This window comes from Leucobacter allii (assembly GCF_022919155.1).
GTDB lineage: Bacteria > Actinomycetota > Actinomycetes > Actinomycetales > Microbacteriaceae > Leucobacter > Leucobacter allii.
Genome location: NZ_CP095045.1, coordinates 3,501,221 through 3,554,203, shown reverse-complemented (window position 1 = coordinate 3,554,203; position 52,983 = coordinate 3,501,221). Strand labels below are relative to the sequence as shown.

72 protein-coding genes and 1 tRNA gene (1 of these 73 running past the window's edge) are annotated in these 52,983 nt (G+C 65.4%); 13 read left to right on the top strand and 60 right to left on the bottom strand.

Going from position 1 to position 52,983, the window contains the following annotated elements; genetic code table 11:
* Positions 1–159 precede the first annotated feature (159 nt).
* Entirely contained in the window at positions 160–594 is a 435-nt protein-coding gene (locus tag MUN78_RS16650; RefSeq protein ID WP_244727945.1) for a hypothetical protein, read from the top strand.
* Here the strand turns inward: MUN78_RS16650 and MUN78_RS16645 are convergent.
* Together MUN78_RS16645 and MUN78_RS16640 are read right to left on the bottom strand one after the other, a co-directional pair.
* Positions 591–872: a hypothetical protein gene (locus MUN78_RS16645; protein WP_244727943.1), complete on the bottom strand. Its 282-nt coding sequence runs from the start codon at positions 870–872 to the stop codon at positions 591–593. The genes MUN78_RS16650 and MUN78_RS16645 overlap by 4 nt on opposite strands.
* A gap of 38 nt (positions 873–910) precedes the next feature.
* Complete coding sequence (locus MUN78_RS16640; protein ID WP_244727941.1) at positions 911–1,678, bottom strand: ATP-binding protein; 768 nt, start codon at positions 1,676–1,678, stop codon at positions 911–913.
* Between the two features lie 245 nt (positions 1,679–1,923).
* On the opposite strand from MUN78_RS16640, the gene MUN78_RS16635 reads away from it, so the two are divergent.
* Entirely contained in the window at positions 1,924–2,208 is a 285-nt protein-coding gene (locus MUN78_RS16635) for a hypothetical protein (RefSeq protein ID WP_244727940.1), read from the top strand.
* Here MUN78_RS16635 and MUN78_RS16630 read toward each other — a convergent pair.
* From MUN78_RS16630 to MUN78_RS16515, 24 genes are all read right to left on the bottom strand, one after another.
* On the bottom strand, positions 2,205–2,879 hold the full coding sequence (locus MUN78_RS16630) for an SOS response-associated peptidase (protein ID WP_244727938.1): 675 nt from the start codon (positions 2,877–2,879) through the stop codon (positions 2,205–2,207). The two genes, MUN78_RS16635 and MUN78_RS16630, sit on opposite strands and share 4 nt — an antisense overlap.
* Positions 2,880–2,976: 97 nt before the next feature.
* On the bottom strand, positions 2,977–3,255 hold the full coding sequence (locus MUN78_RS16625; RefSeq protein ID WP_244727936.1) for a hypothetical protein: 279 nt from the start codon (positions 3,253–3,255) through the stop codon (positions 2,977–2,979).
* Positions 3,252–3,650 (bottom strand): hypothetical protein, encoded by a 399-nt coding sequence (locus tag MUN78_RS16620; protein ID WP_244727934.1) that lies wholly within the window; start codon positions 3,648–3,650, stop codon positions 3,252–3,254. Before MUN78_RS16620 ends, MUN78_RS16625 begins: the two co-directional genes overlap by 4 nt.
* Positions 3,651–3,655: 5 nt before the next feature.
* A complete protein-coding gene (locus MUN78_RS16615) occupies positions 3,656–4,375 on the bottom strand; it encodes a M23 family metallopeptidase (protein ID WP_244727932.1) in 720 nt (239 codons plus the stop codon).
* A 73-nt stretch (positions 4,376–4,448) separates the two neighbouring features.
* Positions 4,449–4,724 carry a hypothetical protein gene (locus MUN78_RS16610; RefSeq protein WP_244727930.1) on the bottom strand — a complete coding sequence of 92 codons (276 nt, stop codon included), beginning with the start codon at positions 4,722–4,724 and terminating at the stop codon, positions 4,449–4,451.
* A gap of 9 nt (positions 4,725–4,733) precedes the next feature.
* Positions 4,734–6,371: a hypothetical protein gene (locus tag MUN78_RS16605; protein WP_244727928.1), complete on the bottom strand. Its 1,638-nt coding sequence runs from the start codon at positions 6,369–6,371 to the stop codon at positions 4,734–4,736.
* A 185-nt stretch (positions 6,372–6,556) separates the two neighbouring features.
* A complete protein-coding gene (locus MUN78_RS16600; RefSeq protein WP_244727926.1) occupies positions 6,557–7,828 on the bottom strand; it encodes a hypothetical protein in 1,272 nt (423 codons plus the stop codon).
* A gap of 12 nt (positions 7,829–7,840) precedes the next feature.
* Positions 7,841–8,863: a hypothetical protein gene (locus tag MUN78_RS16595; RefSeq protein ID WP_244727924.1), complete on the bottom strand. Its 1,023-nt coding sequence runs from the start codon at positions 8,861–8,863 to the stop codon at positions 7,841–7,843.
* A gap of 9 nt (positions 8,864–8,872) precedes the next feature.
* Positions 8,873–9,760 (bottom strand): phage tail family protein, encoded by an 888-nt coding sequence (locus MUN78_RS16590; RefSeq protein WP_244727922.1) that lies wholly within the window; start codon positions 9,758–9,760, stop codon positions 8,873–8,875.
* Position 9,761: 1 nt separating this feature from the next.
* On the bottom strand, positions 9,762–11,774 hold the full coding sequence (locus tag MUN78_RS16585; protein WP_244727920.1) for a tape measure protein: 2,013 nt from the start codon (positions 11,772–11,774) through the stop codon (positions 9,762–9,764).
* A 44-nt stretch (positions 11,775–11,818) separates the two neighbouring features.
* Positions 11,819–12,067 (bottom strand): hypothetical protein, encoded by a 249-nt coding sequence (locus tag MUN78_RS16580; protein WP_244727919.1) that lies wholly within the window; start codon positions 12,065–12,067, stop codon positions 11,819–11,821.
* 131 nt (positions 12,068–12,198) lie between these two features.
* A complete protein-coding gene (locus MUN78_RS16575; protein ID WP_244727917.1) occupies positions 12,199–12,540 on the bottom strand; it encodes a hypothetical protein in 342 nt (113 codons plus the stop codon).
* A 79-nt stretch (positions 12,541–12,619) separates the two neighbouring features.
* Positions 12,620–13,213, bottom strand: a complete 594-nt coding sequence (locus MUN78_RS16570) for a hypothetical protein (protein ID WP_244727915.1) — start codon at positions 13,211–13,213, stop codon at positions 12,620–12,622.
* Positions 13,214–13,269: 56 nt separating this feature from the next.
* Positions 13,270–13,659, bottom strand: a complete 390-nt coding sequence (locus MUN78_RS16565; protein ID WP_244727913.1) for a hypothetical protein — start codon at positions 13,657–13,659, stop codon at positions 13,270–13,272.
* Positions 13,659–13,871 (bottom strand): hypothetical protein, encoded by a 213-nt coding sequence (locus MUN78_RS16560; protein ID WP_244727912.1) that lies wholly within the window; start codon positions 13,869–13,871, stop codon positions 13,659–13,661. The genes MUN78_RS16565 and MUN78_RS16560 overlap by 1 nt, the downstream gene beginning before the upstream one ends.
* A complete protein-coding gene (locus tag MUN78_RS16555) occupies positions 13,871–14,203 on the bottom strand; it encodes a hypothetical protein (protein ID WP_244727910.1) in 333 nt (110 codons plus the stop codon). The genes MUN78_RS16560 and MUN78_RS16555 overlap by 1 nt, the downstream gene beginning before the upstream one ends.
* 569 nt (positions 14,204–14,772) lie before the next feature.
* Positions 14,773–15,675, bottom strand: coding sequence for a phage major capsid protein (locus MUN78_RS16550; RefSeq protein WP_244727908.1), 903 nt, complete (start codon positions 15,673–15,675; stop codon positions 14,773–14,775).
* Between the two features lie 25 nt (positions 15,676–15,700).
* Complete coding sequence (locus MUN78_RS16545; RefSeq protein ID WP_244727907.1) at positions 15,701–16,186, bottom strand: hypothetical protein; 486 nt, start codon at positions 16,184–16,186, stop codon at positions 15,701–15,703.
* Positions 16,187–16,324: 138 nt separating this feature from the next.
* Positions 16,325–16,510 carry a hypothetical protein gene (locus tag MUN78_RS16540; RefSeq protein ID WP_244727905.1) on the bottom strand — a complete coding sequence of 62 codons (186 nt, stop codon included), beginning with the start codon at positions 16,508–16,510 and terminating at the stop codon, positions 16,325–16,327.
* Between the two features lie 2 nt (positions 16,511–16,512).
* Positions 16,513–17,595: a VG15 protein gene (locus MUN78_RS16535; protein ID WP_244727903.1), complete on the bottom strand. Its 1,083-nt coding sequence runs from the start codon at positions 17,593–17,595 to the stop codon at positions 16,513–16,515.
* Complete coding sequence (locus MUN78_RS16530; RefSeq protein ID WP_244727901.1) at positions 17,595–18,965, bottom strand: phage portal protein; 1,371 nt, start codon at positions 18,963–18,965, stop codon at positions 17,595–17,597. The genes MUN78_RS16535 and MUN78_RS16530 overlap by 1 nt, the downstream gene beginning before the upstream one ends.
* Before the next feature lie 20 nt (positions 18,966–18,985).
* Positions 18,986–20,497: a DEAD/DEAH box helicase family protein gene (locus tag MUN78_RS16525; RefSeq protein ID WP_244727900.1), complete on the bottom strand. Its 1,512-nt coding sequence runs from the start codon at positions 20,495–20,497 to the stop codon at positions 18,986–18,988.
* Entirely contained in the window at positions 20,457–20,735 is a 279-nt protein-coding gene (locus MUN78_RS16520) for a hypothetical protein (RefSeq protein WP_244727898.1), read from the bottom strand. The genes MUN78_RS16525 and MUN78_RS16520 overlap by 41 nt, the downstream gene beginning before the upstream one ends.
* A 487-nt stretch (positions 20,736–21,222) precedes the next feature.
* Complete coding sequence (locus MUN78_RS16515; RefSeq protein ID WP_244727896.1) at positions 21,223–21,576, bottom strand: hypothetical protein; 354 nt, start codon at positions 21,574–21,576, stop codon at positions 21,223–21,225.
* Positions 21,577–21,942: 366 nt separating this feature from the next.
* Here MUN78_RS16515 and MUN78_RS16510 point away from each other — a divergent pair, with 366 nt between their 5' ends.
* Positions 21,943–22,095 (top strand): hypothetical protein, encoded by a 153-nt coding sequence (locus tag MUN78_RS16510; protein ID WP_244727894.1) that lies wholly within the window; start codon positions 21,943–21,945, stop codon positions 22,093–22,095.
* Positions 22,096–22,320: 225 nt separating this feature from the next.
* A complete protein-coding gene (locus tag MUN78_RS16505) occupies positions 22,321–22,542 on the top strand; it encodes a hypothetical protein (RefSeq protein WP_244727892.1) in 222 nt (73 codons plus the stop codon).
* Between the two features lie 191 nt (positions 22,543–22,733).
* Here the strand turns inward: MUN78_RS16505 and MUN78_RS16500 are convergent, their stop codons facing one another.
* The 27 genes from MUN78_RS16500 to MUN78_RS16370 all read right to left on the bottom strand — a co-directional run bounded on the left by MUN78_RS16500 (position 22,734) and on the right by MUN78_RS16370 (position 37,563).
* Positions 22,734–22,943: a hypothetical protein gene (locus MUN78_RS16500; RefSeq protein ID WP_244727890.1), complete on the bottom strand. Its 210-nt coding sequence runs from the start codon at positions 22,941–22,943 to the stop codon at positions 22,734–22,736.
* A gap of 61 nt (positions 22,944–23,004) precedes the next feature.
* On the bottom strand, positions 23,005–24,276 hold the full coding sequence (locus tag MUN78_RS16495; RefSeq protein WP_244727888.1) for a helix-turn-helix domain-containing protein: 1,272 nt from the start codon (positions 24,274–24,276) through the stop codon (positions 23,005–23,007).
* A gap of 306 nt (positions 24,277–24,582) precedes the next feature.
* Complete coding sequence (locus MUN78_RS16490; RefSeq protein WP_244727886.1) at positions 24,583–25,230, bottom strand: DUF7340 domain-containing protein; 648 nt, start codon at positions 25,228–25,230, stop codon at positions 24,583–24,585.
* 53 nt (positions 25,231–25,283) lie between these two features.
* A complete protein-coding gene (locus tag MUN78_RS16485) occupies positions 25,284–25,550 on the bottom strand; it encodes a hypothetical protein (protein ID WP_244727884.1) in 267 nt (88 codons plus the stop codon).
* Entirely contained in the window at positions 25,543–25,740 is a 198-nt protein-coding gene (locus tag MUN78_RS16480) for a hypothetical protein (RefSeq protein ID WP_244727882.1), read from the bottom strand. Before MUN78_RS16480 ends, MUN78_RS16485 begins: the two co-directional genes overlap by 8 nt.
* Before the next feature lie 8 nt (positions 25,741–25,748).
* On the bottom strand, positions 25,749–25,970 hold the full coding sequence (locus tag MUN78_RS16475) for a hypothetical protein (protein ID WP_244727881.1): 222 nt from the start codon (positions 25,968–25,970) through the stop codon (positions 25,749–25,751).
* Positions 25,963–26,244 (bottom strand): hypothetical protein, encoded by a 282-nt coding sequence (locus tag MUN78_RS16470; RefSeq protein ID WP_244727879.1) that lies wholly within the window; start codon positions 26,242–26,244, stop codon positions 25,963–25,965. The genes MUN78_RS16475 and MUN78_RS16470 overlap by 8 nt, the downstream gene beginning before the upstream one ends.
* Entirely contained in the window at positions 26,241–27,206 is a 966-nt protein-coding gene (locus MUN78_RS16465; RefSeq protein ID WP_244727878.1) for a hypothetical protein, read from the bottom strand. The genes MUN78_RS16470 and MUN78_RS16465 overlap by 4 nt, the downstream gene beginning before the upstream one ends.
* A 515-nt stretch (positions 27,207–27,721) precedes the next feature.
* Positions 27,722–28,063 (bottom strand): hypothetical protein, encoded by a 342-nt coding sequence (locus MUN78_RS16460; protein ID WP_244727876.1) that lies wholly within the window; start codon positions 28,061–28,063, stop codon positions 27,722–27,724.
* Entirely contained in the window at positions 28,060–28,461 is a 402-nt protein-coding gene (locus MUN78_RS16455) for a hypothetical protein (protein WP_244727874.1), read from the bottom strand. The genes MUN78_RS16460 and MUN78_RS16455 overlap by 4 nt, the downstream gene beginning before the upstream one ends.
* A gap of 3 nt (positions 28,462–28,464) precedes the next feature.
* On the bottom strand, positions 28,465–28,731 hold the full coding sequence (locus MUN78_RS16450; protein ID WP_244727872.1) for a hypothetical protein: 267 nt from the start codon (positions 28,729–28,731) through the stop codon (positions 28,465–28,467).
* Positions 28,724–29,062, bottom strand: a complete 339-nt coding sequence (locus MUN78_RS16445) for a hypothetical protein (protein WP_244727871.1) — start codon at positions 29,060–29,062, stop codon at positions 28,724–28,726. Before MUN78_RS16445 ends, MUN78_RS16450 begins: the two co-directional genes overlap by 8 nt.
* Positions 29,063–29,192: 130 nt before the next feature.
* Positions 29,193–29,579: a hypothetical protein gene (locus MUN78_RS16440; RefSeq protein ID WP_244727869.1), complete on the bottom strand. Its 387-nt coding sequence runs from the start codon at positions 29,577–29,579 to the stop codon at positions 29,193–29,195.
* 178 nt (positions 29,580–29,757) lie between these two features.
* Positions 29,758–30,465, bottom strand: coding sequence for a DNA cytosine methyltransferase (locus MUN78_RS16435; protein WP_244727867.1), 708 nt, complete (start codon positions 30,463–30,465; stop codon positions 29,758–29,760).
* Positions 30,466–30,650: 185 nt separating this feature from the next.
* On the bottom strand, positions 30,651–31,133 hold the full coding sequence (locus tag MUN78_RS16430) for a single-stranded DNA-binding protein (protein WP_244727865.1): 483 nt from the start codon (positions 31,131–31,133) through the stop codon (positions 30,651–30,653).
* Positions 31,130–31,369: a glutaredoxin domain-containing protein gene (locus MUN78_RS16425; RefSeq protein WP_346730642.1), complete on the bottom strand. Its 240-nt coding sequence runs from the start codon at positions 31,367–31,369 to the stop codon at positions 31,130–31,132. The genes MUN78_RS16430 and MUN78_RS16425 overlap by 4 nt, the downstream gene beginning before the upstream one ends.
* Positions 31,370–31,609: 240 nt before the next feature.
* Positions 31,610–32,032 (bottom strand): hypothetical protein, encoded by a 423-nt coding sequence (locus MUN78_RS16420; protein WP_244727862.1) that lies wholly within the window; start codon positions 32,030–32,032, stop codon positions 31,610–31,612.
* Positions 32,029–32,817 carry a hypothetical protein gene (locus tag MUN78_RS16415; protein WP_244727860.1) on the bottom strand — a complete coding sequence of 263 codons (789 nt, stop codon included), beginning with the start codon at positions 32,815–32,817 and terminating at the stop codon, positions 32,029–32,031. Before MUN78_RS16415 ends, MUN78_RS16420 begins: the two co-directional genes overlap by 4 nt.
* A 15-nt stretch (positions 32,818–32,832) precedes the next feature.
* Positions 32,833–33,207, bottom strand: coding sequence for an HNH endonuclease (locus MUN78_RS16410; RefSeq protein WP_244727858.1), 375 nt, complete (start codon positions 33,205–33,207; stop codon positions 32,833–32,835).
* A gap of 133 nt (positions 33,208–33,340) precedes the next feature.
* On the bottom strand, positions 33,341–33,865 hold the full coding sequence (locus MUN78_RS16405) for a hypothetical protein (RefSeq protein WP_244727856.1): 525 nt from the start codon (positions 33,863–33,865) through the stop codon (positions 33,341–33,343).
* Positions 33,865–34,698 carry a PD-(D/E)XK nuclease-like domain-containing protein gene (locus MUN78_RS16400; protein WP_244727854.1) on the bottom strand — a complete coding sequence of 278 codons (834 nt, stop codon included), beginning with the start codon at positions 34,696–34,698 and terminating at the stop codon, positions 33,865–33,867. The genes MUN78_RS16405 and MUN78_RS16400 overlap by 1 nt, the downstream gene beginning before the upstream one ends.
* 319 nt (positions 34,699–35,017) lie before the next feature.
* On the bottom strand, positions 35,018–35,251 hold the full coding sequence (locus MUN78_RS16395; RefSeq protein ID WP_244727853.1) for a hypothetical protein: 234 nt from the start codon (positions 35,249–35,251) through the stop codon (positions 35,018–35,020).
* Complete coding sequence (locus MUN78_RS16390; protein ID WP_244727851.1) at positions 35,248–35,622, bottom strand: hypothetical protein; 375 nt, start codon at positions 35,620–35,622, stop codon at positions 35,248–35,250. The genes MUN78_RS16395 and MUN78_RS16390 overlap by 4 nt, the downstream gene beginning before the upstream one ends.
* Positions 35,623–35,694: 72 nt before the next feature.
* Positions 35,695–35,865, bottom strand: coding sequence for a hypothetical protein (locus MUN78_RS16385; protein ID WP_244727849.1), 171 nt, complete (start codon positions 35,863–35,865; stop codon positions 35,695–35,697).
* A 204-nt stretch (positions 35,866–36,069) separates the two neighbouring features.
* Positions 36,070–36,399 carry a hypothetical protein gene (locus MUN78_RS16380; RefSeq protein ID WP_244727847.1) on the bottom strand — a complete coding sequence of 110 codons (330 nt, stop codon included), beginning with the start codon at positions 36,397–36,399 and terminating at the stop codon, positions 36,070–36,072.
* Positions 36,400–37,099: 700 nt separating this feature from the next.
* Positions 37,100–37,321, bottom strand: coding sequence for a helix-turn-helix transcriptional regulator (locus MUN78_RS16375; protein WP_244727845.1), 222 nt, complete (start codon positions 37,319–37,321; stop codon positions 37,100–37,102).
* Positions 37,318–37,563, bottom strand: a complete 246-nt coding sequence (locus MUN78_RS16370; protein ID WP_244727843.1) for a helix-turn-helix domain-containing protein — start codon at positions 37,561–37,563, stop codon at positions 37,318–37,320. The genes MUN78_RS16375 and MUN78_RS16370 overlap by 4 nt, the downstream gene beginning before the upstream one ends.
* Positions 37,564–37,642: 79 nt before the next feature.
* Between MUN78_RS16370 and MUN78_RS16365 the strand changes: the two genes are divergently transcribed.
* Genes MUN78_RS16365 through MUN78_RS16355 form a run of 3 tightly spaced genes read left to right on the top strand, consistent with a single transcriptional unit; the run spans position 37,643 to position 39,638 of the window.
* Positions 37,643–38,032, top strand: a complete 390-nt coding sequence (locus MUN78_RS16365; RefSeq protein ID WP_244727841.1) for a helix-turn-helix domain-containing protein — start codon at positions 37,643–37,645, stop codon at positions 38,030–38,032.
* A gap of 8 nt (positions 38,033–38,040) precedes the next feature.
* Positions 38,041–38,490: an ImmA/IrrE family metallo-endopeptidase gene (locus MUN78_RS16360; RefSeq protein WP_244727839.1), complete on the top strand. Its 450-nt coding sequence runs from the start codon at positions 38,041–38,043 to the stop codon at positions 38,488–38,490.
* A complete protein-coding gene (locus MUN78_RS16355; RefSeq protein WP_244727837.1) occupies positions 38,490–39,638 on the top strand; it encodes a site-specific integrase in 1,149 nt (382 codons plus the stop codon). Before MUN78_RS16360 ends, MUN78_RS16355 begins: the two co-directional genes overlap by 1 nt.
* Positions 39,639–39,718: 80 nt before the next feature.
* On the opposite strand, the gene MUN78_RS16350 is transcribed toward MUN78_RS16355, so the two are convergent.
* Positions 39,719–39,800: transfer RNA gene (locus tag MUN78_RS16350), tRNA-Tyr, on the bottom strand.
* Positions 39,801–39,888: 88 nt separating this feature from the next.
* Between MUN78_RS16350 and MUN78_RS16345 the strand changes: the two genes are divergently transcribed.
* The gene (locus MUN78_RS16345; protein WP_244727835.1) at positions 39,889–40,353 is read left to right on the top strand and encodes a GNAT family N-acetyltransferase; all 465 of its coding nucleotides are present in this window, start codon (positions 39,889–39,891) and stop codon (positions 40,351–40,353) included.
* Positions 40,354–40,438: 85 nt separating this feature from the next.
* On the opposite strand, the gene MUN78_RS16340 is transcribed toward MUN78_RS16345, so the two are convergent.
* The 5 genes from MUN78_RS16340 to MUN78_RS16320 all read right to left on the bottom strand — a co-directional run bounded on the left by MUN78_RS16340 (position 40,439) and on the right by MUN78_RS16320 (position 47,793).
* Positions 40,439–44,170 (bottom strand): proline dehydrogenase family protein, encoded by a 3,732-nt coding sequence (locus MUN78_RS16340; RefSeq protein WP_244727834.1) that lies wholly within the window; start codon positions 44,168–44,170, stop codon positions 40,439–40,441.
* Positions 44,171–44,243: 73 nt separating this feature from the next.
* The gene (locus MUN78_RS16335) at positions 44,244–45,035 is read right to left on the bottom strand and encodes an ABC transporter ATP-binding protein (RefSeq protein ID WP_244727832.1); all 792 of its coding nucleotides are present in this window, start codon (positions 45,033–45,035) and stop codon (positions 44,244–44,246) included.
* 4 nt (positions 45,036–45,039) lie between these two features.
* The gene (locus MUN78_RS16330; protein WP_244727830.1) at positions 45,040–46,038 is read right to left on the bottom strand and encodes an ABC transporter permease; all 999 of its coding nucleotides are present in this window, start codon (positions 46,036–46,038) and stop codon (positions 45,040–45,042) included.
* 33 nt (positions 46,039–46,071) lie between these two features.
* Positions 46,072–47,091, bottom strand: coding sequence for an ABC transporter substrate-binding protein (locus tag MUN78_RS16325; RefSeq protein WP_244727828.1), 1,020 nt, complete (start codon positions 47,089–47,091; stop codon positions 46,072–46,074).
* A gap of 147 nt (positions 47,092–47,238) precedes the next feature.
* Complete coding sequence (locus tag MUN78_RS16320) at positions 47,239–47,793, bottom strand: YbhB/YbcL family Raf kinase inhibitor-like protein (RefSeq protein WP_244692289.1); 555 nt, start codon at positions 47,791–47,793, stop codon at positions 47,239–47,241.
* 151 nt (positions 47,794–47,944) lie between these two features.
* Between MUN78_RS16320 and MUN78_RS16315 the strand changes: the two genes are divergently transcribed.
* Both MUN78_RS16315 and MUN78_RS16310 read left to right on the top strand, forming a co-directional pair.
* Positions 47,945–49,300 carry an MFS transporter gene (locus tag MUN78_RS16315; RefSeq protein WP_244727826.1) on the top strand — a complete coding sequence of 452 codons (1,356 nt, stop codon included), beginning with the start codon at positions 47,945–47,947 and terminating at the stop codon, positions 49,298–49,300.
* A 104-nt stretch (positions 49,301–49,404) separates the two neighbouring features.
* Positions 49,405–50,199 (top strand): FadR/GntR family transcriptional regulator, encoded by a 795-nt coding sequence (locus tag MUN78_RS16310; RefSeq protein ID WP_244727824.1) that lies wholly within the window; start codon positions 49,405–49,407, stop codon positions 50,197–50,199.
* Positions 50,200–50,235: 36 nt separating this feature from the next.
* Here MUN78_RS16310 and MUN78_RS16305 read toward each other — a convergent pair whose 3' ends face one another.
* Complete coding sequence (locus MUN78_RS16305; RefSeq protein WP_244727822.1) at positions 50,236–51,063, bottom strand: MerR family transcriptional regulator; 828 nt, start codon at positions 51,061–51,063, stop codon at positions 50,236–50,238.
* A gap of 129 nt (positions 51,064–51,192) precedes the next feature.
* On the opposite strand from MUN78_RS16305, the gene trhO reads away from it, so the two are divergent.
* From trhO to MUN78_RS16290, 3 genes are all read left to right on the top strand, one after another.
* Complete coding sequence (trhO, locus tag MUN78_RS16300) at positions 51,193–52,131, top strand: oxygen-dependent tRNA uridine(34) hydroxylase TrhO (RefSeq protein ID WP_244727820.1); 939 nt, start codon at positions 51,193–51,195, stop codon at positions 52,129–52,131.
* Between the two features lie 128 nt (positions 52,132–52,259).
* On the top strand, positions 52,260–52,715 hold the full coding sequence (locus MUN78_RS16295) for an ArsR/SmtB family transcription factor (RefSeq protein WP_244727818.1): 456 nt from the start codon (positions 52,260–52,262) through the stop codon (positions 52,713–52,715).
* Positions 52,715–52,983 carry the beginning of an SRPBCC domain-containing protein gene (locus MUN78_RS16290; RefSeq protein ID WP_244727816.1) on the top strand. The gene runs 397 nt beyond the window's last position, so only the first 269 of its 666 coding nucleotides appear in the window; the start codon lies at positions 52,715–52,717; the stop codon falls past the right edge of the window. Before MUN78_RS16295 ends, MUN78_RS16290 begins: the two co-directional genes overlap by 1 nt.

Here is a 52,983-nt window from a genome sequence, read left to right as displayed (position 1 = left end):
CGCTGCAGCGACCCCGGGTGCGGGGTGGTTAGGATCCTGCCGGCGCTCCCGGAGAAGCTTCCTTGGGAGTGATCCGGGGATAGTGAGGCTTCGACCCCGGCAAATCGCGCTAGGCAGCCAGTAGTATTCCTCTATTGGCTGCATAGAGACGAGTCTTGATTGATCGAGAAGTTACTAGAGCAAGTTGTCGATGCGAACATCTGGCTGGTGCTCCTTGGGGTGCTCGGGGTTATCGTCGGCTCGTCAGCCCTCACTATGTGGATTCAAAAGCTGGCCGAGTCCCGCGAACAAGGCAAGATTTTCAAGCGGAGCGCAAGAAGTGGGGCTCTAGATGCCGCTGGAATTGCCTACGTAGAGTACATGCGCTATCAGACCTCTGACGACCCTGAAAAGGACATCGTCATCGCAACGACGCAGGCGAAAGTCTACGGAGAGATCGCCCGGGCTGGCGACACGAAGCTCCTTGACAAAGCAAGAGCCTTCATCCAGATAGCTGAAAGGTATGCGGCCGCAGACCCCGAAACGAGCGCCGAAGCCTACGACGCCGCCTTTGATTCACTTATCGACGAAATCGTAAGGTCAACGCCTTCTTAAGCAGAGATTCCGACAAGAACCCTGACGTCCAAATTAGCGCCCTCAGCCTCCAGGGACGCCGCAAACCGCTCGGACGCCCCGAGCAACCGGATTTCCTGCACACCGCGCTTGTGAAGTTCTTCAACAAACGCATTCACAAAAGAGGGAGTTGCGGTCTTCACTGCTCGAGCCGCAACTTCAACTGAGCGGGAGACTTCATTGGAAAAACCCGCACCGGCAACAATAGCCTCTGCCTTTTCCCGCGTGCCGAGCAGTCGCGGGAGAACGATCGTTGTCATTCTGACCTCCACTGAACTCTTTAGTATAATTCTACGGCCTAACGTCCGTGGATTCCATACCGGGAGCGGATGCATCCTTCGAGCACGGTTCCTGGCACATAATCCCCCACTCTATGACTCGCTGGCTTTTCCTCCGGGTCGTTAAATGTCTTCGTGACCGTACCCGACGTAACTGAGACCCAGCCGCCGTGACTAGTCACGATATGACGAACCTCACTTAGCCCGAGGCCGCGGGTTTCCTTTCCTGTGCCCGAAATCCCCTTGGTCATTGCCAGATCTATCGCTTCGGCATCATCCGACGGAGAGTGTGCAGCGGCTAACGAAGCACGATATCCCATCCCTGAATCGGCAATTGCAAACCTGTACCGCCCGACTTTCGGGTAAAACTGGGCTGCAACGAAACCCTGGTTCTTTCCCGAGTGTTGGTAGACATTCTGTCCAGCCTCAAACAGGCAGTCACGCAGACCATCCGTCGCCGCTTCATCCCGAACGTGCAAACCAACCTGCTCCGCCAGCGCTTCAAGCCCTTCAGGGCCTCGGAAGTCCTGCAACTCGAGGATGCGCTCGGGGATGTGGTTACTTGAGATCGTCGGGAAGCCGCGCGCATCACTGCCAAGTCGACCAAGCATTTCGGGAAGCTGAAGTCTGGAGGCATACACCGCGGCGTCACTGGTTGCGGGCGGCAGAACTACTACAGAGATACCGAACTCACAAAACAGCGCAACTCGGGAGGTGAGAGAAACAGCAAACGCTGGGTCGATGAATGTAACCCAGGAGAGATCGAAGACAACACTTTCATTGTCCACCTCTCGGATCCGTGGCATCGAGTGAGGGCTGCTTCCTCGAATTGCAAACTCCTGCATCCGACGTACCTCGAGATTGGGATCTGATGGACCACCCCACCCTATCTCGAAACAGGCAATAACCTTTGATTCAAAGCAGGGGAACCCTCAGACGCCTCCATTCGACCACAGAGTATTATTCGAACATAGTTTCGAATGGAGGTGGGCTGATGCCAAGCTATCGAGCAGGCGGAAGCGAGCGGAAACGCATGCCGTACATCCAGATCGAGACCGATCTCTGGGCCGTCATGCGCGACCCGGAAGAGCACCCCGTGGCGATGATCCAGTGCATCATGGATCGGCAGCAGCTCGCGAAATTCCTCGTCCTCACATGGCACCCCGAACCCCACAGGCGTCGGCTCGTCGCCATGTACGACAGTCTCGAGGAAGCCAACAGGTCCGTGAGGTGGCCGACGAACCACCAGACCGGCCGCGAAAACCACCGCGGGCCCGGATCACCGCACGAGAACAACCGCGGCCGAGCGACCACTTAGGCGGGTTCGATGAGCTCTGACCCGTCGCCGCGCAGCGGCTTCACAGCGTACTCGCGGAGGTGCTCTGAGATCGGCACCGACGCCTCCGACACCGCATCCAGCAAGAGCTTGTCACCTTCGGTTTCGGGGTCGAGCCAGTCGGCCAGTAGCTCGTCGCTCATGAAGACCGGCATCCGATCATGCAACGTCTGCAAGATGCCAGCGGATGCGCGAGTAAGTATCGTCGCAGTGAGATGCCAGCCCTCGTCATCCCCAGCATCGGGCTCGTGCCACCAGGAGTAGAGGCCTGCCATGGGGAGGATCGGGTCAGGACCGAAGATCGCATGCGGGGTCCGGCTCGACTTCGGTCCGGTCCACTCGTAGAAGCCCGTGACGGGGATGATGCAGCGCCGCGACTTCACCGAGGCCTTGAACGAAGCCTTCTCCGACGCGGTCTCGCTTCGCGCGTTAAACGTCGGGAAGCGCGTCTTGAGCTCCTTCGACCAGACCGGGACGAGAGACCAGAACGCGTACTCGAAACGGGGATCGCCTGACTTGTGGTCCGTGAACGCGATCGGCAACGGCTGTGTCGGCTTCACGTTCCAGGATGGCTCATACCCAGCCGGCCGGCCCGTCAACCAGCGCGCGAGCTCGCGCCCGCCAGCCACATTCATGTTCTCGTCGTAGTCCACGATGACTCTCCCACACATGACCACAGAGTACGCGCGCCTGGAGACACACGAAAAGGCCCCCTCCCGGACCGAAGTCCAGGAGGGGGCAGGGGGCGCGTCAGTCCGCGCTGTGGCGGGGCTCGTACGTGGGATCGGTCGGGTAGCCGAGGAACCACCCCACCCACGCCCAGCGCGTCGACAGTGCACGGATGAGCGCGTAGTAGGCGGCGGTGCATACCGCCACAAGGATCAGGGTCAGCAGGTCCGACGTGGATGCGTCGATATGCAGGCCTGCCGCCGCGGCGAGGCTCAGCAGATAGCCGACGATCATGGGCACGACGGTACGCACGAGCGCCACCAGGGCGTCACGCACCGTCGCCGGGGTCTGGCTTGTCATGGGTTCTCCTTCGGGTTCAGAGTGTCTTCGAGGTCACCGACGCGGTCGGCAAGCTCCTCATCGGCGGACTCCATGAGCACCTGCAAGCCGTCGATCTTGCCCGACTGCTCAGCCACCCGCCGCTCGAGCGCTTTGGTCTTGAACTCGATCCTGCGAACCGCATCATTCAGGCTCGTCCCCGTATTCGGGCGAACCTCATGATGGATCTCGTCCAGCAACTTGAGTTTCTGCGGCAGGACCGCGAGTGCATCCACGGTCGCGATAAACCGCTTCAGCCGCTCCCACCACCGGAACTTCACCGCAACACCAACGAGGGCCGAGGCAGCGGCGAGCCAGATGACGGCCTGAGCGAGAGTCGCGTCGCCGAATAGGACCGCGAGCTGCTCTTCCGTCACGCGGGTTAGCCCTTGCTGACGGTGGCGAGCTGGGCGACCGTGCCGCCCGCGGCGCGCAGGTACTTCCGGAAGCCGTCGTACCCGGCGGAAATCGTCTCCTTGCCGATACGGCGCGCCCATTCATTCGCAGACTCCTGGGTGGAGAGGATCAGCGCCTTCGGGGAGTACCCCATCACGAGCCAGCCAGGCTGACCCTTGCCGAGGGCGTGAGCGTAGTAGACGATCATTTCGGACTCCATTCCGAGTAGGGGCGGAGCAGCGTCCGCCGAGGTTGTGGTTGCGGGCGGGAAATCGAGCTCCGCGAAGTGGTGGATCTCGAGGTCGCGGGGGTCGTACCAGCCGTATCCGTCCCACCGGATGTTGTCGCGAATCTCCCAGTGGAGATGCGCCCCCGTGGAGAGGCCCGCGCCGGCACTTCCGGGGCGACCACCGGTGAGGCCGATCCAGTCGCCGGCATTCACCCACGCTCCGTGCGGGACGTCCATGCGGGACAGGTGCCCGTTTCGGATCACGGTCCCGGAAGGGGCGACGATGTCGAGGACGTACGCCCCGTACCCGTCGTTCCATGTGAGACGCACCGTGCCGGAGATCGTGGCGCGCAGTGGTGTGCCGGCCGCGACGGGGAAATCGGTTCCATAGTGCTGTGGCCGGATCGCGAGCTGCGATGCGCCCGGATACTCGCGGATGATCCCCGGATCGAACGGCCAATAGATGAGGTCAGGCATGCGGCCCTCCTAGAAATGCGGGAAGGGGGCCCGCCGTGATGACGGACCCCCTTCCGGGGTTGATGCGGGGCGACTACTCCACGGGCGGGGTCTCCGCCGCGTGGAGCGCCTGCACGGCGGAGAGGATCATCGGATCCGAGACCACAGCATCGGACACTCCGGGATGCGCGACCCCGGCGGCGATTGCGGACGCGTACGCCGCATCCCAGCCAGGCTGTGCAGAAAGCTGCCACATGCGCTGCTGCGCCCAGAACTGAGGGTCGCTGATGCCCTCCGATGCGGCGCACGCGGTAGTGCGCTGTAGGATGCCCTGATCGGATGCGAGCAGGGACTGTGTGTAGTACGACAAGGGAGCCTCCTATGCGGGAGACCAGCGACCCCACCCGAAGATGCGGTTTTGGGAACTGGTCCCGTTGTTGCGAAACGTGGTGCCCAGCGTCGAAGCGGACACGAACCCGTTGATGGGTTGCGCCCCGGCCGTCGTTACGTTGAACGGGGCCGGGGTCGCAGGTGCAGCAGCAGCCGGCACGGAGAACAGAGTCGTGATCGCCGCCCCAGCCGCGAGCGCAGACGACATCGTGATATCGAACTCCAACTCGATCATCCCGAGATACCGTCGCCACTTACACGTGCCACTACCGCCCGTGATCGCGATATTCGCCCACGCAGTGTCACCCTGGAACTCTGTCACGCCGTCCAAGTAGATCTTCTTGCCTGCTGGGACGGAGATTCGAACATCGTTCTGAATTGACCGGAGCGTTGCGCCGCCTCCGGCACTCGAGCTGTCGGTGAAGAAGACGCCACCGGGGGCATTTGAAGTGAACTGTGCGGACCCGGTGCTTGGGTACAGCGCCAGTAGATTGTTCCGCATCCACATACGGATTGCTCCGGTCCCAGCCTCGTAGAAGTTCGCGGAACTCCCCGAGATAAGCAGTTCATTACCGGACTCATCCCAAAGAGACAGCTGTCCCCCTCGCGCGCGACCGTCAAGAGGCCCTCCGCGAGCCACGGCCAACTTAAATCGCGGACCGCTTTCCGATGCGCCAAGAATCTGAGGTATGCCATACCCATCGCGGGACAACGAAAGCAGCTGGTTGTTCTTCTCGGCACTTGCGATAGAGAGATCATCGATAGTGACTGGAACCGTGCTGGCAGAGTCGAACTGAAAGTAGAGTCGGCTCCATCCGACCTCAACAGCATCAGCCGTCAGGGTGAGCTCAGTCCAAACGCCCGCAGGCAGGATGTGCGTTTGCGACGCAGAGAAAGCGTTACCGCCACCAAACCGGGTGCTGATCGTCGTGGCTGACGGAGCCCATGCCCAGACGCTCCCAGCAAGCGACATAGGTGCTAGTCCGAGACCAAGCGAACGGTAAAAGTACTTCTCTCCAGCAGATACCCCGGGAGTGAAACGAGTTGCCTGTGTCCCACTATGAAACTGGGCTGTGTTCTGCACCTTCGAAGCGTTGATCCCGATCCAATTCGAACTTGCCGATTCCATGGCGTCCACGAGCGAATATGCGGAGGTTGCGCCCTGGCCGAGGAGCTCAAAAAACGATCCCGAAACGGTCGCGCCGATGATCTCGTTGCCACGGATCACCATGCCATCGATCGCGGTTGCAGAGAGCTTCTGCGTGACGATCGACCCATCCTCGATGAGTGTCGGCCCAACAGACCCGGGCACCAAGATCGAGTCCGCCACGAACTGATACCCAGCCCACGAGTCACCGTTCCAAATGCGGACCATAGTCATGCGCCCAGATATGTCGGTGACGTACCAGAGGTCTCCCTGCGTGAAAGGCTGCTCTGGATCCTCGGCGGGCTCCGTCATGCCCACGTAGATCGAGTTCTTACCGTCCGCGGTGGCTACTGCCTTCAGCGCGTTCTCTGCGGCCTCGTTTGCTGCCGTCAGTGCTGCTTCCACATCCACAGCGACCGATGAGGCCTGTTCCCACGCCTCCCACGCGTCGTTCCCGGCCTGCACGGTCTCGTCCTGCACGCCCGGGAGATCCGCGCCCACCGTCACCGCAGTATCGACCGCATCTACGAGGGGCACATCCGCTTCACCAACAGCGACCGTCGACCGTGCAGCCTGAGCCGCACGCCCCGACCGGCGAGCCGTCAGCGCAGTCTGTCGAGCCGTCAGCGCCTGAGCCTTCAGGGCGGCCTTACGCCTCAGAGGAATCATGCATCCCCCAAACTCAAATCCACCACATCATCACCGACGTACTCGAGGTCCTCGATACGCCGCCACAACCGCTGCCGACCCAGCCAGGACACCTCCGCGTCGACCAGGATCGTGTCCCCGACATCGAATGACCCGAACTCCGCGTTCGGGTGGTTCACTACGCGGATCATGTCCACCCGAAGACGCTGCAAGCGGCGCGACAGTTCAGCCTTCGCAAGCTTCTCCAGCACGCTCCGCTTCGTCACATGCTTCGCATCCAGAACAAACACACGCCGCCGGCGGGTAGAGGCACGCTCCACCGTCACCCGGAGTGCGTCACGCCCCTCCCCCGCACCGATCGCGAGCACCGCATTCGCCCACTCGGACACATCATCCTCGACCACGACCGTCTCAATGATGTTGTCGCCCTCGATGAATGAGATGCCGTCCTGCTTCCGCCCGACCCGGGGAACGCACCGGATCTCCTTCAGGATCCGTGTCCGGTCCGAGGTCCACCCGGACCACTCCACCCACTCGAACCCGGCTTCCTCGATCGCATCCTGAATCTCCGCCAAACAATCCGGGGTGTCCCACCAGAGAATCTTCCACGCGCCCCCATCCTCCCGAGCACGCTCCTTCGCGACAGACAGCGCCTCGTCGCGGGTCTTCTTGACCTCCGCAGCAGCATCCGCCTCAGCCTTACGGGCATCCACCAGCGCCTTATTCGCGGGCGACGGATCCGACTTCGCCAAAGCTCGCGCCGCCTCGAGAGCCTTCTTCGCCGCCTCCGACACGGCCTTCGCCGCATCAGCTGCGGCCTTCGCCGTGGCCTCCTTGTCGTCAGAGTCCGTGCCCACACGAACATCAGAGGCACCCACAACCGTGATCCCCGCATCCGCCCCCGCGAACGATTGGGCGTGCTCCACGATGTGCCGGGCGACCGCGATCGGGTCGACCTGCACACCCCGATACTCCCCCTCATACGGGCGGTCCGCGAAGTACGACGAGAACCCGGCACCCTCGATGCTCCACACCGGCCCATCCATCTCAGACCGGGTTACGAGCCACGTCCCCCGGATCACCCCATCCGATTCCTCATGGATGAACGTCCCGTACGGGTCGATGAGGAGCGCCCCATTCTCGTACCGGAGCCCACCCACATCAGGGGCCACAGTCCCCGCGAAACCACCCGCCCCATTCAGTGCACGGCCAGCACCAGACACGTCAATGGGGAGCTCCAAATCCAGGAACTCCCCATCCGAGATACGCTCCACGATGTACCGCAGCATGGACGCCCCCTTCTACACCGTCGCCTGATAGAACTCCACGTCCAACGTGAGCGAAGACGACTTATCCAGTCGAACCACCGACGACCCAGCCGAACCGGCATCCTTCCGACCAATCGGATAGAACCGCTGCTCCGTGCCCCGCATCGCCACCGGAAGGTACGTGCCCCCGGACGCCTCGATGACCGTGCGCTGATTCCCACCCGACGCGACCGAATCGAACCGAGTACTCTCGAAGCGAGTCGCCCCGGTCCCGATGCGGAGCCACACATCACCCCACGCGTCCCCGTTCAGGAGGACACCGTTCCACCGGACCAGGCCCCGCACATGCGTCGCCCACGACGGAATCTTGATCGGCCCCCATAGGTCCGACCCAAGACCCGGCCACGTCTGCCCAGCAGCCGCGGACACCGTCAGATCATCAGACTCCACCCCCGACAGGGCGCGAGTGCGCAGCACCCTATCCGACTTCGGACGATGCACCTCTCGCAGATCCTCAATCATCGCCGCGGTGATCGTGCCCGTCGATGCCGGCCAATTGATCGCCGCCAACGTGACCCCCGTCACGTTCGCGTACGCCGGATCTGACACATCCTCGAGCCGCGTCACCGACGCCCCCACGCCAGGGATCACCGTGATGCGGCAGAACGACGCCCCATCCAGCCACCCGCCGGTGCCGCGCGGGTCAGCCGGGGGTGGATACGTCACGGACTCCATCTCAGGGTCCGTGATCTCCAGGATTACAAGATCCCGCCGACCGCCCGAAGACCCCGTCCCGGGCACACCGGAAACGATGATCTCCTGATCATTGATCGGCCCATACGACTCACGCGACGACCCCGACGTGTCACGCGACTGCGCCACACCACCGCCAGGGGCGACACGGAATCCAGTACCCGGAACCGTCAGCGCCTCAACCTTCAGATCACCCGGCCGAGACACCCCCGACCCCTCACCCTCATGCTGCTGATACGTGCGCCGAAACAAGCGCGCCGGATGCTTCGAACCATCAATCACCCACGGCACATAGAAGCCCATGCGATCCTCCTAAAAACTCGTGAACGCGGGCTCACACCGCACCCGCAACTTCGCCGTACCGGTCGTGTCATACCCGCGCAGCAGAATCGAATACGCGCCCGGTTGCAGCGCCACATCCGACAAGCGCGCCCCCGACGCATCCAACGCGCCAGGCAACGCCGCCAACACAGTCGGGTTCGACGCATACCCACGCTTCACCCACCGAGCCCACGGCCGCGTATCCACCACCAAGAACTGATCCGCCGCCAACGTCGTCCTGAAGACCAGCCGCCCTACCCCGATGATGTCGATCTCCGGGTTCGCGACCGGCCCGAGAATCTCAAACACCGGCCACGACGCCACATCACCCGACACGATCACCGACCCATTCCGGACGGTTGGACCCGAATCGAACGTGAACGGTGCCTCCGCGGGGAACTCCAAACCACCAGTCGCCGGCGGCACGAACGACACCTCCGTGACCTCTTCCGGTCCGTACCAGAGTTCATCCACACACTCGAACTCGGCCTTGATCTTCGCCCAGCCCTGCTCAATACGGTTCGAGTCGGGGGTGAACCCGCGGGGGCGACCATAGGCGCATCGCCCCTGCGGGTGACGTAGCGTCGCCATCGCGCCACCGATCCGTCGCCCCGTGTCGTTGCGCCACGCGGCACCGAACTCGGACAACGCAGCAGAAGCAGTCGCTTCATCTCCCCCGTTCACCCAAAGCGAGAATGAAGCGACCTGCCCTGCCCGGAAATCCTGTCCGAACCTGAGCCCGTCACCGCGTGGGACTTCGCGATCATCCACTCGGAGCTTGCCGGGCTCGACAGACCACGAGTCGACCACGAACAAGTTTTCGTCGTCACCGAATGTGATCTGTCGATCCTCGGTAGTGAGCGTCCAATCCCAGGCCACTTCACACTCCCATCTGCGCGTAACGCATTGCGGCACCCATCTGGCCCTGAAAACTGTCGATCGCACGATCCGCAACGACACGAGCTCGAGCGAGAATTGACCCGTCCTCATCCACGAGAGTCACGGACCCAGGGAACGAGGCCGAACGGGCGTCCTCCGGCATTGCCACCATGTGGTTCACTGCAGTGTCGATGCGGCCTGCGATCGCCTGATCCTCGATGCCCTCGAGGAGGCCCAGGCCGACCATTTTCCCGACCTGGTCACGGAACACTCGTGACGGTGAATGGATACCGAGGAAGGACTTGACGCCGTCGAGCATTGCCCCGCCCACGTTCTTCACGGCTGAAACCGCGGAGCCGATCATGGATGCCACTCCGTTAATGAGGCCTTGGATGATGTCGCGGCCGGTCTGCACTAGCCATGTTGCGGCACCAGAAAGGGCGCCCATGATCTGGCCTGGCAGGCCCTGGACTACGGAGATCATCGTGCCGACCGCGGACGACACCACCGACGAAACAACGCTCCATGCAGTTGATGCGAAACTCATCACATTCGAGAACGCGTTTCGAATTGCCGCCCAGATCGTAGCCGCACCGAGAACGACATCCTTGACAAAGTTGCTGAGCTGGACACCGGTCTGAAGAAGCCAGATGATGAAGTTCGCTATCGGGCCGCCGATAGCGACGATCCCATCCACGAACTCTTCCGCGCTGACTTTCCCGTCCCGGAAGCCCGAAGCCAGCAGGTCAAGGCCGATCTGATCCGAGAGTAGGTCTACGAGCCATTCGATAGCCGGCAGCAGGAAGTCAACCAACTGAGTGACGATCGGCGCTACTGCAGCGAGGATCTCCGCGAGCGGGCCGACTAGCGGAAGCAACGCAACCAGCAAGTCAGCAAGAGGCGGGATGATCTCGACAAGCGCATTCGCGAGATCTTCAGCGATGAGCGGCAGCACCGGGGCGAGCGCCTCGCCAATTTCGTAGAAGGCGTCGCCCAAAGCTCCACCGATCAAGGCTGCTGCATCCGCGACCACAGGAAGTAGCGGCGAAAGCGCCTCAAGCAGTTGAGGTACTGGCCCGTTGCTGATGGCATCAACCAGTCGGTCGAACCCCTCGAGGAAGCGGTCCCCCATGCCCTCGATCTCGAACATCCCAGAGAGCTTCGACTTGATGTCATCTACCCAGGGACCGAAGCGCTCACCTAGGCCATCGAAGATGACCGTCATCTCGTTGAAGAACTGCTTGGCTCCACCCAGTGCGTCTTCCACGAAGACGAGGCCCAGACGCGACAGTGCCGCCATCATGTTCGCGAATGCACCACGTGTCGTGTCGCCTGACGCCAGCGCAGCGCCACTCACGTTGTCTTCAAGCGCCTTTCGGAACCGCTCGGCGTCTACCTCACCCCGAGACACCATCGAGGACATCTCGTCGGCCGTCACCCCGTACTCGTCAGCAAGCATCTGCAGGATCGGTACGCCGCGCTCTGTGAGCCGGTTCAGGTCGTCCATCTGCGCCACGCCCTTGGCCTGGACCTTGTTGATGATGGAGCCCATCTCCTCCATCGAGATGCCCGCGATGGTGGCCGCATCCGCCGTGAGGCGTAGATACCGCTCGAGTTCCTGGCCAGGCTTGATGCCGGATGCGACAGCCGAAGCCGCGGTCGTAGCTGCCGCATCGAGCCCGAACGCAGTGCCCTTCACCGAAGCGAGCGCATTCGTCATGATCGCTTCGACGGACTTCGTATCGTGGCCGAGCCCCTTGAGCTTTGCCTGAGCATCCTCGATATTCAGCGCGCGGCTGATGCCGCCCCCGACAGCAAGCGTTCCGACTGTGCCGACAAGCGCTGCTACGCCAAGCCCGACACGCTTTATCCCCGTGCCGACCTTCGAGAAGAACCCTTCGGTCTTCCGCTCCGACTTCGCCACGGCGGAGTCGATCTGGCCTTCAACCGACTTGCCGAAGCCGCGGCCTGATGGCAGCAGCGTGACGTAGGCAACACCAACCTCTTGCGCCATAAACACCTCCGAGGTGGGTCATGTCGCAACCGGTCAATATGGAATTACTGGATCCCCAACCGTTCGTTGAGGGCCTGCCGGCGCTTCCGCGTTTCAGGGTCGTTGCGCGGCACAATCGCCTTCGGCTGCGCCTGCTCCCAGGGCCTCTTTACTGGTTGAGGGAGCGGCTGATTCTTGCCGCGATTCATTGCCAGCTTCACGTCGAGGTCGTTGTAGAACGCGACCTCTTCAGCGGATGGAACGTAGGCCCATCCCGCAGCAGACGCGAACGTGTGTGACGTATGGTCGCTCATGAGGCCATCGATCAAGGCGATCACCTGAGCCCACGGGAGTTCTTCGCGGTCGATCCGCTCAACACCGAACCCGGCTCGAGTGAGTAAGTCGTACTCGAGTGCAGGTCGGTGGTGAACGTAAATCGCGACCGCTAAGACTGCGCTTTTGGGTCGTACCCCGTCACCTCGGATGACTGCCGCAGCCATTCCGTCATAACGAGTTGCAGGTTCTCCTCATCCAGACGCGCGATCTGCCGCGTCGCATCCGGGTAGGAATCCGCGAGAGTCTGGATGAAGAACGACCACGCGGAAGCGGTCTCGTTCTCCGTCATCTTTCGGCCGGATTGGATCTTGTCCCAGAAGATCCCGAAGGCAGACATGATGCCCATCGGGACCCCCTTCTGGCCGAGCACGGGGAGCTGAAACAGCACCTTCCCGTCGCGGCCGAAGTCGATCATCTTGACGGTCTCAGTATTCGAGCCGAGCTCAATCATGGCGGCAACCTTTCGTGTTCTGGCAACCGTTCGGGGAACCCGTGGGCAGGCGGTTGCGAGTACCTGCCCACGGGAGTTACTAAGGGGTATCCGGCGAGGACGGCTCCTCAGCCACGAGACCCCACGCCTTGAAGTGGTAGGGCGCAGCGGCCCCGCCCTTGAACGTTCGGAACGTCGCCGCCATCGCCAGAAGCGTGGTGCGGTTGAACGTGATGCCCTCGCGCTCGCTGATCTGAACGCTCGGGTAATGGACGAGGATCAGGCGCTCCTTCTGGTCGAGACCAACCGTCACGATGTCGTACCGCTTGGACGCCGCCGCTGTGGTGACGGTGATCGATCCGTCAGCTGCCACGGTGGTGTCGAAGTAGGCCTCTGTCGTGGCCTTGTTCCCTTCGAGGCCGGCAAAGGCTACCGTCCAATAGCCGGGGTCGGACTCGGCGATCAGCACGTCCCCGTTGTGACCGGTCAGTTCGGTCGTATCGCCGGTGTTCGGCGCGAGAGTGAACCCGTCGTCCGAGTAGTAGCCGACCTGCGAAGCCTCACCCACAGGGGTCCAGTCAGTACCGGTCGGCACGTCGGTGGTCCCAGATTCGCGGATGAAGATCGCACCATCCTTGATCAGTCGAGCGAGGTCAGCGTCCACGCCCGTTGTCATGTATGCAGGCTTAGCCATAAGCCCCTCCTAAATAGAAAAGCCCCGCACCAGGCGGGGCAAGATATGAACATCGGTTACGTGGCAACCTCGAGCAGCACAGTCATGTACTGGTACTCGATGCGCGTCACCTCATCAGCGACACGAGACGGGCCGGACTGGATCTCAGCCGAGAGAATGATCTGGGAGTTGCTGGGCGCGCTCTCGAGGGCGGCTCCGGCTGCTGCGCACAGGTCGAACGCGTCACCGAGATTCGCGGTGCCGTCCTTGCGCACGGACCACGCCTGCACGCCCACCCGGCAGTATCGCGACAATGGTGTGATCCGCTGCTGAAGGTCTGCGCGAGATACGAGCACCCGGTACGGCTTCGCAAGTTCGGGCTTCACTAACTCCGTCTGCTCCACAGAAAGTAGTACCCTCAGGATTTCGGCATCGATGTCCGGTGTATTCGTGACAAACCCCTGCATCAGAGGCCCCCGAGCTTCCGCGAGAGAGTCCCGTTCTGGGCCTCATCGGACATGCGCCCGTAGATTCGGCCACGAGCGCGCTCACCCGAAGGGGTAACGTCGATCTCCGCTTCATCACCCAGACCGTCAGAGATCACTTCCGCGCCGTACCCCTTAAGGATCTGCTCTCGGAAGTTCTTCCGGTTCAACACGAATTTCACGCGCTTCGTCATCAGGCCACCCCCTCATGAGAGTCCTTCAACACGACGACGAGCCCGCCCACACCGTGACCACGCCAATCTGCAGCGTCAGCGTTGATCTCGAACTCGCGGCCCCGAACACGCAGACGGTCGCCAGAGTTCACATCAGGCCAGAGGTTAGGCCAGTACAGGGTGGGCTCCACGATCGTTGGCTGACGCCCGACCTCGACCGCGGGAACGACGTGCCTGGGCGCGTAGAGCGCCTTCGGCAGGTCTTCCTCGATCGTGTCGTAGATCGGCTGGTTGTATCGGTCCCGCCCGGTCAGAACCCGCCGAAGACGAGTTACAGGGTCGACCCCATCCACGACTGCACCCCCGATCCAGGCGGTGCAGTATCGATCGTGAATGCACGCTGCCCGCCACATCCAAGCAGCTTCCTATCTGCCTTGGTGACGTAGAGCTCGCCCATAGGGTTCCGGAACGACCTCTGTTGCGTGAACGGTCCAGCAACATTCATCAACGCAGAGACGCCAGATACGTCCCCGCCGTCGCCGGAGCCGCTCGCGATCATGGCCCGCTTGACCATCTCGCAGGACACGATTTTCCGTGCCTCGAGCTCCGCACTCGTCGGCGGCACCGAAGGGGGACACTCAGCATCCAAACGAACCTGAGCATCCCCCAACAGCACCCCGGCACGAGTCTTCTCCGTGTCGGTGAGGGTGCGCCACCGCGCCTCTAGATCATCGACCGTCGCATACGCCATGATGACGCACCCCCATTCACTCCGACTTCCTCGGGCGGCCCGGCTTCCGCTTCACCAGGGCCTGCTCCGGCTCCGGCTTCCCCGGAACCGTCCAGCCCGTCCGGACGAGCACGTCAGCGAGAGGCTGCTCCACGGTCGCTACTGTCCCCGAGGGGGAAACGACCGTTACCATCAAGCCCCCTCGGTGTACTTCACGAACGCGGCCGTATCGTGCACGAGCCAGCCGTACTCCGCCTCCGCGCGAACAGCCACAAGGTTGTGCTCCCACAGCGACACGAGCTCCCCATTCAGGGTCACAGTCGCCTGCGTCGAGACGTCGTACGAGATGCCGCCAACGACACCCCACACGGCCTTCGTCCAATCGCCAGCAAAGCCGACGATCGTTCCCGCGGCGACCCCGTCACCGATAAACGAAGGCCGACCGAGAAGGCGGCCCTGTCGGACGGTTGCCGCGTTCTCAACAGTAGGACTGTCGATGAACAGCGGGCGGCCGTTCGCGTCGACAGCACCGTTGAAAACCGGCTCCGCGATCGAATCCCACGCGCTGCCAGTGAAACGCTTCTTGTCATTCACGAGAAGCGCGAGACCCGCATTCACGTCAGCGAAGATGCTCCCCGCGGCGGTCGCTGCAGTTCCGAGCTCAACAGCCTTGGTCGTCGCCGCGATGTTGTTCCCGGCACCGAAGGGGCTAGACGAGCCATGGAGAGCGGCCGCGTCGAATGCAATGGCGAATGCCTCAGCGATGTCCGCGCGGAGATCCTGAATGTAGTTCGCGGGGTTTGCGCGGACGACCTCAGCGGACACCACGGAAATCGCTGCGATCTTCTGCGGCTTGATCGTCTTGAGGGTCTTTCCGCCGGCGGTGGTGGGCTTCTGCCCACCCTCAGCGACCCAGCCGGCAGTGGGCTTCGAGGTCGTGACCGGGATCTCCTGCCCGTTGATGCCGAGCGGCACCTGACGGACGAGCTGCTGCACGACGGACTGATTGCGCGCCTCATCGAAGTAAGCCTGCGCCTCGTCGGGCTTGAGGAAACCAGCGAACTCGCTGGTAGTAGTAGGTGCGGTCTGAGCCATCACCAACTCCAATCTGTAGGTGGCATCAACCGATGCCGAGTACGTTCTTCAGTGCGTTCTCGATCCCGTCGCCGTTGAGCGCGAGGTTCGGGCTCTTGCCTTCGTCGGGATCGAACGGAGCCCATGCGCCCTTGCGCTGGGGTTCCTCGGTGGTCGGGACCTTGATGAGCTTGGCGAGCTTCCCCGCCTTCGCTTCGAGTTCGGCTTCGTCCACGCCGGTAAGCAGGTCGAGATGGTCTTCACCGATCCCGTGCTTCGCAGCAATCCGAAGACGTGCAGCTTCCTGCTTCGACTCCGCGAGCTCGCGCTGCGCAGCCTCGGCCGCCTCCGTCGCCCGCTGTAGCTCGGTCTTTTCGGCGTCCTTCAGCTTCTGCAGTTCCTCGACTGCGCTGAAGTTCTCCTTCGCTCGGCCTTCCCACTTTCGTGCTTCTGCCTTCCAGTCGGTCTTGTCCTCCTGCTCGCCCTGCGGCACCACAGTCGGCTCCTCGACCGGCTCAGTAACTTCACTCATCAGTTGTTCCTTCCGTGCGGAATCGACCACCAGCCCCGTGCGGGGCGGAAAGTCAGTTGAAATAGAGAACCCGCCTTGCGGCGGGCATGAAAAAACCCCGCACCGAGTGGTACGGGGTACAGGCCAGAAGACTCTCGCCTAAGCGGCTTCGAGAATCTCGTCCGGCACGTCAATATGGTGGAACTTCGCGGCTTGTACCGCCATGCCGTGGGCGGTCTCCCAATCGCCTTCCTCGATCTCGATATCGAGAAGCTCGAGGGAGTAATCATCAAGACGCGGCGCGATTGCATCCCGCATCCTGATAGTTGCTTCCTTGAGTTCCATGCTCACAGGATACCCGTCCCTTCTCCCGGTGGGAACGCCGTCCTCACCATGACTTTCCCGTCGCCGGCAACCTTTGTGCCAACAACGTACAGGCGGCCATCTTCTCGCTTGAAGTAGTTGAGAATGTAGCCACTCATCGAAGGGTGTGGCCTAGTGAAATCAGGATTCGAGACGACAGCACGAATGATCTTTGCGATCTCGTACGGCGACAGGCCGTCCGGGAAGGTATCGACTGCCGCACCGCCCGCACCATGCCGGCCAAGAATATGCCTCCACCGCCCCGGAGACACAGGACCGAACGATGACGGCCATCCCGCATCAGGCTCACGCAGTAGCGACGGAACTTCGGCCCCGTCCGTGAACTCGTCAGGAAACATGTCCCGCATCCGCTTAGCGATTGCCTCATCGGACGGAACTATTCCTTCTGAAACGACTTCGACGCGTGCAGCGCTGTAACGCTCATACAATGCCTCCGGGTCGTACCCGTCTATCCGGATCCTTCCCTTGGCGAACGACGACACCACCTGGCAGTCACAGCCATCATGGAAGTGTCCACGCGCAATCCCGGCGGTCTCCTCCGACCAGTACACGAACCCGCGTGACGCGAGCATGGAGCACCACGCGCATGTCTTGCGTCCCATCGGTACCCGCGCGAATCTGGGCCGAGCAGGATCACGTGAAGCGTTCGCGGCGACCGTGTCGCGCGCGCCTTGCAGCACAAAGCGCTGCAGCGCTTCTCCGAGGAGAAGGAGCGTCTGGGATGGGTCGCCGTCGAAAAGCTGGCCAGCCGCCCACCGGGTAGTCCCTGCCACTTGCTCCGCAGATGCGCCCTCGCCAAGGACAGCCGAATAGCTCCCAGCGATCTGCCCGCGCCTTTGAGCCTCGTACCACTCAGCCGCAGCCGTAGCAGCCGCATCGCCGTACTCCTGTGCCAGCATCGGCATGAACTCGATCAACGCGTCACGTGCGAGCTCAGGGCGCGTCAGATCCAGACCATAGAAGAAGGCTTCAAGCTCCGCCCGAGCAAGTTCGACGGTGCGGGATCCCAACGCTGCAAGCTCGTTGAGATCCCGCCTTGTCGTCATCAGACCTCCTGCGGGTCAGCCAAGGTTCCTTGCGTGAGCAGTTGCCGCGCGGTCGCCCGCCGCCGCGCAGACTGCATCGAGTCGATCTGCTGCCGGTCGTAGCCGAGCATCTCGAGCGCCTCATCGGTTTCCGCGAGCCACGGGAACGAGGACACCTGCTTCGTAACCGCGTCCGAAGCCGACACAACAGACGGCAATGCCGGGTTTCGGAAGTGCGGGCGAATCTGCCTGTACACCTCACGGGCGGCCGGCGAATCATCCTGAATCCGCAGAGCCCCGATCATGAGCCGCTTCCACGCCGGAGCCACTGTGTCGGTGAACTCTTTAGCATCCAGCACGAGGTCTTCCTTCGCCTCGATGATCGCATCAGCGGACTCAGGATTGTCTTGCACGATGCCAAACGAACGCGGCGTCATATTGAACTCCGAAGACACCAGGGAAGCAAGCTGACGGATCTGCGCGAAGTGCGGTTCGAACGACTGCTGCGAGAACTGCCCTACTGACGGGATGTCGCCATTCTCGTCGCGGCCCATCGCAAGAATGCGCCCGATGATCGCCTGCCAAGCAGGAATCGGCTTCCCATCCGGCCCCACGAACGTATCCTCATCGACGCCGAGCGCGTAACGCTGCGGGGCGGAGAAGAACTCCGCCGACACCTCAGAACGCAGCAGCGTGCGCACGCCCGAATCGGTCAGCGCCATGACCGCACGCGAGATCCGAGACTTACCGAACGGCCGCGAGAGGGACGGCTTATGCGGTAGCACCTCGACCGGCATGCCGAGATCATGACGCATGCGCCGAATGTCCCAGCCAGCGCCCACCTGGCGAAACGCAATGACTTCGCCGGGTCGATACAGGTTGAACCGCGTGACCTGGCCGGTAGCGTCCACGTCGATGACTGACAACGCCGACGAGAGCCCCCGGCGACGCGCATCCCACTTGCCGGTCGCCCACTCGGCAGACTTCAACGAGATCACCGCTTCTGGCTCGCCAGCATCGGCATCACCGGCCTGCACGAACCCAAAGACGCAGGAAGCTACTGCGGCATCGGTATGAGCCATCCGCGACTCAACACCAAGCCGGTTGTCCTCCCAAACCGCCGTAACTCCGATCGCCTCAGCATCTACACCGGCCGGTGTCGTGAACCCGTCCAAGACGGCCCGCTTCACAAGCCCTTCGACGCCCTTCGCTGACCAACCGATTACAGTCTCGATGTTCCGCAACTGCGGCGGGATCGCGATCCCGAGATCCTTCAGACCCGCCTTGTAGTCGTAGTACCTTCGCCGGATCAGATTCCGGCGTTGCTTCTGCTGCACCTGGTCGAACAACGTCGCGAGCTCATCCCGATACTCATCAGGAAGACCAGACACGAATGGCATCGAAGAAACCATCATCCCAACACCACCGCCCTACTCTTCCGCCCCGGACGACGCTTCGTCGTCAACGCAGCCCAAACTGCAACCGACGCCGCCTCCAGCGGTGTTTCGTCGCCACCCGGGACTGTGACTTCCCAACTCCATGAACCGGCCGTGCCGCGCAATTTCTTGTCGCAGACAGAAACCGAACGGTTCAAAATTGTCTGGTCAGCAGCCTCGTCCTCCGAGTGCGTTACCGACCCGTCGCGCAAACCCGTCTCGTACATCGAGCAGGCCGTGAAATACTCCGGCGAACTAAGGATGTGGACCGCCTTCCGCGGGACCCCCAACTCGATGAGCTTCCGCGAAAGAACCTCAGCATGAGACCGGCCCGAGACCGCATAGAGCGCTGTCTTCTCCCGGCGCGACTCCTCAGCAAGCCACGCAGCAAGCGCATCCACGCCCGCCTCCATGTGACCCGAGAAGCCGTCGACCACCTCAGCGTGAGCGCCGTCAGCATGCTTAAGCCCGCCGGCGACAGCGACACGCTTGCCATCGAGAGAGAACGTCACGCCGAAAGTGCGGACTTCTTCGCTCTCACGGATGATCTCGACTTGACGAGCAGTGCGACCTTGCGCCACCCAAAGCTCGCTCGAGATAAGGCGAGTGCCAGGATTATCGGAGTCCCATATCCCCATAGCTTCGCGCCGCCATGCAGCATCATCAGCCATGTTCTCCCGCATACGAAGCATCGACTCAAGCGGTGTGCGGAACGGGTAGGACGGATTCATCTTCGGCCACTGCGACCGATCATCCAACGCCGCATCAGCATCAGCCGAGAACTCGACATACACCATGTTCTCCGAGCCACCCGAAAGTGCCTGCCTGCGCTTCGACTTGAACGCGTCACCATCATCAGCCGGACGTGGCGGAGTGCCAATGAAGAACAGCAGTGCACCGTACTCGTTGCGTGCCTGGTTCGTCGTGGGCACCAGATCCTCCGCGCCTCGAGCCGTCAGCCGCTGAGCCTCGTCGAACACGACAACATCGATCGCATCCATACCGAGACCGAAGCCATGAGACCGAGCACCGAACATGACAACGGACCCGTTCTTGAACGTGATCCGCTGCTCACCGTTCGCAAGGCGGATGTCTTCGACATGGCGGAGAACCTTCGGCTTCTTCACCATGCCCTGCATCGACTGGAACGTGTTCCCAGTCGTCACCAAGTGATGCGAGGTCCAGATAACCCGCAAGTTCGGGATCAGCAGACACAGCCCAATGATCAGGTGACCGATAGTGAACGTCTTACCCACCTGGCGCGGGATCGAAGCACATACCCCGCCGATGGAGGCCGCGAACTTCCCATCGTCATTCAGGCCAAGTGCAACCGTGCCGAAACCCGTCTGCCAAGGATCGAAACCCACACCAACATCAATGAGCTTCTGATTAACCCGAGGGAACAATGACCCCGAAAGTTCTGGGTAGACAAGATGCCTTGCAGCCTCAGATAACTTTGGCATCGAAGGAGGTGCTAACTTCGCCATCAGACGAAACCTCCTCGTCCTCACGCCGCAACACGTCGATCTCCTTTGAGATCTCCGTCAGCCGCTTCGTCAGCGCCGCCAAGTCACGAGCAGAAGCCGTAGTATCGATCGCCCGCGCAACCACCCTGCGCATCTGCACAAGCTCATCCAGGCGTGAGCCATAATCCACAGCATCTGAAACCGACTCCACAGCGCGCCGCTCGTCAGGCCCAACAGCCCGCAACTTCGGGTTCGGCATGTCGAACCTCCTTGGTGGAAAACGCGGGGAGAGATTAGCCCTATGCACCTGGGGAGGGCTCCACGTGGCCGGGGAGGGGGGTTGGGGCACGCTCACCATCCGATGAGTGTCGTCGTGACGACGATCGGTCCGCTCCGTTGGTCTCGGGCCAGCTCGTCAGGTGTTCGGTTGCCGATCCACTGGTTGCAGGCTCTGTGCGTGAGTGTCGTGTTGCTCAGTTCGTATGGTGATCCTCCACGGGATACGGGGATGATCTCGTGGATCTCTGGCGATTGCGGGAGGCGTGGGGGAAGGGTCTTGTCTACGGGTGCGTGGCAGAGCCAGCACACCGCATCTCGTGCGTATACACGTGCGCGGGTCTGGTCCCTGCGGTGGCCGTTCTGCCTGCGGGGGTTTGATGTTTGCGGACGCCCCATGCTCAACCCCCACCCCGGGAATGCAAAAAGCCCCCGCCGCCTGTGTGGCGAAGGGGGCCATGCTGGAACTTCTACATTGTTGAGCTTGAAGAGCTGCCGACTGCCCCGGCAATGATCCAGAAGATCGTGACGGCGACGATGAGGCCAAGCGTGAGGTATCCGAGCACGAGCCCCGTGGTTGCCATGCCTTTGCCGACCCGCACCTTCTTCGCGGTGCCTGCACCCACGTGGCCGAAGATTACGGCGAGGACGGCGGGGAGGAACGCGAAGAACGCCGCTCCGATCCCGACAAACGGGATGGGCGACCAAATGCCGATGACGATGGCCACGATTCCGAGAATGAGGGCGGTTACTGCCATGCCGTTCGACGGCGGCTTCACTACCTGCTGGTAGACGTACTGTTGCTGTGGCGGCTGGTAGGTCATGGCTGAATGCTACCTGTGTACTTTCGTTCGATCTAGTCATTGCCCCGCTGGCACCGGTTGGTGTCGTTGCAGCAGGGCGGCTGCGCGTCGTTGACGCGGGTGTCGATTGTGCAATGGGGCATGCGTCTTCGGATACCTCCTTGCAATCGCCCCAACTCACATGGTATGATTAAGGTACAACGAAAGAGAGGAGGTGAAATGAACGAAATAGTGGACAACCTGGTGAAGCTCATCGGAGCAACCGCAGCCCTCATCACATCACTCGCACTGTGGAGGAGCAGCGGCAAGCGGAAGAAGAAGTAACCAGGCGGGCCGGAGATAGACCAAGTATCTCCGGCCCGGACCACCATTATCATTCACAACACCATGAACCAGATACTCAAGTACGCATCAGTCATCACGGCATTCGCCGCCGGCACGATCGCCTTCGCCACAGGATCAACATGGGCGGGCGTCCTCGCGATCGCCGCGGGCATCCTCGTCGCCGTCACCATCATCAGGAAGGACACCAAGGAGTGATTAAGTACCTGTCCCTGAAAGAGCTCGCTGCACGCATCAACGTGCAGCCCGCGACCGCAGCCAAGTACGCCCTCCCCGAGCCCGACGCCTTCATTGGCGACGTACGCGGATGGCTGCCCGACACAGTCGACGCATGGAACGCTGCACGCCCCGGGAAGGGCGCTGGAGCAGGGCGGAAGCCCCGGTCCTAGCTTCGGTGTCGTTGGTGTCGTCTACGCTGCCCGCATGACCGTTCGCCCGATCAAGTGCCCTACTGGTGACCACCCGGTGCGTGTGCTCGAGTACCTGCCCGCTGCCGAGCTGATCGTGGAGCATGCTGGGGTGACGCACGCAGCAGCCCGTGAGGCGCTCGTGAAGTACGAGTGCACCGTGTGTGGTGTGATCGTGGAGCACCACGTCTCCGACATGACACCGGCCCAGCTCCAGCAGTACGGGTATCAGTCGTAGCCGCGCACGTGCCCGCGGTCGTCGTCCATGCAGCACAGGAGCGCGGCCTTGATCGACGGCCACCGTGCACTGCAGTACTCGCACACGTACGGGTCAGTCACAATCGGCCCCCACGTCGTCTCTATCGCCTAGCAGCCAGTCCCCTTCAGCGGGTGGTGTTTCACGGTCGAGCATCCGAATGAGGGTGTCCATCATTCCCCCTTATGGAGCACGCGGAAGGGACCGCTGAACGAGAGGTCCCACGAGGAGACCATGCTGTCGTCGCCGTAGGCGCGGTACCAGTAGATGCTTCCTACCTGCCATGCATGCCCAAACCGGTCGAGCACAACCGATCCTGAAGGCAGTTCGTCCAGATCAGGGTGATGCTTCCGCACTCTGTTGCTGGTGATCCGCTTCGCCACGAGAACCTCCATCGTCAGAAAGGTACCGAAACCGGTACACATCCGGCACACCTGTGATCGTTTACGCGATGTAGTAGTTGTCCCACTTGCCTGGCAGATCCTGGCCCACCGTGAACATGGTGACGCCGGTGCGCGAGTACTGGCCGGTCAGATCCTCGAAGTACTTCGACCCGGGCTCCACGGTCGTTGCTTGGATGCGCGTGTACGGTCCGAAGTCGGTGACCTGCGCGTGATGCTTGTGCGCGGTCAACCACATGTCGGGGACGAACTTGCGTCGGTGTGCGAGGTTCTGGGACTGTGCCGCCAACCAGTTCGCTTCGCTGCCGGTGATCTTCTGCCCGTGCGCCATCGCCAGGGTCACGCCCTCGATGGTGGTGGTGGTTATCATCTCGCCGCGTGGTGAGTTAACTTTCACGTGCTGCAGGTCGGGATGCAGTTTGCAGATCTTCGCAATTAGGTCGGTGATGAGTCCGGTGGCGTTGTCGGCGTCGTCGGTGATGTTCTCCCGACCGCCGGCGCGGGACAGGGTGCCGTGGTTGCAGATCGTCGCCGCGTACTCGAAATTGTCGGTGAAGGGCGCGAGGGTCTTCACCCATTGCAGGTTCACCTCGAGGGCGGTCTGCAACTGGTCACGCAGGTTCAGGTCCACACTGTAGGGCTGGCTGGCGTAGGAGCCGTGCGTGCCCTCGGTGTGGTCGCCCATGTTCGCGAGGAGGATGGAGCGGATCCGCACGCCCCGGGTTTGGAGTGAGCGGATTTGCTCCACGACGCGTTCGAGGGACTGTTCGAGGCGTCGCAGGGTGCCCGGTGTGCCGTCGCCCTCGCCCTTCCCGAGTTGTAGGTCGGCGAGCGCCACCACGAGCCCTACAGGCTCACCCGCGACGGACTCCATTGGTGTGGGGGTCCAGGTGCGGAGGCGGTCCAGGATCGCGTCTGTGTCGATGCTGGACGCCTGTGGGGCCTTCGGACGCACGTTGTTCAGCTTGTTGAAGTACCCGCCGCCGGGTGTCGAGGTGACGCCCCAGGAGAACGTCACCTGCTCGGGGTCTTGCCCTTTGGAGCGGATGAACTTGCAGAAGTCGTCGTACCCCCACGCGACGGTTGAGGGGACCGTGTAGTCCGCGCTCCCGTCTGGGCGGTGCGTTTCCGACTCCCCGACCGCATGCGTGCCCGCGTTCAATGCAGGAGCGGACGCGAGCCGGAGCCGTTTCCGTGCTCGGCGTACGGATGCTTCGTGGCATCCGAGTTCGCGTGCGATCGCAGCGTTCGACCATCCGGCGGCGGCGAGCTCCATCACGCGGGCGTCATCGATCTGTCCAGGCTGGTTCGACAATGAATCCTCCTGGATGGTGTCTGGTTCCACACTCGCACCGCGGTTAGCGCTCGTGGCGTTGTGTTGGTCTCGATGGTGGGAACCAAGAATGATCTTCAAGTGCGCGTTGAGGGGAGGTCTTCGGCGACATCTCTCGTTATCGGCGCGTTGAACGTAAGCGTGTGGGTGCCTGCCGCGCATCGTCATGCCGCAGACTCTCCAGGGAAGGGAGCGCGGGGCGGGTAGCTCGTCGGCTGCCCGCCCCAGAAACACGAAAGCCCCGGAGCATTCCAGGGCTTGAAGTAGGCGCACTTGTATCGCGCACCCCTATGGTATCACGTCCGCGCTTGCGTTGGAAGCTTCCAGCGCAAGCAGCCTCAACGCAACATGGTCGACCTCCTCGCCCATCCCGTCAGCGAGCTCGAGCAGCCGATCCTCCCCCGCCCACAACTCCCCGCATGCTCGGCACTCCGCCACGAGCGCGCGGCCCTTCTTGACGGGGACGCGCACCGCCCACCGCATGCCACCGTCCTCGTCCGCAACGTGCTCCGTCTCGCACTCGGGGCACGCCGCAGTCAGTTCGAACTCACGGGGCGGGTCGAATAGATCCTCGATGCGTTGAACCCATGTCGTGAACATGCCGAACATCGTGTCGGGGTCGTCCAGGCGTCCGCCGGCGGCTTCGGCGTGGAGCACGTCATGCAGCCGTACCGTCGCTTCGATCAGATCCGCGGGTGCGGGTTGCCGGAAGTGATCCAGCCACGCCCTCACGCCCGCATCGATCGTCTCGTACATGGACACGGCCTTCATGTCGAGCAGATCCCCCGACCCGCCACCGCCCTTCGTTCGGCCGAGGTTCGGGTACCTTGCCAGGCGGAGTTCCTCGAGGAGCGGCCCGCATTCGGCGACCGTCCCCCCAACGAACACTGTGTGGTGTTGCGTGAGCCGGTCAACGGCCCTACTAGTGCTCTCCATCGGTCTCCTCTCCGTTGAGCGCCCGCTCTATAGCACCCGCAAGGTCTAACAGATCACTCACGGTTCCCTCCTTCCATCTCGGCGGCGCGGTGGCGCTCAATGCAAGCGACTGCCTGATCGAACGCCCAGACGCCATGCTCCGTGTATGCGCCGATGGTCGAGCGAACCTCCCGCAGCGCCTCGGCCTTCGCCCGCCGGATCTCTGCGGCGTGCCAGTCGGACGCCGCTTCCTGAGCCTCGTCGGCGGTAGCCCCAGCCATCACGGCGAAACCGCGGATGAACGTGAGAACCTGATCTGTCGTCGGCGTGTACTCACTCATCGTCTGCCTCCGCCGCGGCGATTGCGAAGCGAATCTTGACGCCCAGCGGAGAGTTCGCCTTGATGGGGCGGAGTTTCTCGTTGGTGATGTGGGCGTCGAGGTCCTTGCTCGTGGAGGTCCACCATCGACCTTTCGCCCGGTCTACGACGGTCCAGAGCCCGTCGTCAAACCTCGCGCTGAGACCGCTCAACCGAGCACTCATTCTTCGATCAACTCCCAATCATCCTCAGGTCGGTTGTTCGCCGGGAAGAGCTCGCTCGCCGTCATCCACCCACCCTCGGACGGGAACGTGTGGTCCAGAAACACGAGCCCGGGGAGCCCCTTGCTGAATGCTTCCTCGACGGCATGCTCGCCGTCTTCTGCCTCTACTTCGACGCTAGTGCTGACCACCTGCTGCATGTAGACCCTGTACTTAGCCATGTTCTTCATTCTCCTCTCGTCGTTCGCGGTCGATGCACCCCACGGCCTGTTCGAACGCCCCCACACCGCTCTCCGTGTACGCACCGATCGCTGACCCGATCGCTGCACGCTCCCGCTCGACGACTGCGCGCTCCACCTCTGCGATCATGCGATCCCACTGCGCTACCGCATCCTCAACGGACATCGGAATATACGCACCATCGCTGGGTACCTCGGTCTGGTACTCGATCCAGGCGTTCCGCGCTTCCTCTACGCTCGGCGTGTACTCACTCACCGCCCACCACCTCGCAGTTCGTTGGCGATGTGCTCACCGAGCTCGCCGGCGCCCATCGAGTGGTCCCCGTCCACACGACGAATGATCTCGGCGATCCGATCAGCGTCCACCTCGACCGGGGCAGCGAGAGCGGCGTCACTTGCCATGAGCACTCTCTGGAGCATCTCCCCGTACCCACCTACGGTTGCTGACTCCGCGATCGGGCGCAGGTAGCGAATCGCATCGGCCAGCTTCTCGCGGTCGGGGGACGGGGCAGGCTTCGGCGGGCAGTCCCCCTTGCCGTTATGCGGGGCCGCAGGGTCCACATCGCAAGCGGGGCACCGGACGGGACTCGGGGTGGGCTCATCGCCGTAGAGATCGTTCTCGATCCTTGCAGCGTGCTCCTCAGCCTGTCGCAAGGCTGAATCCATGCCCGAGAGGTACAGCTCTCCGAGACTGATGTTCGCTTCCCGAGTCGCTTCCAACTCCGAGCGCACCTGTCGAGTCCACAGCCGAATCGAGCGAGCCACAGCAGCATTCTCGGCTTCGCTCGGCTCCTGCGGGGCGCTCACTGCCGCACAGCGAGGATCACTGAGACCCACACTGTGAGAGTGGGAAAGATCCTCAGTGTGGTCTTCCAATGAAGCCTGCGGGGCGACACCAGCAGCAACTAGGGCGGCGCGCGCCTCGACCATGATGTCCAGCGCTTCTGGCATCCAATCATCGGGTGCAGTCATTTCGGCCCAGGTGGCCTCCGCAATATCGGGGCGGCTTTCCGGGTACCGAGTTGCCCAGATCGCCCGCGCTGCCTGTTCGATCTGTGCCTCGGTCGGGGCACCCGCGAGCAGACCGACAGCACGACCGGCCTCGTACACTCCGATCAACCCTGCCTTCGCCTTGTCGGCAGAGCTGGCCCCCTCGCGCGCCGCCGTGTAGATCTCGCGCAGCTCGTCCGGCTCCGGGGTTTCAGGTGTGGTCGTCATTTCCAAACCTCTCTCATGTCTTGGTCAGCGTATGGATCGTCAGGAAGTGGGGCGAACGGCTCCTTGTCGGACCGTCCTGAGTCGTACTGAGCCCACCAATGACCCGAATCCGCTCGACAGGCTCCACCGTGACCCGATGGGCGAACGCAGCAACTCCCTCCGAGCTGGTTTGCGCACTCACTCGCCATCGCTCTCACCCCCTACCGGCAGCGCAGGACACTCCTGGTCGTGCCGCTTCGTCAATTTCTTCTTCTGATGCAGGGTCAAGTGACTGGTGAGCCATATGGCCCCGCATCGGTTACAGCGCAGCATCGTCATCCCCTACCGGCAGCGGCCCGACTCGCCCCTGATGAAACTCAAGAACCTGAGACCGAACCCACGCGAGGCCCCTCGCATCACCGAGCGGGGCGGGCTCGAGCACCGTGCATGATGCATTGACCTGAGCGCCACACACAGGGCACTCTCGAACGAGTGGGCCTGCGGTCGTTTCATCGACTCTGGCGGACACCAAGCGCTCATCGCTCATCGTTGCCTCCTGTTGACAGCGGCTCCCAGACGCGCCTCGGGGCTCGCACGACGATGCCCTTGCGTTCCGGGTCGGCGGCGTTCCACTGGGCGACTCGACTCTGCGCGCCTTCGAGCGTGTAGCCCATGTCCACGGCCTCCGGATCGTCCGCATGCGCGGTCCCGTACTCCCACTCCGGCTCGGGTGCAGCAGCACGAGAGAGCGCGGCCTCCGCGATGCGCACCACCACGCCCTCAAGCGGGACACCCTCATGCTCGATCCCGAGGCGGTCAGCCTGCCCCTTGATGCACGTGCCCAGGTTGACCAGCGCGTCATAGTCTGTTTCGTTCATCGTCCGTTCCTCACAATCTCAGCGGCACGGCGGAGACCGTCTCGGTACGCCTGCCCGCGATCTGAAACCTTCACCCACTCGGCCTCACGCTCAGCGTCGATCTCGCCCGCGATGTCGCGCCCGAGCACCGGGAACGCGGGCAGGATCGCGTCGGACAAGTACTCGCCTACGCCATAGCCACAATCACCGTCAAGCTTCTTATCAATCAGTTGCACCATCCGCTCCCGCACGTCTCCGTCCGGTACTGTGAGCGCCTCCAGAGCGTCAGCGGCATCTCGCATCAGTCGCTCGATGGTTGCCGCGTAGATCGTCGCTACGCTGTTTCCGCGGTCTCGGATCATGTCGGCGCTGTTGCGCAGGTCCTCCGCGATCAGGGCTCGGGTTTTCTCGGGGGTCATGGTCTAGTCCTCCTCTACTTCCCCGGCGAGTTCCCGTTGGAGAATCGCCATCGTCTCGTCTGCCTGCTCGTCGAACTTGGCGGCGTTCTCCTCAAGCGCTTTCGACATGATCGACGCCATGCCGCGGTCGAAGGCGTAGGTGCCTGCCTTGACATCGAGTCCGCAGCGCGCGGTAAGGGCCGCATCTCGCCACCGCTTCGCCTCACGCCGATACCGTGTCGCCTGCTCGGTACGACGGGTCACTATCTCCTCGAAGCTACGCTCACTCATCGCCCCCACCTCCCAGCGCTGCCTCAACGGCGCGGACCGTCGGGCACGGCCAAGGTTCAGGACCCCAACTTAGGTTCGAGCAGATTTCTGAGCCGCAGGTGTCACGGTCACCTGGCCCTCGGTACGGGAAGTGCATCCTGACTACCGCTTCGAGCGCGGCGATCATCCGCGGCACCGTGTCCACGAGCTGATCCATTGCGAAGATCGTGCGCTTGGACGACGAGATCATCCACCGCCCCGTGTCCGTGTTCATCTTGAGGCTGGTGCTGTCGGCCTGCGCGTCCTCCGCGAGGCGCTTCTGCTCGGCCAGGTACTCGGTAATCGTGGTCACAGCCTTCTCCATTCGGTCCTCGGCCAGACGAGAGTGCCGCCTAGCGTGAATGCCTTGTGATCGCCCTTGTGAAACACGCGCAGAACGCAGACGTTCAGCCCATTCGGGTGCTTCGCATTGCACATACCTCTCACTCGGTCTCACCTCCTACCGGCAGCGGCTCCCACGGGCCAGCTTTGCGACGGCGCATAAGAGACCGCTTCGGCTTACTTCCCAGGGAGGACTGGTCTCTAGCGATCCCCTGTAGGGCTTCCTCAAGCGAGTACGCCATGTATATTCCTACTCCGAGCCCGTTTACGATGCAGTACTCCCATTCGCTCTCGTCAAGCGTCCCTTCGAGAGCATCAGCGAGACGCAAAACCTCCATTGCGACGAACTCGGCATCGTGGCTCCACGGTCGCGTCGTACCGTAAGTCACGCACGGCCAGGCGTTGCACCCGCACAGGCGCTCATGGTTCAAGCTGTCGGAGTTCATGAGGGCAGCCGCGATCAGTTCGCGCTTCTCGTCATCAGTCATCATGTTTCTCCTCGTTTCTGTTTCCACACCCGATAGTTCTCCTGCGCGATACGACGCCACTCCGCATCCTGAGCAACCCATGCTGGGTCAGCGTGTTCCGCCGCATGAACCGCAGCAAGCTCCCGGGTCATGTCGATCTGCGCACACCGCGGGACCGGGCACCGGAAGATTTCAACCGTCATGCCGCCACCCGCTCAAGCTGAGTAATCAGCTGTCGACCGATCTGCTCCGTGTACGCCGGCGGGATCGCCTCACGCAGCCCGTCGCGGTTCGCCCACGGCATTCCCATCACCTCGCGTCCGCGTTCTACCCCGGAGAAATTGCCGACGACATGCATGAACTCCCCCGGCTGCGGAGGCCTACCCATCTTCGTCGTGCGCGCAACATGCTGCGGGTGCTCGGGAGCAGTGAGTTCCCAGTTCGTCTCGAACAAACGATGCCGGTACGTTTCAAGACCGAACATCACACCGCAAAGCTCAACCGGGTCATGAAGTGGCGCACCGGGCACATTCTCGATCACGTACAGCTTCCCCGTCTCGTTTAGCGCATCTCGCGTCGGTTCGATCAGGTCAGGGTGCTCATTGCCTTGGATCTTTTGAGCGAGCGTGTGCATTTGGCATGGCGGGCTTGTGTGGACAGCCCGAATGGCGGGAAGTCGCACGGATCGAGAGTCACCGAAGTGCGGGCTCAGCCCTCGCATCTGAAACCAGAGTTTCTCCCCTGCGAGCAACCGTTGGAGCGCCTCGATCGCGTCCATCCGCAGGAACGGGAATGGGTACTTTGGTTGGGGGTCTATGTCCACGCCGACCACGTCCCAGCCTGCGCGGCTATACCCCATTCCCGCGCCGCCTTGGCAGCAGAACAGGTCGAGCAGTATTGGCTTCATGTTTGCCCCTGAACGTCGTGAGGGGCCAGCGGATGGCCGGCCCCTCGGGATACTAGAAAGCCCCGCCTGCTAGCGGGGCCAGTGTTTGCGAACGATGTCCGCGAGTTGCGTGTCAGTCGCATCCTCGGGCGCTTGGTGGAGTGCCCAGATCAGTGGTTCTGCACGCTGCAACCAGTCAAGGATGCTCAAAACGGACTTGTATCAGCGAACGAATCCCCGAACCCGGAGTTCTGTGCGACGTTCTGGGGCGCTCCCCACGACTGCTGCGACTGCTGAGCCGGGGGCGCCTGGTATCCGCCGCCAGAACCGCCCTGGGAAGCTCTGGGGATGATGCTGATCGAAGCGAACTGCACATCGATGCTCGCCTTCGCCGCGCCCGCGTTGTCGGTGTACACGTTCAGGCGCGGCATCCCCTCGATGCGGACCAGCGTGCCCTTCGACACCTCCCGGGCGAGAAGGTCGGCCTGCTCATCGAAGAACGTCGCCCGAGCCCACAAAGTCACCTCGTTCCCGTCCCGGTCAGTGACGTTCTCCCACTCGCCAGACTGCTTGTTCCTGCGCCGTTCCGTGTGCGCTACCGAGATGTCGAGCATGCGCTTCCCGTTCTGCGACGTGCGCGGCTTCGGTTCCGCCGCGAAACCCTCAATGCTGAATACTGCCTTGCTCACTTTTCCTCCTTGTTGAGTCGCTGCGCGATCTCCTTGATACGATCCGGCCGGAAACCCGACCACATGTCATCCCGCGACTCCCCCACAGCCACCACCGGAGCCGCCAGGAACCCAAGCTCCTTGAACGCGAGCAGGTTGCCCTCATCCATCGCGTCTTCCTCCACGAACTCGACACCGAGCTGACTCATCAGCCGCTTCGTCATGTCGCACTGCACGCAACGCTCTTTCGTGTACACGCGAACCACCGTCACCTGTTACCTCTTTCCAGCCATACGGCCATTTGACTCACAACACTCGCCGCAACTGCTGCTGCTGCTGCCACACCTCCCACGCCCCCAAACCCAAGCGTCGCCGGATCCGACGAACCGTCCGATCCGTGCACCCAGCCCGATCCGCGATCACAGGATCCGAGCACCGCAATCGCCATAGTTCGCTCACGAGCTCCTCCCGCTCGCGAACATCGGCGCGACTGCGCATCACGGTCGCCGCCCCACGTCGAGCTGCAGCGGCGACACCGCAGACCCCTCGACCGCATACTGGGCGGCCGTGGCGCGATCACGCTCACGAGCCTCCGCCAACGCCCGATTCACCGCCGGCGGCAGCGCCTGATGCTCGCTATGGTCACGACCAATCAGGCCACGGCTGCGAGCCGCACGCACATCCGCAGCGTTCTTCTTCCGCCACACAATGATCAGGTCACCCACCTGCAGCGAGTCCCCGCCGTCTGCGTAGTAGTCGATGACCACACGCTGCGCCGCGTCGAACGTCATCCCCGGAGCCTTCGCCCCGATCGTGGCCGCCCACGCCACCGCCCGCTCCTTCGTCATCTTGTCGGCCGTCGCGTACCGGTCAATCTCGAGCGACAGCGACAGCAGGTCGGCAACCTCGCTCGGTTTCATAGCCCCTCCATTCGTAGTTCGTCAGCGATACTGCGTGCCTTCTGCCCGGGCGACGGCTTCGAGCCGCGCCCGGCAGAACCCGCGACCGCACTCCCGTTGCCGCGCTCGCCATGCTTGCGACGCATCCAGTTCCGCCACGTCGCCGCCCAATCGACCTTCACGCCCTTCTGCCCCGGCTGAGCCACCCAGTAGTCGATGAACACCCGATGCTCGGCCTCAAGATCAACGCCGGGGCACTCGGTTTGCATCTGCTGGATCAAGTCACGCTCAGGGATCCAGTTAGCGTCGACCCGTGACCCTCGCGCTTTGCGCGGAGAGGTCTCTTTAGAGACCTCTATAGGTACTGGGTCGGGTCGGGTCGGGTCGGGGTTACGAACATTATCCGAACCGTTCGCAACCGTTCGCCCGAACATATCCCCAACTTCCGCATCATCCTGCGGTTTCTTCTGTTTGCGTTTGGCTCGTAACTCCCTCATGCGTTCCCGACTCGCCTCGCGCTCGGCGTCTACGTCTGCCTTACGCGGCTGATACTCAAGCCAGTTGCAGAACAGATAGCCACCAGACTCGCGCTCCCAAAGCCCCGCTTCCACCAACGCGGAAGGTACCGAAGGTGGCACGCCCCACAGTTCCAACATGTACTCCGGTACGTGCCCGTCAGTGAGTTGGTCAGCGCACCAAGAGCCCGCGATCGTCCACGTTCCGACCGCCGCAAACCGAGACCGTTTCGGGATCGACAAGAACTTACGAGAGGCGTGCAGCCCATCGTCCACCTTGAACCACGCCAACGTCTTCCTCCTCTCTCAAAACGGTTGCTCCTTGACCTCTTCGCGGCCCCCGAAGTCGTCCAGGTAGTAGCGCCCACCATCCGGATAGATCACGGGTGTGACGAGCGCCCTGAGCGCCGTCTTCGCATGCGTGGAGTCCGACCGGAGCCGCACCCCACGCCGTTCCAGATCGGCCCTCAGATCGCCTTCCGCGTCCTCCTTATGGCCGTTGCAAAGCCCACAGGCCGCCAGCAGATTCGACAACCGATCCAACACCCCGGACCGTGCTCCACCATGCCCCCGGTTCGCGCGATGATCCGCACACGACGCCTCAACCAGGCAGCCGTCCAGGCGGAGAACGCAAAGGCCGCCATCCCGTTCCAGGACAGCGGCCGTCGTCTTCTTCGGCAAACTCATGACGGTTCGCAGAAGTCGTGCCCGAACAGCGACGCTTTCCCGCAATAGATGCAGTGGGCGCGACTGACCGGGTGACGCACACCGCATTCGCCGCAGTGCACGATCGGGATACCTGTCTGGGTCGTAGTCACGTCAGCTCCTGCTTTCGTGCGTCCTTCAGCCCGGACAGGTCGGCCGCGTACCCGGCCTGTTGGACCGCGGCCCACGCCTTCTGCAGTTCCTCCATAGTCGACGCTGCCTGCAGCCATGCGGCGGCAGCATCCCTCGTCGTGAGCGGCTGCACCGTGAACGGCTCCTTGCGCCCCCGAGTCACCGTCAGCATGATCGTCTTCGGCTCGTCAATGTGGGACAGGTGGCTGATCTTGATGCCGCCTACCTCGTACTTCCCGAACTTGACCGTGGGATCCCCATAGAGGCGCAGCGAGCGGCCGATATAGGAAGAGACGCCGTTGCCCCAGATGCCGATGAGGACGCGCCGCATCGACAGGTTCGGCTTGTACGGACGCCCCGGGAACTCCGTCAGATGCAGTTCGAGAGGCTGATCAGTTTCGAGGACGCGAACGTCGCTCACGGTCACGGTCTTCGGACCGGCGATGTAGTCGTCGTAGTTCTGCTGGTCCGACTTCGGTTGGATGATCTTCGAGATGTCCATCAGAGGTGAATCTCCTCGCTCTCGTAGTTGTCTTGGTAGTCGTAGACCGCAGCCATGGGCGGTTCCACGACGTGCTCCCCGGACGGGTAGCCGGGCCAGATCCCGGCAGCCATGCACTCGGCGTACACCCGCCTGGCCTTCAGGGCTTTGTCACGCCCCATGTCGATGAAGTCGGACCGGAGGGTGCAGACGCTCACAAGGTAGGGTGCGCGCGTCTCTACGACGACGAACTTGAACTCGTCATCCCATCCCGAAGCCCACCTGAACACGTCCTCGTACATCGCGTCCTGCAGGTCATATCCGAACTTGAACGCGGTCCGGGCGAAGTCTTCCGGCTTGGCGGATCCTGCCGTGGTCTTGAGGTCCACGATCGGCCCACAGAAGCGGTCAGCACGTGCACGGACCCTCACCCCGGTTTCCGGGCAGGTCGCGAACGCTGACACCTCCGACGCCCCATCCCGCTCGAACAGGGCAGCAGCGTCGCGGTTCGCGAGGACCGCTTCAGCGATCGCGTTCGGCTTCTCAACCTCATGCCGAAGCATCGGGATCAGTCCTGCCGCACGTGCTGCTGCTTTCGCTTCCTGCGAGGCTTTCGTGCGCCAATTCTCGAAGTCCAGCACCTCGACACCCCACCCGGTGCCGAGAACCTTCGCATGCACGATCGACCCTAGATCGTAGGAGTCCTTGTGTTCCTGGTTGCCGTCGAGCACGACATGCTTGAACCGGGCCGGCGCGTCCAGGATCAGCTTCGCCCCGGTGGACGACAGCTCATCTTTCGGCGCATGATATTCCGCCTCCGGGAGGCCGTACACAAGCCCGTCACGCGTCACCATGAACCTTCTCCTCTCTGATCCTGTCCACCTCGTAGTCCGTGTACCGGTCCGCAGCTTCCTGCACCATGCAGTCGTCGCAGTCGCACCGGCGGTCCCGATCGTCCGGCACCCACCCCGCATCGAGACGGTCATGCCGAGACATCACGGCTCCTGTTCGGGCACTCACTGTTGCCCTCCCGAGTGAACGGGTTCCGGCACCGGCCACACATGTGCGGGCGGTCCGGCCGCTCCACCTCGTCCAGGAACAGGCCCGCACCAAACGAAAGACCCGGAGGATTCCACCCCCGGGTCTCGTTCAAAAACGTTGGCGTCTCAGACATCACGACACCACCTCCGGCACCGTCTGCTGCCACTCGCCATGAACGCCCACCCGCCACCAGGCGGTTTCCTTCGTGAACCGGGTCACCCACCCCATCGCATCGAGTACGCATCCCGGGTCGGCGCAGACCCAAACGGATGCGTGCGAACGTGTGTTGTCGTACCCATGGGGCTGGTTCGTAACGAGCACCTCGGACCGCCTGTGATCGCACTTCGCTTCGTCTTGCTTGCTCATGCTTCTTCTCCTATGTCTCGTATGGTGAGCCGCATCGACGCTGGCTCACCTCGCCGGTACACGATGACCGGCATTCTCTTCACCATGAACTCGTGCGTGTCATCCGGCACGATCTCCGCATCCACGAGCCCGTCGCAGAGCGCCTTCAGCGTCGGCACAGGGTTCTCGTCATCACGCCGCGTGCGGGTGCTCACGAACCATGTCAACACCACCTCGCAACGTGCCATCGTGGGAAGTACACGAGCCCGGGCGTGCATCAGGCCGCGAATCTCTTTCGTGAGTTTCGCGGCCTGCATGTGATGCATCCGATAGTTCAGCGACAGGGGCGGCTTCGCCCAGTCGAAATCGAAATGCCATTCACCGTCTGCCACGCCGCACCTCCCACAAGTACAAGACGCGCACGACGAGCAACGCCACAATCACGAACAACAGATCGCCGCCGTTCACGACAGCACCCACTCCAACGCCCAGATCCGCTGCGTCAACTCGCTCACCCGATCCACCCAGTACGCACGAGACGAGTCCTCAACAGCCATCTCCACGCACGAATCCGCATACGAACGATTCGCCCGCATCACCGCAATCTCCGCCCGCACCTCATCCATCGACTTCATCGCCACTCCCTCCTGAAAACTTGAGCGGGGTATGGGGACGCCGGTAGTTCCATCCGACGCCCCCTCATCTAGGTACGACCGCATACGCGACCCATCCCGTACGACAAACCCCGATGCCGCCGCCAGGTGACACACACCCGCGTCAACGCGCTATCGCGCCAGTACCCGTGCGCCGATCCGCGAGCGCACACACGGGCCAACCACCTAGAACGCCGGCGGCTCCTCGTTCAGCTCCACACGCAACCCATCAGGGTCATGCGTCCAGCGCGCAACTGCGCCGCGCGCAAAGCGGACCTCGCGAACGCCACCAACAAGGTTCAGCGACTGAGCGACCTCACCCGGAAGGGATACGCCCACCGGACGATCACCCTTCAGGAAGCGGTACATCTCATCTGCATCAGCCACGATCTCGCCGATAGTGCCCCGGACGTTCGTTGACATCCGAAGCTTGACCGCATGATTCAGGGCTTCCGTCCGAAGATGTGAATCACTTGCCGGCACGTCCATGAACGCGCTTCCGATCTCTGTAGCCATAACAACCACCTCTCATTTGCGGACCATCCGCCGTGGCGGTCAGGGTCACGATCCCTGCACGTCACCGGGTAACCCAGCCATGACGCGACAACCATGTACCGCCCGCACATAACCCGTGCCCGGTTCCCCGCGACTGCGAGGCCAAAACTTTGCGACAGGGACCTACCTGCCGACTTTCCACCACCGCACCCCTACGCCCCCACCACGAGACGATCAACAGGATCTAGCGAGATATTCAACGTCCGAACCTCTGGAACCGGGGCCGGGTGGCCATCGGAATTCAGTCGAACTATGTTCGTGGATCCGCCGCTTTCGACAGCGACGGACCCGAAAAAGGGAATGCTGTAGCCAGCCCTCCCCATCAGGAGGGATGAACCAGACGGTTCAGATCAGGTAGTGGCGACCTGCCACACGCGCGCCCTACGGCCACTCGGCGTCAGCCGGTAGATACCCGCGAACTCCACGCGGCCCTGCTCCACGAGCTCAGACCGAGCCGAACGCACTCGCTGCGGTGACCAAGGCCAAATGCGGGGAGAGTGGTACTCGAGAAGCTCGTGGTTAGCCAGCGGCCCCACGTCCTTGAGAATCGCGAACACGTACTCCTGAGACGGACACACGTCCACCGATCGGCCGGCGTCCACCGAAGTCACCGGATCCGACGACCGCGACCGCGACGCCGCACCATCCAAAACCATGCTGCTCATGACTCCTCCAATCCGAGCCGCTTGGCCCGATACGCGGCGACCTCAGACGGGATGAACGCATTCAGCCGCCCCTGCTTTTTCGGCCTCGGGAACTCCGGCTCACCGCGCTTGTGATCGAGCCGGTTGTAGACCGTTTGCACCTTCAGGCCGAGGAACTCCGCCACCTGCTTCGTGGTCCACGTCGGCTCAAAGCTCGTACCTGCATACCCGGTGCTCATGCTGCAACCGCCCCGAGTTCATCGACGCTCCGCGGCAGAAGAGAGCGGGCAGGAACCTCCAGCGCCGCTGCGATGATGAAGAGCTCATCAACCGTGAAGGGAGACTCCCCGCGAAGCTTGTTGGAGAGTCTCGAAGACGAGAACCCAGTCAAGCGGCAGATGTCCGACTGTCGTTTCCCGGCCCGGGCGATTGCTGCCCTGACCTCACCAGCGACCAGGTTTCGTTGCTTTTCCGTTCCCATGTGGATAACGGTAGGTCGCACCTGGGCACGTGTCAACCTGGGGTACTGTGTTTCCCGAAATTGATATAGGATTCCCTACATGGGAACAGACAAGGCATCAAATGCTCGAGACATCGGCCCGATGACGGTCGCTGTCGCCGAAGAGCTGAACGCGCTACTTGGCCGGCGGAAGGTCAGTGCCGCGCGCCTATCTCGTGAAGCCGGCATACCCCGCACCACCTTGCATAAGACATTGAATGCTCTGCGTGCTATCGATGTTGACGACGTACTTAAGATCTGCAACCACCTTGGCGAGGACACCGCAGATCTGATTGGCCGCGCCGAAGACCTGGTCATGATCCAGCGAATGCGCGACGTTGACGCGAATGTCGGTGGCACCAATGAGAATCCTGAGTCCCGGAAACAGAGCGACTTCGGCCTCGTCTCCCACCCCTTTACGGAGGAGACCGGCGAACTCATGGACGAATAGGAGACCCAATGCAGCGCCTCGTGACCTTCGCGGACTCCATCGCCGTCACATGGGAGTTCACCTTCGACCTCGACCCAAACCGCCCAGGCAACTACTCCGACGAAGCTCGGCACATCAAGATCCTCGACGGCATGACCTACATCAAGACCATCTGCTCATTTGCGCACGAGCTCGGACACGCGGTCCTCCGACACGTTGAGTCGATCTTCCCGCACGTGAACGAACGTCAAGAGCGAGCCGCCGACGAATGGGCGGCCCACTTCCTTATCGATGTTGAGGAGTACAAGTTAGCCGAGGCCAAGTACGGGAGTCGTACCGATTGGATCGCCCAGGAACTCGGCGTGCTCGAGCGACTCGTCATTGCCTTTGAAGGCACTCTCGACCGCCTCGGAGATGTCGTCTACCAAGGCTCGAGGATGGGACTCGGCCAGTACGTCGCTAAGTTCGAGGTTGCCTGATGGCGCGCCCGGCACTCCCCATCGGTGCATGGGGAGAGATCAACTACACCACCCGCTCTGGGAAGCCTGCCGCCTACGCGCGATTCCGCGACTATGACGGAGTGAGCCGCCCAGTTCTCCGCACTGGGGCGAGCAAGGCTAAGGCGAAGACGGCTCTCTTGGAAGCGCTCGCGGATAGATCGAAGCCCTCACTGGGCGACATCAACCGCGATACGAAGCTCCGAGAGCTTGCCGACATCTACGAAGCTGAGATGGAACGCGATTCGAAGCTCGGCCCCCAGACGAAGAACAACTACAAGTCGAAGCTGAAAACGATCCGTGTCGGGCTTGGCGGTGTGACCATTGCCGAGGCCACGCCGGCTCGGCTTGACCGGTTCGTGCAGGCTGTCGCCACGAAGCATCCTGGCGCAGCCCGGATGGTGCGGACCGTCTTGAAGAACATGATGATGCTCGCGGTGCTGCACGAAGCAGTAGACCGCAATCCCGTGGTGGAGACTCGGGCGGTTGCACGTGCAGTCCCGAACTTCAGCGCACTGCGCGCCCCGCAGCTCATGGAGATCCGGGTGCTGCTGCAGCAGTGGGATCGTAAGCCGATCGGCAGGCACCCGAGGAACGGGAGCCTGACGGACGCCACGGACATGTATCTCGCCACGGGCACGCGCACGGCCGAGCTCCTCGCGTTCGATTGGCCCTCGCTCGACCTACTCCAGGAACCTTACGAGGCCACGGTCGACAAGACCGTCATCAAGAACACGGCAGGCAAGCTCGAAATCCAGCACCACACGAAGAACCATCTGATTCGCCGGCTCGAGCTACCGAACTCGGTGGCCAGCATGCTCATCAGGCGACGCGTGAACGCTACCTGCGACCTCGTGTTCCCATCGCAGGCGGGAACGCTGCGCTGGCCGGATAGCTTGCGGCGGGACTGGCGGGACGCTCTCAGGGGATCGGAATACGAGGGCCTGAAGCTCGGGCTATACCGAAAGAGCGTCGCCACACACATCGCCGACCGGCTGGGCGTTGAAGCTGCCCGGGATCAGCTCGGGCACACTGGGCTTGCGAACTTGAAGTACTACGTGGAGCCGGCGAAACGGGGGCCTGAGGCGGCTGCCGTGATTGATGAACTTTTCCAGCAAAGCGCAGACTAAATGCACACTTGATCGCCGAAACTGGTCCAGAAACCAAGAAAGCCCGGTCAGATTTATGATCTGACCGGGCTTTTCTTGTGTGGCGGGTGAGGGATTCGAACCCCCGTAGGCAGTGCCAGCTGATTTACAGTCAGCCCCCTTTGGCCGCTCGGGTAACCCGCCATCGGTCGCGCGAGCACGACCAGGAGACCACATTACCGGCTCGCCGTCGCGAACGGAAATCGACCCGCAGGCGTGGCAGGATCGAGGCATGACGGCACTTCCCGCAGGACTCTCGCTCCGCACCGCGCACCGCATCGACGACATTCCGAGCCGCACCTTCTATGCGATCGCGCGACTGCGGCAGGAGGTGTTCGTCGTCGAGCAGGACTGCGTCTACCTCGACCTCGACGGTCGCGACCTCGAGCCGGGGACGGTGCAACTGTGGGTGGAGGACGCGACGGGCGGCATCGCCGCGACGATCCGGATCCTCGCCGAGGATGCCCAGGAACCCGGGCTCCGCAGCATCGGGCGGGTCGTCACGGCGCCCGCATGGCGGGGTCGCGGCGTGGCCGGGGCCCTGCTCGAGGCCGGCATCGCGGCCTGCGCGGGCCGTCCGATCCTGCTGCACGCCCAGTCGCATCTCGCGGAGTGGTACGCGCGTTTCGGCTTCGCGCCCTGCGGTCCCGGCTTCCTCGAGGACGGGATCCCCCACACCCCGATGCGCCGCGGCTGAGCCGTGCCCCCGAACGAGCGGCGGGCGCGGCTGACGCGGCCGAAGCGACAGACGCGGCGAACGCCGCAGTCGCGCCGAGTCGCCCTCACTCCTCCAGGCCGGGTACCGGGATGGCCAGCCCGTGCCGGTGCGCCCGAGCCGACACCGACTGCTCCCGCAGCAGGGTGAGGAGCTCGACGGGGCCGGCCATCGTCACGGGCTCGGCCCAGAGCGCCGTGCGGTCCAGACCGCCCAGCCATTCGGCCGCGCGCACGGGGTCGCCGCCGATGAGCCGCACCCGGTCGGCGCGCACGCCGTCCGATCCGACGGGACCGGCGACGGCGAGCCGTTCCACCCACGCGTCGTCGCGCTCGAGCGACACCTCGATCCCGAGCCGATCGAGCAGGCCGCCGAGCCCGGGCGGCAGCAGCACGCCCGTCGACACCGTGATGGGAGCGCGCACGAGCAGCGCGGCCGCGAGCACGCGCACGAGGGCCGCGAGCGGGCCGTGCTCCGCGAGCCGCACCTGCGTCTGCACCGGGTGGTATCTGACGAGGTTGCGCTCGATGCCGAGGCCGATCGCGTCGTGCTCCGCCCCGAAGCCGGTGCGCCAGACGAGGGCGTCGGCGAGGGCGGCGCGGCGCACGCCGTCGAAGTCCGCATAGTCGAGCACGGGCTGCGCCGCCTCGATGAGCAGCTGCACCTCGGGTTCGAGCCCCCGCAGGTGCAGCGTCTCGCTGCGCGTGCCCGCGCGGGGCTGCCAGGAGCCGAACGGCAGCAGACGATTGGGCCCGCCGCTGAGCGCCGGGAGTCCCATCACGGCGTCGTTCCATCCGCCGGAGGGGTGCCGCTCGACGCGGGCGCCCGTCGTCGGCCGGTTGAGCGCCAAGCCGGCGGCCTCGGCCCCGGCGATCCACTGCTCGACCTCGTGCGCGTCGGCGGACTGCAGCCCGGCGACCGCGCCGCTCCCCGCCGCGTTCTGCAGTTCGACGGCCTCGCCGAGGCTGCGCGCGTGGGCGATCCCGAGCACCGGCACGCCGCGCGCGTCGTCCCAGAAGGAGGACTCCGGCGCGACGCCGAGCCGCACGCCCGGCGACCACAGCCGGCCCTCGGCGTCGAGCCGCTGCGGCTCGACGAGCCAGCGCTCCCCGCGGCCCAGCTCGGTCAGCGCGGCCAGTCCTGCGGCGTCGGGCGGTGCGGGCAGCGGGCCGAGGTCGAAGGCGAGCGGGTCCTCGTCGCCCGGCCGAGCGGTGTCTCCGGGGCGCAGGGCGCGCACCGCGTCGGCGAGGCCCTCGCGGAAGCGCCGGGATCGGGCCACGCTGCCGACGAGGATCGCGGCGTGCGCGGCGCGGAGATCCGTCCCCGCGCCGCGGAAGGCGGAGGTCACGAGGTCGGCGATCGCCGCGTCGAGGTCGGCCGAGGGCGTGACGATGACGGCGCCGCGGGCGCGGAACCGGCCCTCGACGCGCAGGTCGGGGCGCGCGCGGGCGAGTGCCGTGGCCGCCGCGCGATCGCCGAGGATCACCGCGCGGTCGACCTCGCGGTGCGCGACGAGCTCCGTGAGCGTGCGCGTCTCGGCCACCGCTTCGAGGCGCACCGCGCCCGAGACGATCCCACCGGCCTCCCACTCCTCGAGCAGGATGCGAGCGGAGTCGGCGACGCGCTGCGGCACCGCCCAGAGCACGCCCGCTCCGGCACCGAGCGCGGCGAGCACGGCCTCGGCCTGAGCCGCGATCGGTGTCGCCGCGTCCGCGGCCACGAGCACGAGCCGCTCCGGCGCGAAGGACGCCCCGCGCACGGCCGCGAGGCCCTCGGCCAGCTGCCCGGTGTACCGGGCGGCGTCGACGAGGTCGTCGACCTCCGCGTCGAGCTCGGCCACCGGTGCGCCCGTGTCGGCCGCGAGCGCCTGCAGCAGGCGGTCGCGCGCGGCGACGACGGCGAGCGCCGCCCGCCGCAGTCGCGAGGCGCGGCCGCCGTGGGAGAGCCGGGTCCAGCGCTCCCCGTCCTCGCGCGCGTCCTGCGCGGCGCGCTCGGGGTCGAGATCCGCGGCGGAGAGCGCGACGGTGTCGTTGACGGGATCCCGCTCCTGCGCCGCGCCCGCGGCGCGATCGAGCAGCTCCCGCACCCACTCGCGGTTCGCCGGCACGCTCGCGTCCGTCCCCGGTTCGCCCGCGAAGCCCGAAGCGGACACGACGGGGATCGCGCGCGGCGGCACGAGGTCCGCGAGCCTCATCTCGCCGTCGGTTCCCCGGCTGAGTCCGAGCACCGCAGCGGTGAGCCCGCCGGTGTCGAAACGCACCGGCTCCTCCGGGGCGCGGTAGAAGAGCGCGCTGTCGCGCTCGCTCGGATCCCACTCCCTGGCGCGCAGCTGGGTGCGATGCGACGCGGGCGCGGGATCGACCGCGAACCGCGCCGCCGCCGCGAGCTCGCCGCGTGCCGCCGCGAGCGCCGCCGCCGGGGCGGCCTCGTCCTCCGCGAGCAGCGCGGCGAGGCGCGACACATCCGATGCCGGGTCCGCGGCCTCCGCGGCGAAGCCGACGAGCAGGTCGACCGCGCTGCCGAAGCGCTTCGGGGCGACCACGGGCAGCGCGATCCTCACGTCGATCCCGGAATCCGCGACGATGCCGGCGAGTCCGGTGGCGACGCCGCTGCGCAGTTGGAGGGAGGCGAGCTCCGCGCTGCGGCTCCGCTCGGCGAGTTCGCGCGCCGCGGCGAGCAGCACGGGGTCCTCCGTCGCGAGCACGGGTCTGAGCACCGCCGCGCGCCCGGGGTGCAGCGCGAGCTCGGCGAGACGCAGGAACTGGGCGCGGAGCTCCGCGCGATCCTCGATCACGGGCACCGGCAGCCCGCTCAGGATCGATGCGATGCGTTCGGCTCCGGCGACGCCCGCCACGCCGATGACCACCTCGGCCGCGGCGCCGCCGTCGGCGACCCGGCGCTGCGCCCAGCGGCTGATGCGGTCGTAGTGCTCGCGCGATTCGGGGAGCTCCGCGAGCAGCCGCACGCCGACGCGCGCGCGGTCGAGCTCCGGGTCGGCCAGCGCGCGACCGAGGAGATCGGGCACGAGCCTGGCCCAGCGCACTCTGTTCGGGGCGATGTGGATCGTGGTGCCGTGCTGCGCCGCGGCCTCGAGGATCGGGCGCAGCGCCCGGGCCGCGCGCGCGGTATCGGACTCCGCGGACCAGTCCGAGCCGCCGGGGGCGAGCCGCGCGGGATCGACCTGGAGGTGCCGCACGGCGGCGTGCGCGGCGAGGGAGGTGAGCCGCGCGGCCTCCGCCTCGGCCCCGGCGGGGCCGTGCACGGGCTCGCCGAGCGGCACGACGACGGTCGTCAGCCCGGCCTCCGCGTGCCGGCGGATCGCCTCGGCGAGGCCGGAGAGGCGACCGGGGTCGCCGCCCTCGGGCAGCCGGGCGGCGAGCACGAGCCCGGCGACCCGCTCCCGCAGCCACCGGCGGGCCACCGGCATCACCGCCCACGGCAGGCCGAGGGAGGTGGCGCCTCCGGCCCGCACGGCCAGCCGGTCCCGTACCGGCATCGAGCGCGGCACCTCCTGCGCGACCTCCCGCAGCCCCGCGGCCGACGCGAAGGCGTCGTCGGTGCCCGCGACGAGTTCGAGGAGCCGCCGGGTGAAGGCGAAGCTCTCGGGGTCCCCGGTCAGCCCGGCGAGCACCTCGGCCGGGGGCGCGGCGTCGGCCGCGTCCCGGGCCCGCGCGATCCAGGCCTCGGCGCGGTCGCCCGCCGCCTCGGCGAGCGCCGACCACGCCGCCGTCTGCTCCGCGACGGCGTCGAACCCCGGCACCGCCGTGCGCGACGCGGCGGCTGCTCCCTCATCGGCCATGTTCCACACTGTACGACGGGCCGCCGACGGGGGCGGCGAGGCGCACCGGCCCCGGGCGTCCTCCCAGGCTGGCCTACGCGAGCAGCGCGCGATCGTCGAGCTGCGCCCCCTTGATCTTCGCGAACTCGGCCAGGAGCCCGGGCACGGTGAGGCGCCGCTTCTCCTCGGCCGAGGCCTCGAAGACGATGTCGCCCTCGTGCATCATCACGAGCCGGTTGCCGAGACGCAGCGCCTGCTCCATGTTGTGCGTGACCATGAGCGTGGTGAGCCCGCCCTGCGAGACGATGCGGTCGGTGAGCTCGGTGACGAGCGCGGCGCGCTGCGGGTCGAGCGCGGCGGTGTGCTCGTCGAGCAGCAGGATGCTCGGATGGGTGAAGCCCGCCATGAGGAGGGACAGCGCCTGGCGCTGGCCGCCCGAGAGCAGGCCGACCTTCGCCGTGAGCCGGTGCTCGAGACCGAGTTCGAGGGCCGTGAGCTCCTCGCGGAACCGCGCCCGCAGCGCGCGGGAGAGCGCGAGGCCGAGCCCGCGGGGCTTGCCGCGGCGCACCGCGAGCGCGAGGTTCTGCTCGATCGTGAGGTCGGGCGCGGTGCCCGCCATCGGATCCTGGAACACCCGGCCGATGTACTTCGCGCGCTGGTGCTCCTTCAGCCGGTTGACGCGCTGGCCGTCGATCTCGATGACGCCGGCGTCGACCGCGTAGCGGCCGGAGATCGCGTTCAACAGCGTGGACTTGCCGGCCCCGTTCGAGCCGATGACGGTGACGAAGTCGCCCTCCTCGAGCGTCAGGCTGAGCCCGGCGAGCGCCCGGCGCTCGTTGACGGTGCCGGGGAAGAAGGTCTTCTCGATACGGTCGATGGTGAGCATGCGGCTACCTCCCGCTCGTCTCGTCGGGGGTCGCGGCCACGGGCTCAGATCCGGGCGACGCGGCTGCCGCGGGCGCGGCGGAACCGTCTTCGACCACGATCCGCCCGTCCCGTCGCCTGAGCGCGGGGATGCGGCGCAGGAAGCGCCACCGCGGCAGCAGCAGCGCCGCGATCACCAGGACCGCGGTGACGAGCTTCATGTCGTTGGGGTCGAGTCCGGCGCGGAGCGCGAAGAAGATGATGAGGCGGTACAGCACCGCACCCAGCACGACCGCGAGGCTCGCGACCCAGATGAAGCGCTGCCCGAAGACCGCCTGGCCGAGGATGACCGAGGCGAGCCCCACGAGGATGAGTCCGACGCCCATGCTGATGTCGGCGAATCCCTGGTACTGGGCGACGAGCGCGCCGCAGAGCCCGACGAAGCCGTTGGAGATGGCGAGCGTGAGGATGGTCGTGCGGTGGGTGTTCACGCCGAAGCTGCGGATCATCGGGCCGTTGTCCCCGGTCGCCTGGATCGCGAGGCCGAGGTTCGTCGACAGGAACCAGTCGACGAGGAGCTTCAGCACGAGCACCGCGACGAGGATGATCGCGATGCCGGCCCAGCTGCCGAGGAGCTCCGCGTCCTTGAGCGGCGTGAAGACGGTCTCGGCGCGCAGCAGCGGGAGGTTGGCCGCCACGGCCGTGTCCTCCTTCGCCGTGCCCATGATGCGCAGGTTGATCGTCCAGAGGGCGATCATCGTGAGGATTCCGGCGAGCAGGCCGTCGATCTGCCCCTTGGTGTGGAGCACTCCGGTGACCGCGCCGGCGATCAGCCCCGCCCCCGCCGCCGCGAGGGTGGCGAGGACGGGGTTGATCCCGTTCGTGATCAGCGCGGCGGCGACCGCCGCACCGGTGGTGAAGCTGCCGTCGACCGTGAGGTCGGGGAAGTTCAGCACCTTGAAGGTGAGGTAGACGCCGAGGGCCATCACCCCGTAGATGAGGCCCAGTTCGAGCGCGCCGATCATGCGTTGGTCCTTTGCTTCGTCCGGCGGGGCCGACTACTCGACGGTCTCCGCCTGGTCGAGGATCTCCTGGGGGATCTCGACGCCCATGCGCTCGGCGGCCCCGGGGTTCACGACGTAGGTGAACTCGCTCGCGAACTCGACCGGCATGGTCGCGGGATCCGCGTCGTCTTGCAGGATCTTGATCGCCATCTCGCCGGTCTGGTGGCCGAGGCTCTCGTAGTCGATGCCGAGGGTGGCGATCGCGCCGCCCTCGACGGTGCCGGACTCTGCGCCGATCACGGGGATCTGCTTGTCCTCGGCGACCTGGATGAGCGAGGAGATGCCGGCGACGACCATGTTGTCGGTGGGGACGTAGATCGCGTCGACGTCGCCGAGCGCCTCGGTGGCCTGCGCGATGTCGTTGGCGGTGGTGACGGTCTTCGTGACGATCTCGAGGTCGAGATCCGCGGCGGCCTCCTGCGCGGCCTCCACCTGCACCTCGGAGTTCACCTCGCCGGAGGCGTAGACGATGCCGATCTTCGCGGCGTCGGGCACGATCTGGGTGATCATCTCGAGCTGATCGGAGAGCGGGGCCATGTCGCTCGTGCCGGTGACGTTGGCGCCGGGCTCCTCGTTCGAGTCGACGAGCTCCGCGGAGACCGCATCGGTCACCGCGGTGAAGAGCACGGGCTTGTCGGCGATGGCCTGGGCCGCCGCCTGCGCCGCGGGGGTCGCGACGGCGAGCACGAGGTCGGCGTCGGAGCTCGCGAAGGTCTGGGCGATCGTGACCGCGGTGGCCTGCTCGCCGTTCGCGTTCTGCTCGTCGAACTCGACGGTCTCGCCCTCGACGTAGCCGGCGTCGAGGAACGCCTGCTTGAAGCCCTCGGTGGCCGAGTCGAGCGCGGGATGCTGCACGAGCTGGCTGATCCCGATCTTGACGGACTCGAGACCCGCGGCGTCGTCGCCGCCCTCGGAGTCGGAGCTGCTGGAGGAGCAGGCGCTGAGCGTGAGCGCGGCTGCGGCGGTGAGGCTCGTGACGGCGAGCGCACGGCGGCGGAACGAGGTCTGACGCATGGGATATCGGTCCTTACGATGGGGCCGCCGTGGCCGAGCCGCGGCGGTCGGGAAGGATCGGCGGAGAAGAACGCCGATTCCAGCATGGTAGACCGCGCCACCCCGCTCCGCGCAAACGGGGCCGGGCTTCGTGATCGAGCCGTTGCGCTACGCGGCGCCGCCGAACTCGCCGGTCGCCACGATGATGGCGCGCGCGAGCACCGCGTCGCGCATGAGGAAGCCCTGCACCGCGGGGGTCGCCTGCGGGTCGACGTCGATGCGCTCGACATCGAGGGCGTGGACCACGAACCAGTAGTGGTGCACGCCGGTGCCCTCGGGCGGAGCGGCTCCCGTGAACGCCGGCTCGCGCTTCTCGTTCGGCATGGTGATGGTGCCCGCGGGCAGCAGCGCGCTGCCGAGGGCGCCGGCGCCGGCGGGCAGCTCGGTGACGTCTCCCGGGACGTTCGCGACGGACCAGTGCCAGAAGCCGGAACCGGTCGGCGCGTCGGGATCGAAGCAGGTCACGGCGAAGCTCTTCGTCTCGGCGGGGAAGCCCGACCAGCTCAGCTGCGGGGAGCGGTTCGCGCCGCCCGCGTACTCGGCGTAGAGCTCGGCCGGCAGCGGCTCGCCGTCCTGGATGTCGGCGCTCGTCAGCGTGAAGCCGGGAACCTCCCGCATCCCCGCGTACGGGTTGATCGCTCCACGTCCCTGCGTCTGCGTCATCGCTCGATCCATTCGTTCCGGCGCCGTGTCGGGCGGCGCGCGCCCGGTGACCGGCTCCCGCGGTCACGTCTCCGCTCCACAGCTTAGGGGCCGCGCAGGCGCCCCGCCAGCGTGCGCGGTCGCGTGCCGGGATCCGCTACCGTGCCATTCCATGGACCATCGGAATACGGACGCAAGCGGCATCACCGCAGCGGAGACGGCGCGGATCCATCGGCGCACCCTGGGTGTCGTGATCGCCAGCCAGATCCTCGGCGGCGCCGGCCTGGCCGCGGGCATCTCGGTCGGAGCGCTGCTCGCGCAGGACCTCCTCGGCTCGGACGCCCTCGCGGGCCTGCCGACCGGGCTCTTCACGCTCGGCTCGGCGGCGGCCGCCTACCTCGTGGGCCGCTCCACCCAGCGCTTCGGACGGCGCACCGGGCTCGCATTCGGCTTCCTCGCCGGCGGGGTCGGGGCGCTCGGCGTCGTGGTCGCCGCGATCGCCGGCAGCGTGCCGCTGCTCTTCCTCTCGCTGTTCGTCTACGGCGCGGGGACGGCGACGAACCTGCAGGCGCGGTACGCGGGAGCCGATCTCGCCCCCGCCGACCGCCGCGGCTTCGGCACGAGCATGGCGATGGTCGCGACGACCGTCGGCGCCGTGGCCGGGCCGAACCTCGTCGAGCCGATGGGCGGCTTCGCCGAGGAACTCGGCATCCCCGCTCTCGCCGGCCCCTTCATGCTCGCGGCCGCCGCCTACACCGCGGCGGGCGCGGTCCTCTTCGCGCTGCTGCGCCCCGACCCGTTCCTCCTCGCACGCCGCATCGCGGCCGCAGGGGAGACCGCAGCCGCACGGGAGACCGCAGCCGCAGGAGAGCCGGAGTCCCCGGACGCGGCCGGGCGGCCGGCGACCCCGGCTCCCGGCGGCGCACTGCCGCGGGCCGGGATCGGCGCGTACCTCGGCGCGGCCGTCATGGTGCTCACCCAGATCGTCATGGTCGCCATCATGACCATGACGCCGGTCCACATGCACGCCCATCATCACGGGGTCGGCGCGATCGGCCTCGTGATCGGCATGCACATCGGCGCGATGTGGCTGCCGTCCCTCGTCACCGGCATCCTCGTCGACCGGCTCGGCCGCACGCCGATGGTCATCGCCTCCGGCGTCACCCTGCTCCTCGCCGGCGTGCTCGCCGCCCTGGCGCCGGGGGACTCCCTCGGGCTCCTCATCCTCGCCCTCGTGCTGCTCGGGCTCGGCTGGAACTTCGGGCTCGTGGCCGGCACCGCGCTCGTCGTGGACGCGACCGTTCCGGCGAACCGCCCGCGCACCCAGGGCACGATCGACGTGCTCATCGCGCTGTCCGGCGCGGGGAGCGGGGTCATGTCCGGCGTGGTGATGCACGCGGGCGGGTATCAGGCGCTCTCCTGGGGCGGCGGGCTGCTGGCGCTCGCCCTGATCCCCGTGCTGCTGTGGGTCCGCTCGCGACGCGCTGCCGACGCGGGCTGGCGACGGGCTGCCGACGCGGGCGCGTGACGCGTCCCCGGTCGGCCGCGGCGGTCCGGGGCGCGCGCGGGTCGCCTCGGTATACTGGGGATCTCGGCCCCGGGAGCCGCCACGCGGATGAAAGCGAAGTGATCATGGCTGTGACGACTGGATCGGATCGCGCTCGCGCGACCCTCGCCTACCTGCGCCGCAAGATCACGACGGGCGAATGGGCCGTCGGCAGCCGCATTCCGATCGAGCCCGAGCTCGCGGAGCAGACGGGCGTCGGCCGTTCGACGGTCCGCGAGGCGGTCCGCTCGCTCGCGAGCATCGGCATGCTCGAGACGCTGCCCGGCCGCGGCACCTTCGTCCGCTCCGCCGCGCCCACGAGCACGCTGCTCAACGAGTTCCTCAGCGACTTCACCCTCGAGGAGATCCTCAGCTACCGTCGCGCCCTCGAGATCGAGGCGGCGCAGCAGGCCGCCCTGCACCGCAGCGATGACGATCTCGCCGCGCTCGAGCAGGCTGCGGAGGACGAGATGGGCTGCACCCGCTGCCCCGTGCTCGGCTTCGCCGGCGGCGAGGACACGGCCTTCGACAGCAAGTTCCACCGTCTCGTGTTCGACGCGGCGAAGAACCGCCTGCTGGCCTCGCTCTACGCGGGCATCAACGACCAGCTGCGCACCCCCGAGCATCGCGGGCGGCTGGCGAACGTCGCCACGGCGACGGAGATGGAACGCGACCACGCGCGGGTGCTCGACGCGATCCGCCGGCGCGACTTCATCGACACCGTGCACGCCATGGTCGACCACGTGGACCACGACGTCGTCATCGTCAACGACCAGCACGAGGTCGTGCCGCCGCTCGCCCGGACGCCCGAGCAGCAGCAGCGCATCGACGACGCCGTCGAAGCCGGCGCGCAGCGCGGCGAGAACGTCACCGCGGGCTGAGCGCCCCGCGGTGGGCCGCGGGGCGCTCAGCGGGACTCATTCCGGCGCGCCGAGCCGCTCGACGTAGACCGCGAGCGCGTCGCGCACGAACGCGGCGCCCGTCGTGCCGCCGTAGTGGACCGCGAAGCGCTCGTCGGCGACGTACATCTCCCCGAGTCCGAGGAGATAGCCGGCGAGGTCGCCGCCGGGCGCCGCCGCCGGCGTGCCCGGCACCCCGGAGAGCCATGCCGCGTGCCGCGCGGCGAGGTCCTGCGCGGCGTCCGACGCCGGATCCTCGCCCTGCTCCGCCGCGGCCCGCCAGTCCTCGGCCAGCCGCGCGCTGCGCGCCTGCCAGTCGGCGCGCTCGGGTTCCGAGAGCCCTCGCCACCAGCGGTCGCCGCGGCCGTAGGCCTCCGAGCCCCAGCGCTCCTCCACCTCATCCCGGTACTGCGTGTGATCGAATCCTGCGAACATGTTCTCGGCCATGAGATTCCTTCCTCCCGTGCCTGCCGTGGCCGCCCCCAGCGCCGCGATCGTGCGCTCGACCGCGCCGATCTGCGCGACGATCCGCTCCCGCTCGCGTTCGAGCAGCTCCCGGTGCGCGGTCAGGATGCGCGCTTGCGCCGCGTCGGATCCCGCCTCGGGGTCCGCCGCGCCCGCCTGCGCGTCCTGCGCGTCGAGCACCTGCCCGATGGCCTCGAGCCCGAGGCCGAGCTCGCGCAGCAGCAGGATGCGCTGCAGGCGCACGAGCCCGCTCTCGTCGTAGTAGCGGTAGCCGTTCGCGCCGATCCTCGCGGGGGCGAGGAGGCCGACGCGGTCGTAGTGCCGCAGCGTGCGCGACGTCGTACCGGCGGCGCGCGCCACCTCCTGGATCGAGTGCTCCATGCGCGTCTCCGCTCCGCCTCGCGCCCGGGGCGTCTCGCGCCCGGGACGGCGTCCGCGACGTTCGCGGACCTGCTCCACGGTAGATCTTGACGTCGCGTCAATGTCAAGGGGCGCGCGTACGATGGTCGGGTGAGCGACCCCAAGATCCTGCTGTACTACGTGTTCGCGCCCGTCGCCGACCCCGAGGCCGTGCGGCTCTGGCAGCACGAGCTGTGCGCGTCGCTCGGGCTGCGCGGACGGATCATCGTCTCGCGGCACGGCATCAACGGGACCGTCGGCGGCGAGATCGACGCGTGCAAGCAGTACCTCAGGCGCACGCGCGGCTACGCCCCTTTCGCCGGGCTCGAGGCGAAGTGGAGCGACGGCAGCGGCTATGCCGAGACGGAGCCGCAGCTGCTGCGCGGCGCGGATCGCAGCGTCCCGTGGCGGCGCAGCGCCGACTTCCCGAGGCTCAGCGTCAAGGTGCGCGACGAGCTCGTGGCCTTCGGCATCCCCGAGGAGACGGAGGTCTCGGGCGAGGGCGTCGTCGGCGGCGGCGTGCCGCTCTCACCCGAGGCCGTGCACGCGCTCGTCGCCGAGCGCGGGGACGACGTCGTGTTCTTCGACGGGCGGAACGCCTGGGAGGCGGAGATCGGCCGCTTCACCGGCGCCGTCGTGCCCGAGACGTCGACGACCCACGACTTCGTGGCGCAGCTCGAGAGCGGAGCGTACGACGAGCTGAAGCAGCGCCCCGTCGTCACGTACTGCACGGGCGGGATCCGCTGCGAGATCCTCTCCGCCGCGATGCGCAAGCGCGGCTTCGCCGAGGTCTACCAGCTCGACGGCGGCATCGTGACGTACGGCGAGGCCTACGGGAACGACGGCCTGTGGGAGGGCTCGCTCGCCGTGTTCGACGGACGCGAGTCGATCGACTTCGCCCCCGGGGCCGCGGTCCTCGGACGCTGCCGCGCGTGCGGCACCGGATCGAAGCGCCTCGCCGACTGCCCGGAACCCGGCTGCCGCGCGCGCTACGCCGTGTGCGACGCGCATGCCTCCTCCGCCTGCGGGGCGCATCCCGCCGCCGCATAGCCGACTCGGGACGGGACCGCTCGGGACGGGACCGCTCGGGACGGGACGGGACGGCCGGCGCTCCCGCGAGAGGCGCGCACCATCATTTCATCCTTGACTTATATAAGCTCAGGATGAATACTGGGCGCATGCACGCCCTCGACGTCCTCGGAGACCCGGTCCGCCGGCGCATCCTCGAGCTCGTCGCGGGGGACGAGGTCCCGGCGGGGGCGATCGCCGACGCCATCGCCTCGGAGTTCGGGATCAGCCAGCCCGCAGTGTCGCAGCATCTGCGCGTCCTGCGGGAGAACGGCTTCATGACCGTGCGCCCCGAGGGCGCCAGGCGGCTCTACGCCGTCGACCCGCGGGGGCCGCAGGCGGCGAGCGAATGGCTGAGCCCCTTCGAGCGCTTCTGGCGCGGACCGCTCGCGGCGCTCGGCACGGAGCTCGCGCGCGGGGCGCGGCAGCGGCGCCTGACCGCCGCGGAAGCGGAGCCGGCGGACGCGGACACCGAGCTCGCACGCCCCCGGGACGCGGACGCCGGGGACGGCATGCGACCGCGCACGGCGGGCACCGAGCACCACCCCGAGAGCAAGGAGAGATAATGGTCGACGTCACGAAGCAGATCGCAGCGGTCACGCGCGCGCTGCGCACCGAGGAGCGGGACGGCGCGGAGACGCGCATCCAGACGCTCGTGCAGGAGTACCCCGCGGGGATCGACGAGGTGTGGGACGCCGCGACGAGCGCCGAACGCATCCCCCGCTGGTTCCTGCCGATCTCCGGCGACCTCCGCCTCGGCGGGCGCTACCAGCTCACCGGCAACGCGGGCGGCGAGATCCTCGCCTGCGCACCCCCGGCCGACGGCGCGGCCGA

What these genes read in the sequence shown, in the direction of transcription:
- MUN78_RS16645 (WP_244727943.1), bottom strand. Translation starts at nt 872, where the DNA reads ATGACAACGATCGTTCTCCCGCGACTGCTCGGCACGCGGGAAAAGGCA.
- MUN78_RS16635 (WP_244727940.1), top strand. Translation starts at nt 1,924, where the DNA reads ATGCCGTACATCCAGATCGAGACCGATCTCTGGGCCGTCATGCGCGAC.
- MUN78_RS16625 (WP_244727936.1), bottom strand. Translation starts at nt 3,255, where the DNA reads ATGACAAGCCAGACCCCGGCGACGGTGCGTGACGCCCTGGTGGCGCTC.
- MUN78_RS16615 (WP_244727932.1), bottom strand. Translation starts at nt 4,375, where the DNA reads ATGCCTGACCTCATCTATTGGCCGTTCGATCCGGGGATCATCCGCGAG.
- MUN78_RS16600 (WP_244727926.1), bottom strand. Translation starts at nt 7,828, where the DNA reads ATGCTGCGGTACATCGTGGAGCGTATCTCGGATGGGGAGTTCCTGGAT.
- MUN78_RS16595 (WP_244727924.1), bottom strand. Translation starts at nt 8,863, where the DNA reads ATGGGCTTCTATGTGCCGTGGGTGATTGATGGTTCGAAGCATCCGGCG.
- MUN78_RS16585 (WP_244727920.1), bottom strand. Translation starts at nt 11,774, where the DNA reads ATGGCGCAAGAGGTTGGTGTTGCCTACGTCACGCTGCTGCCATCAGGC.
- MUN78_RS16580 (WP_244727919.1), bottom strand. Translation starts at nt 12,067, where the DNA reads ATGAGCGACCATACGTCACACACGTTCGCGTCTGCTGCGGGATGGGCC.
- MUN78_RS16575 (WP_244727917.1), bottom strand. Translation starts at nt 12,540, where the DNA reads ATGATTGAGCTCGGCTCGAATACTGAGACCGTCAAGATGATCGACTTC.
- MUN78_RS16570 (WP_244727915.1), bottom strand. Translation starts at nt 13,213, where the DNA reads ATGGCTAAGCCTGCATACATGACAACGGGCGTGGACGCTGACCTCGCT.
- MUN78_RS16565 (WP_244727913.1), bottom strand. Translation starts at nt 13,659, where the DNA reads ATGCAGGGGTTTGTCACGAATACACCGGACATCGATGCCGAAATCCTG.
- MUN78_RS16560 (WP_244727912.1), bottom strand. Translation starts at nt 13,871, where the DNA reads ATGACGAAGCGCGTGAAATTCGTGTTGAACCGGAAGAACTTCCGAGAG.
- MUN78_RS16550 (WP_244727908.1), bottom strand. Translation starts at nt 15,675, where the DNA reads ATGGCTCAGACCGCACCTACTACTACCAGCGAGTTCGCTGGTTTCCTC.
- MUN78_RS16545 (WP_244727907.1), bottom strand. Translation starts at nt 16,186, where the DNA reads ATGAGTGAAGTTACTGAGCCGGTCGAGGAGCCGACTGTGGTGCCGCAG.
- MUN78_RS16540 (WP_244727905.1), bottom strand. Translation starts at nt 16,510, where the DNA reads ATGGAACTCAAGGAAGCAACTATCAGGATGCGGGATGCAATCGCGCCG.
- MUN78_RS16535 (WP_244727903.1), bottom strand. Translation starts at nt 17,595, where the DNA reads ATGACGACAAGGCGGGATCTCAACGAGCTTGCAGCGTTGGGATCCCGC.
- MUN78_RS16525 (WP_244727900.1), bottom strand. Translation starts at nt 20,497, where the DNA reads ATGGCGAAGTTAGCACCTCCTTCGATGCCAAAGTTATCTGAGGCTGCA.
- MUN78_RS16520 (WP_244727898.1), bottom strand. Translation starts at nt 20,735, where the DNA reads ATGCCGAACCCGAAGTTGCGGGCTGTTGGGCCTGACGAGCGGCGCGCT.
- MUN78_RS16515 (WP_244727896.1), bottom strand. Translation starts at nt 21,576, where the DNA reads ATGACCTACCAGCCGCCACAGCAACAGTACGTCTACCAGCAGGTAGTG.
- MUN78_RS16510 (WP_244727894.1), top strand. Translation starts at nt 21,943, where the DNA reads ATGAACCAGATACTCAAGTACGCATCAGTCATCACGGCATTCGCCGCC.
- MUN78_RS16505 (WP_244727892.1), top strand. Translation starts at nt 22,321, where the DNA reads ATGACCGTTCGCCCGATCAAGTGCCCTACTGGTGACCACCCGGTGCGT.
- MUN78_RS16490 (WP_244727886.1), bottom strand. Translation starts at nt 25,230, where the DNA reads ATGGAGAGCACTAGTAGGGCCGTTGACCGGCTCACGCAACACCACACA.
- MUN78_RS16485 (WP_244727884.1), bottom strand. Translation starts at nt 25,550, where the DNA reads ATGAGTGAGTACACGCCGACGACAGATCAGGTTCTCACGTTCATCCGC.
- MUN78_RS16475 (WP_244727881.1), bottom strand. Translation starts at nt 25,970, where the DNA reads ATGGCTAAGTACAGGGTCTACATGCAGCAGGTGGTCAGCACTAGCGTC.
- MUN78_RS16465 (WP_244727878.1), bottom strand. Translation starts at nt 27,206, where the DNA reads ATGACGACCACACCTGAAACCCCGGAGCCGGACGAGCTGCGCGAGATC.
- MUN78_RS16460 (WP_244727876.1), bottom strand. Translation starts at nt 28,063, where the DNA reads ATGAACGAAACAGACTATGACGCGCTGGTCAACCTGGGCACGTGCATC.
- MUN78_RS16455 (WP_244727874.1), bottom strand. Translation starts at nt 28,461, where the DNA reads ATGACCCCCGAGAAAACCCGAGCCCTGATCGCGGAGGACCTGCGCAAC.
- MUN78_RS16450 (WP_244727872.1), bottom strand. Translation starts at nt 28,731, where the DNA reads ATGAGTGAGCGTAGCTTCGAGGAGATAGTGACCCGTCGTACCGAGCAG.
- MUN78_RS16440 (WP_244727869.1), bottom strand. Translation starts at nt 29,579, where the DNA reads ATGACTGATGACGAGAAGCGCGAACTGATCGCGGCTGCCCTCATGAAC.
- MUN78_RS16435 (WP_244727867.1), bottom strand. Translation starts at nt 30,465, where the DNA reads ATGAAGCCAATACTGCTCGACCTGTTCTGCTGCCAAGGCGGCGCGGGA.
- MUN78_RS16420 (WP_244727862.1), bottom strand. Translation starts at nt 32,032, where the DNA reads ATGAAACCGAGCGAGGTTGCCGACCTGCTGTCGCTGTCGCTCGAGATT.
- MUN78_RS16405 (WP_244727856.1), bottom strand. Translation starts at nt 33,865, where the DNA reads ATGGACATCTCGAAGATCATCCAACCGAAGTCGGACCAGCAGAACTAC.
- MUN78_RS16400 (WP_244727854.1), bottom strand. Translation starts at nt 34,698, where the DNA reads ATGGTGACGCGTGACGGGCTTGTGTACGGCCTCCCGGAGGCGGAATAT.
- MUN78_RS16395 (WP_244727853.1), bottom strand. Translation starts at nt 35,251, where the DNA reads ATGAGCAAGCAAGACGAAGCGAAGTGCGATCACAGGCGGTCCGAGGTG.
- MUN78_RS16385 (WP_244727849.1), bottom strand. Translation starts at nt 35,865, where the DNA reads ATGAAGTCGATGGATGAGGTGCGGGCGGAGATTGCGGTGATGCGGGCG.
- MUN78_RS16380 (WP_244727847.1), bottom strand. Translation starts at nt 36,399, where the DNA reads ATGGCTACAGAGATCGGAAGCGCGTTCATGGACGTGCCGGCAAGTGAT.
- MUN78_RS16375 (WP_244727845.1), bottom strand. Translation starts at nt 37,321, where the DNA reads ATGAGCACCGGGTATGCAGGTACGAGCTTTGAGCCGACGTGGACCACG.
- MUN78_RS16370 (WP_244727843.1), bottom strand. Translation starts at nt 37,563, where the DNA reads ATGGGAACGGAAAAGCAACGAAACCTGGTCGCTGGTGAGGTCAGGGCA.
- MUN78_RS16365 (WP_244727841.1), top strand. Translation starts at nt 37,643, where the DNA reads ATGGGAACAGACAAGGCATCAAATGCTCGAGACATCGGCCCGATGACG.
- MUN78_RS16360 (WP_244727839.1), top strand. Translation starts at nt 38,041, where the DNA reads ATGCAGCGCCTCGTGACCTTCGCGGACTCCATCGCCGTCACATGGGAG.
- MUN78_RS16355 (WP_244727837.1), top strand. Translation starts at nt 38,490, where the DNA reads ATGGCGCGCCCGGCACTCCCCATCGGTGCATGGGGAGAGATCAACTAC.
- MUN78_RS16345 (WP_244727835.1), top strand. Translation starts at nt 39,889, where the DNA reads ATGACGGCACTTCCCGCAGGACTCTCGCTCCGCACCGCGCACCGCATC.
- MUN78_RS16340 (WP_244727834.1), bottom strand. Translation starts at nt 44,170, where the DNA reads ATGGCCGATGAGGGAGCAGCCGCCGCGTCGCGCACGGCGGTGCCGGGG.
- MUN78_RS16335 (WP_244727832.1), bottom strand. Translation starts at nt 45,035, where the DNA reads ATGCTCACCATCGACCGTATCGAGAAGACCTTCTTCCCCGGCACCGTC.
- MUN78_RS16330 (WP_244727830.1), bottom strand. Translation starts at nt 46,038, where the DNA reads ATGATCGGCGCGCTCGAACTGGGCCTCATCTACGGGGTGATGGCCCTC.
- MUN78_RS16325 (WP_244727828.1), bottom strand. Translation starts at nt 47,091, where the DNA reads ATGCGTCAGACCTCGTTCCGCCGCCGTGCGCTCGCCGTCACGAGCCTC.
- MUN78_RS16320 (WP_244692289.1), bottom strand. Translation starts at nt 47,793, where the DNA reads ATGACGCAGACGCAGGGACGTGGAGCGATCAACCCGTACGCGGGGATG.
- MUN78_RS16315 (WP_244727826.1), top strand. Translation starts at nt 47,945, where the DNA reads ATGGACCATCGGAATACGGACGCAAGCGGCATCACCGCAGCGGAGACG.
- MUN78_RS16310 (WP_244727824.1), top strand. Translation starts at nt 49,405, where the DNA reads ATGGCTGTGACGACTGGATCGGATCGCGCTCGCGCGACCCTCGCCTAC.
- MUN78_RS16305 (WP_244727822.1), bottom strand. Translation starts at nt 51,063, where the DNA reads ATGGAGCACTCGATCCAGGAGGTGGCGCGCGCCGCCGGTACGACGTCG.
- MUN78_RS16295 (WP_244727818.1), top strand. Translation starts at nt 52,260, where the DNA reads ATGCACGCCCTCGACGTCCTCGGAGACCCGGTCCGCCGGCGCATCCTC.